This is a genomic window from Bradyrhizobium sp. CCBAU 11357 (assembly GCF_028128865.1).
Taxonomy (GTDB): Bacteria; Pseudomonadota; Alphaproteobacteria; order Rhizobiales; family Xanthobacteraceae; genus Bradyrhizobium.
Map to the genome: position 1 here is coordinate 114,930 of NZ_LBJW01000102.1, position 57,671 is coordinate 172,600.

Consider the following 57,671-nt stretch of genomic DNA (forward strand, 5'->3'; position numbering starts at 1 on the left):
CGCCGATCGCCACCGCCAGCGCTGCGAAACCGAACCAGTCGAATTTGAGGCTGAGATTCTTCTCGGTCTCGTCCATGAAGACGATCAGCCCGAGCACGGTGATGGCGCCGAACGGCAGATTGACGAAGAAGACCCAGTGCCAGGAATAGGTCTCGGTCAGCCAGGCCCCGAGCGAGGGGCCCATGATCGGGCCCATCATGACGCCCATGCCCCAGATCGACATCGCCTTGGCGCGCTCCTGGAGCGTGTAATAGTCGAGCATGACCGATTGCGACAGCGGCACCAGGGCGGCGCCGAACACGCCTTGCAGCAGGCGGAACAGCACCATCTGGTTGATGTCCTGCGCGAGGCCGCACAGCACCGATGCCATGGTGAACCCGGCCGAGCAGATGATGAAGATGCGCTTGCGGCCGAAGCGGTTGGCGATCCAGCCCACCGGGGCCGTCATGATCGCGGCGGCGACGATGTAGGAGGTCAGCACCCAGTTGATCTGATCCTGCGAGGCCGACAGCGTGCCCTGCATGTAGGGCAAAGCGACGTTGGCGATGGTGGTGTCCAGCGCCTGCATGATGGTCGCGGTCATGGCGCAGATCGTCACCATGTTCCGGCGCAGGCCGGGGACCATCAGGCTGGCATTGGGGCCGGACATCGCGCCAGTCCTTGTCTTATTCTTTGTCTTGTTCTTTGTCTTGGCCCGCTGTCGCCGACAGGCCGAGCAGGTCGGCGAGCGAGCGCTGATGGCCGGTGTCGATGGTGGCGTAGACGCTCATGCCGGCTTTCAGCTTCCGCACATATTTGTCTGTCTCGTCGAAATAGATGCGAATCGGCACGCGCTGCACCACCTTGACGAAATTGCCGGTGGCATTTTGCGGCGGCAGGATTGCGAATTGCGCGCCGGTGCCGGGCGACAGCGAGCCGATCTTGCCCTTGAAGACATGGTTCGGGAACGCGTCGACCTCGAGCGTGACCGCCTGGCCTTCGGTGACATAGGTGAGGTCGCTTTCCTTCGGATTGGCGTCGACCCAGGGATGGGCGACGTCGATGATGGAGAACACCGGCGTGCCCGCGGCGACGTAACGGCCGAGCTGGATCTGCTCGACCTGCGTCGCCACGCCGCCCATCGGCGCGCGCAGTACGGTATGGTCGAGATTGCGCTGAGCGTCGTCGAGCTTGGCCTTGGCCTGCACATAGGGAGGAAACTGCTCGAGCGGCAGATCGGGGTTGCCGAGCAGTTGCGTCCTGGCGTTGGACAGCTGCTGCTTGACGAACTGCGTCTGTGCGCCGGCCGTCACCAGCGCATTGGCGGCGTTGTCGAGATCGAGCTGCGAGCCGAAATTGTTCTTCACCAGCGCCTGCTTGCGCTCGACGTCGCGCTGCTTCAGCTCGACGCCCTGCTGGGCGAGGCCCAGCATGTCGCCGTAGATCTTGATGTTGGCAACGAGGTTGTCGTACGTCGTGCGTGCCTGAGCGAGCTGTGCCTTGGCTTCATCCACCGCGAGGCGGAATGGAACCGGGTCGATCTCGAACAGCTCGTCGCCCTGCTTGACGACCTGACCTTCTCTCACGACGACCTTCAGGATCTTGCCGGAGATGTCGGGCGTCACCAGCACCTTCTGTGCGCCGACATAGGCATCATCGGTGCCGACATAGCGGCCCCCATGCAGATAGAAGGTGACGCCGCCGATGGCGACGATGACCGGCAGCACGACCAGGAGCAGGAAACGGCGATGGCGGCGCAGGCCCGCCAGCACGCGGCGGCGCGGATCGGTGCCGGCCTTCTTGGTCGGCTTGCCGCTGTCGCTCTTCTGCTCGGGCTGGAACTTGATGACCTGATCAGCCATAGCGCTGCTCCTTGCGTGCTTGCTCCGCGCCGGATGTCTGGATCGCGGTTCGCACGTTTTCCTTGATGGTTTCGAGCTGGGTGAGGAGGCGGTGTGCATCCGCCGGATTGATGCCGTCGAGCGCGTTTGCCGTCAGCTCCGACTTCAGGCCGCTCATGCGGCCGAGCAACTGCCGCCCGGCCTTCTTGAGGTACAGGCGCTTGACCCGGCGGTCCGACGCGTCGCTGCGGCGCTCGATCCAGTCATTGTCGCAGAGCTTGTCGATCAGGCGCGTCAGCGTGATCGGCTGCATCTCCATGAGCTCGGCGAGCTCCGACTGCTTCATGCCCTCGCTGCGCTCCACCTTGGCCAGCACCGCCCATTGCGCCCGGGTGATGCCGAAGCGCGACGCCTCCTTGTCGGCATAGACGCGCAAGAGGCGGTAGAGCTCACCGAGCGTGAACAGGAAATTCTGGTCGACCGACCCGCGGGACATGAGCTTCGTCTCCAATAAGCTTGGATATGATAAGCAAGCTTATGATTATTTCAGGGCAGGGTGGCGCGATGCTGTCCCGCGGGAGAAGCATGGCTGACAGCCGGGCGGCTCGTCGTGCTTTGGGTTCCCCCGCCAAAATGCTAGAAGACGGGTACATGAGCCTCGCAAAGCCGGCATTCCCCGCGCCTGACCATGATCACGGCCGCTGCACCGCGGACGCGCTCGCGCATGCCGAGGTGGTCTGCGAGCAGCGCGCGCAGAAATTCACGCCGATCCGCCGTCAGGTACTGGGTGCTTTGCTCGCCAGTCACCGCCCGCTCGGCGCCTACGAGATCATCGACGAGCTCGCCAAGTCCATGGCGCGGCCGGCGCCGATCACGGTCTATCGCGCGCTCGATTTCCTGATGGCCAACGGCCTCGTGCACCGCATCGAGAGCCGCAACGCCTACCTTGCCTGCGCCGCCCACGACCACGATTCGACCTCGGCGGTGGCGTTCCTGATCTGCGAGCGCTGCGGCCTGGTCGGCGAGATCTCCTCGGCGTCCTTCGCCAAGGACCTCAACGCCGCCGCGCGCAGCTCAGGCTTCGCACCAAAGCTGTCTGTGGTGGAGATCACGGGCGTCTGCACGCATTGTCAGAAAATGTCTTGAAGCAACAACGGCGCAAAGCCGGATTTTTGGGAAGAAATGTCCGCACCTCAAGCCATACCGTCCGCCGGCCGTCCCCTCAGTGCCGGCGCCATCGCCCTGATGCTCATGCTGTGCCTGACCTGGGGATTCAACCAGATCGCGGTGAAGCTGGTGCTGCCGGACATTCCGCCCATGCTCCAAGCCACCATCCGCTCGATGGGCGCGCTGCCGGTACTGTTCCTCATCGGCACCTTTCGTGGCGTCAATTTCTTCGAACGTGACGGCACCTGGAAGCCGGGCCTGATCGCCGGGCTGATGTTCGGTATCGAATTCGTGCTGATCTTCCAGGGGCTGCGTCTCACCTCCGCCTCGCGCGCGGTGGTGTTCCTCTACACGGCGCCGTTCTTCGTTGCGCTCGGCTCCTACCAGGTGCTCGGCGAGCGTCTCGGCGGCTCGCAATGGCTGGGCCTTGCCATCAGCTTTGCCGGCGTGGCGTTTGCCATCGGCGTGCCCCAGCCCAATGTCGATTCGCATGTTCTGCTCGGCGACCTCATGATCGTCGGCGGCGCCGCGCTGTGGGCCGCGACGACGCTGGTTGCCAAGGGCACGCGGCTGCGCTTCGCCGCGCCCGAGAAGGCGCTGGGCTATCAGGTCGCGACCTCGATCCCGATCCTGGGGCTGGCGGCCTGGCTGTTCGGCGAATCCATCACGCACACTCCGTCGCCGCTCTCGCTCGGCCTGATGGCGTTCCAGGCGATTTGGGTGGTGGGAACCACGTTCACGCTTTGGTTCGCGCTGGTGAAGGCCTATTCGGCCAGCAAATTGTCCGCTTTTACCTTCATCACCCCTTTGTTTGGCGTGGTGGGTAGCTATTTCATCATGCACGACACCCTCAGCCTGACATTCGGGGCCGCAGCGGTCCTTGTAATTGCTGGGCTTTTTCTGGTTAACCGTCCCAGCTCATCAGCTGCGGCGCCGCGTGATGCATTGCTGAACGTCACCAAAACCTGATATTTGGACCGCCATGAACAAGCTCGAAAACCCTCTCGATTCAGACATTGCGGGCCCGGCGCCCCGGCATCGGACCACCCAGGTCAAGGTCGGCAACGTGGCTGTGGGCGGCGGTGCGCCGATCGTCGTGCAGTCGATGACCAACACCGACACCGCCGATGTCGACGGCACCATCGCCCAGGTCGCCGCGCTCGCGCGCGCCGGCTCCGAAATGGTCCGCATCACCGTGGACCGCGAGGAGGCCGCGGCCGCCGTTCCGCACATCCGCGATGGCCTCGCCAAGCGCGGCATCACGACGCCTCTGATCGGCGATTTCCACTATATCGGTCACAAGCTGCTCGCCGCCTATCCGGCCTGCGCCGAGGCGCTGGCCAAATACCGCATCAATCCCGGCAACGTCGGCTTCAAGGACAAGCGCGACACCCAGTTCGCCGACATCATCGAGATCGCGAACAAGAACAACAAGCCGGTGCGCATCGGCGCCAATTGGGGCTCGCTCGACCAGGAGCTTTTGACCAAGCTGATGGACGAGAATGCGGCCTCGCCCAACCCGCGCGACGTGCGCGCGGTGACGCGCGAGGCCATGGTGCAGTCGGCGCTGCTCTCGGCTGCGCGCGCCGAAGAGCTCGGCATGCCCAAGGACCGCATCATCCTCTCCGCGAAGGTCTCGGCGGTGCAGGATCTGATCGCGGTCTACCAGGATCTTGCGGCGCGTTCGGACTATGCCATCCATCTCGGTCTCACCGAAGCCGGCATGGGCTCGAAGGGCATCGTGGCGTCCTCGGCCGCGCTCGGCATCCTGTTGCAGCAGGGCATCGGCGACACCATCCGCATCTCGCTGACGCCCGAGCCCGGCGGCGACCGCACCCGCGAGGTGCAGGTTGGCCAGGAGCTCTTGCAGACCATGGGCTTCCGCACCTTCGTGCCGCTGGTTGCAGCCTGCCCCGGCTGCGGCCGCACCACCTCGACCACGTTCCAGGAGCTGGCCCGTTCGATCCAGGATTTCATCCGCGACGAGATGCCGACCTGGAAGACGAAATACCCTGGTGTCGAGGAGCTCAACGTCGCCGTGATGGGCTGCATCGTCAACGGCCCCGGCGAATCCAAGCACGCCAATATCGGCATCTCGCTGCCGGGCACCGGCGAAGCGCCGGCCGCGCCCGTCTTCGTCGACGGCAAGAAGTTCCGCACGCTGCGCGGCCCGACCATTTCCGCCGACTTCAAGGCGCTGGTGATCGACTACATCGACCAGCGCTACGGCCAGGGCACCAAGGTGCCGGCGCCCGCGGCGGAGTAATTTTACTCCGCTGGCGCCGCATACTCGCTGTCGTCCCCGCCTAGTGCGCAATTGCGCACGGGGGCGGGGACCCATAACCACAGGGAGTGGTTATGGCGCGAGCTAGTTGGTACGAATTTTCGCCAAGCCAAATCCTGTGGTTTTGGGTCCCTGGGCTCGCGCTCCGCGCGCCCCCGGAACGACGGCTGCATTTGCGGTGCAGATTGCGTATCTGTCACCGCGCGTTACGATGTCTTCAATCAACAATGATCGGGAGACACGCCATGAGCTCACTCGCCGGCAAGCAGGGGCCGCGCTATCGCCACACCGCTGAGGACGGCGCGCCCTACGAGACCATCGCCGTCGAAAAGCTCACTCCCATCATCGGCGCGGAAATCTCCGGCGTCGATATCGGCAAGCTCGTCTCGGACGATGCCCGTTCCAATCAACAGATGGACGAGATCCATCGTGCGCTCGCCGAAAACCTCGTCATCTTCTTCCGCGACCAGCACATCACGCCGCAGCAGCATCTCGCCTTCGGCCGCAAGTTCGGCGAGCTGCATTTTCATCCCGCAGCTCCGCACGAGGACGAAGACCCCGCCTTGATGAAGATCTATGCGGACAAGAACTCGCCGCGGGCGAACGGCGAGGGCTGGCACTCCGACGTCTCCTGCGATCTCGAGCCGCCGATGGGCTCGATCCTCTACATCAAGCAATGCCCGCCGCGCGGCGGCGACACGCTGTTCGCCAACATGTACGCGGCCTATGAGGCGCTGTCGGAGCGCATGAAGGCCTATCTCGACGGCTTGACGGCGCTGCATGACGGCGAGCCGATCTATCGCGGGCTCTATGCCAATTATGGCGTCGCCGATCGTCCCTCCTATCCCCATGCCGAGCATCCCGTCGTGCGCACGCATCCGGTCACCGGCAGGAAAGCGCTTTACGTCAATCGCGGCTTCACCCGCCACATCAACGGCGTCCCGCGCGACGAGAGCGATGCGATGCTGGCCTATCTCTACCAGCACGCCGAAAACCCGCTGTTCCAGTGCCGCTTCCGCTGGACCGAGAACGCCATCGCCTTCTGGGACAACCGCTGCACCCAGCACCGCGCGATGTGGGACTACTGGCCGCACACACGCTCCGGCACGCGGGTGACGGTGAAAGGGGAGCGGCCGGTTTAGGAACGGTGCCGTAGGGTGGGCAAAGCGAAGCGTGCCCACCATCTCGGCCGCACGCAACACGATGGTGGGCACGGCGCGCGAAGAGCGCGCCTTTGCCCACCCTACGAAGCCGTTCTCGCGTTGACGTCTTTCCACTCCCGCGCCAATCTTCCCGAAAACAAATCGTGGGCTCGTTGATCGCCCGCGGATCACGGCAGCGGAGCAGCGCTTGGGGCAATTGCGGAGCATCATCGCCGGGCTGGTCGCGTCGATCCTGCTGTCGTCGCTCGCCCTTGTCGATGCCGGCGACGCCGCGGCCGCGCGAAAGATTGCAAGACCCAGGCCGAAGCCGTCGTCCGCACCAGCCAAATGTGAGACGCCCAAATTCCGCATCGTCGTGGACGTCGGCCACACGCCGGACTCCTACGGTGCGTTGAGCGCCCGCAATGATCCAGAGTTCGGCTTCAACTTCCGCCTTGCACGGCTCATCGCGGCCAAGCTCAGATCCGAGGGCTTTGCCGCAACCCGCCTGCTCGTCACGGATGGCAAGGCACGGCCGAGTCTGTTCAAGCGCGTCGGTGCTGCGAACGAAGGCCGCACCGATCTGTTCCTGTCAGTCCATCATGATTCGGTGCCGGACAAGCTGCTCGAGACCTGGGAGTTCGACGGCGCAACGAGCTATTTCAGCGATCGGTTTTCGGGCCACTCGTTGTTCGTGTCGCAGCAGAATCCGCACTTTGCCACCAGCCTGATGCTAGCCCGCATGATCGGCAAGCAGCTGAAGGAGCAGGGCCTGCACTATGCCAGCCAATACAGCCTGCCGGTGATGGGCCGGTACCGGCGCCAGCTGCTCGACAAGGATGTCGGCGTCTATCGCTATGACGGGCTCGTCGTGCTGTCGCGCACGCGCAGCGCCGCCGTACTGCTCGAGGCCGGCTCGATCATCAATCGCGACGAGGAAATGGAGATGAATTCGCCGGAGCGGCAGGAGGCCGTCGCGGGCGCCGTTGCCGCTGCGATGAGGGAGTTTTGCGAGAGACGGTAGTTGGCCCCGGTGCTTCAGCCCGTCATTGCGAGCGCAGCGAAGCAATCCAGAATCTCTCAGCGGCGGCAGTCTGGATTGCTTCGCTGCGCTCGCAATGACGAGGAACCTAAAGTGGCCCGCCCCGATATTCCCGGTTCGCCAGGCTCGCCTCCTCCAGGTCCAGGTCGCGCTCGATCCGCCGCCGCGTCTCGTCGGTGATCTGGCCGTCGCGCAGCAGGTTGTGGATGAATTTGCGCTCGGCGGCGATCAGGTCGCGGGTCAGAGCGGTGCCGGCGGCGGAGATGTCGTGGTGATTGGGATCGAGCGAGTCCGGGAGCTGGTTGACGCGGATGTCGTGACGGGCGCGCAGCAGCCGCATCACCTCGTCGGAAATGTCCTTTTCCGCGGTGAGCGCGTCGAGTGATTTCAGCGCGGACTCCAGCGCCTGACGGCGCGCGGCGATCTCGGCTTCGTGCTCGGCGGCATGCTCGTGACGACCGGCCTCGGCGACGCCGAGCCAACGCACGATCGGCGGCAGCGTCAGGCCGACGCCGATCAGCGTCACGAAGATGACACCGAAGGCGACGAACAGGATCAGGTCGCGATACGGAAACGCTTCGCCATCCGGCAGCGCGAACGGCAGCGCCAGCGCGGCGGCCAGCGACACTGCGCCGCGTACGCCGGTGAAAGCGAGCACGAACGGCCATTGCCATGGCGGCGACGGATCGCGCTCGCGGAGCGACCTGGACAGCATCCGCGGCAGATAGGTCGCGGGATAGAGCCAGGCAAAACGCGCGATCACGACGATCACAAGGACCACGGCGGTTGCGATGAGAATGTCGTCGAGCGGAAAAGTCTTCGATTTCTCGTAGAGGGCGCGCATCTGGAAGCCGGTGAGCAGGAACAGCATGCCCTCGATCAGGTAGATCACGAGATCCCAGAAGAAGATGCCTTGCAGGCGCGTCGCCGAGGAGATCAGCAACGGGCCGTTCCAGCTGACATAGAGCCCGCAGGCGACGGTTGCGATCACGCCGGAGCCGCCGACGTGCTCGGGCAGCCAGTACGAGACATAGGGCGTAATCAGCGACAGCGTCAGCTCGACCTGCGGATCCCCGGACCATTTGCGGAAGCGAAGGGACAGCCAGCCGACGCCGATGCCGAAGGCGATCTCGCCGGCGACGATGAGGAGGAACTCGCCGGCCGCGAGCGGCAGCGAGAAATGTCCGACCATGATGGCCGCAAGCGCGAAGCGGTAGAGGATCAGCGCGGTGGCGTCGTTGGCGAGACCTTCGCCTTCGAGCACGACCAGGATACGGCGCGGCATGTTCAGCCGGCGCGCGATCGCGAGCGGCGCCACCACGTCGGGCGGCGCGACGATGGCCCCGAGCAGGAAGCCGACGGTCCAGGGCAGGCCGATCATGTAGTGCGTGGCGGCCGCCACCATCGCCGTGGTGAAGATCACGGCGCCGACCGCGAGCAGCACGATCGGACGCAGGTTCTTCTTGAATTCGCGCCAGCTCATCGCGACGCTGGCCGAGTAGATCAGTGGTGGCAGCACCACCAGCAGCACCAGCTCCGGCGGCAGCTCCACCGACGGCATGCCCGGCACGAAGGCGAGGCCGACGCCTGCCAGCATCAGCAGGATGGCAGGAGCGACGTTGAAGCGTCGTGCGGCCAGTGCCACGCCTGCCAGCACGGCCAGCAGGATGAGAAAGATTTGAAACTTCGCTTCCATGATGGGTCTGTCTTGACCCGGAAGCGGCGGCTACGTCAATGCGCGGCTCACGCCAGCCGCTCGGCCACCATCCGTCCAATCCGCGCGAACGCCGTCGCGATCTGCGCCGCGCTCGGCGCACCGCCCTGGGTATAGGCCGCGATCAAGATCGGCGTGTCCGGCTTCGGCCAGGCGACCGCGATATCGCCCGAGGCGTCCTTGCCGTTGTTGCCGGTCTTGTCGCCGATCTTCCAGCCTGCGGGGAGTCCGCCACGCAGCCGGTTTGCGCCGGTCTTGCAGTTCACCATCCATTCGGTGAGCAGGGCACGCGAGGCCGGCGACAGCGCCTCGCCCGTGACCAGCCGCCGCAAATTTCCAGCCATCGCCGCCGGCGTCGTGGTGTCCTTGGGATCGCCGGGCTGCGAGCGGTTGAGCTCGGGCTCGTTGTGGTCGAGCCGCGAGGTGGCATCGCCGAGCGACCGCCAGAATGCGGTCAGCGCGGCGGGGCCGCCGATCCGCGCCAGCAGCAGATTGGCGCAGGTGTTGTCGCTGAGCTCGACGATGGCCTTGCACATCTCACCGACCGACATCTTGCCGGCCGCGAGATTTTCCCGCGCCACAGGTGCGTATTCCAGCAGATCCGCCTGGCCATAGGGGATCATGGCCGCGAGCTGCTCCTCGCCGCGATCGACCCGCGCCAGAACGTTAGCTGCGAGCGACGCCTTGAACGTCGAGCACATTACGAACCGTTCGTCGGCGCGCCAGGCGAGCTTCGCGCCGGTCGCGAGATTTTCGGCATAGACCCCGATCCGCCCGCCGCTCTCGCGTTCATAGGCTTCGAATTCCGGCAGTGCCTCCGCGGCCAGCACGGGAGAGGCGGCCATCCAGCAGAGCGAAGCGAGCAGGGAACGGCGGTCGAGCAGCATGGGGGATTTCCAGGTGAGTGGGGGTTGGAGATGGAGCTGACGCCGCATCCACGTCGTCATTGCGAGGAGCGAAGCGACGAAGCAATCCAGTCCGTCTCCGCGGAGGGATTCTGGATTGCTTCGTCGCAAGGGCTCCTCGCAATGACGCGGCGAGACCTGCGCTCGCAATGACGGAGAATTGGAGAGCGAGTGCGTCCGATTTCGGGCAGCGGAAGGTTTTGCCCCTCACTCCCGCAGATCATACCTGTACGACTTCGACACGATCTGCCAGCCGTCGGCGAGCTTCATCGCCACCAGATAATCGGTGAAGTAGCGCGGCGGCAGCTGGCAGCGCACCTTGATGAAGGCGGTCTTGTCGTCTGAGCGGTCGATGGTGACGATGAAGTCCTCGCGCGGCTTGCCTTCGGCCTTCGCCGAGGCGCGCTTGCGCACGCGGTCGAGCCAGTCCGGCACGGTCAGAACCTGGAGCTCGCCCTTCTCGACCCAGCGCAGATCGGCGGAGGGATGGAAGATGGCGCCGAGCTTGTCGGCGTTGCCCTCGTAAAGTCCGTCAAAATAGGATTGCACGACGGCTTCGACGCTCGACCGGTCCTGGCTCATGGATCGTTCCTTTGCATGATGGCTTCGGGCCAACTTAGTCATACATGTCAAAATGCGCTATGGGTGTGTCAGCGATTTGCGCGAAGGCGTCACGATGACAGAATCAAAAAATTCGAACGCTCGCATCCTTGTCGGCGAATGCTATTGCCGCGCTGTGCGCTTCGAGGTGGCCGATGCATTCTCCTATGCGATGAACTGCCACTGCTCGAACTGCCGACGCACCACCGGCGCGGCCTTCAAGCCGTTCGCCGGCATCCGGCAGGACAGGCTCCGCATTGTCAGAGGTGGCGACCTCTGGCTGATTGTCGGCGACGACACCACCCATGACGCGCATTGTGGCCGCTGCGGCTCGCTGCTCTATTCCCGGGTCCGAGAAGGAGAGTGGGTCCATGTCGCCATGGGAACCCTGGTCGATGCTCCCTCGATCCGGCCGAGCGCCCATATTTTCGTCGGCTCGAAGGCGCCCTGGCATGAAATCACGGACGATCTGCCGCAATATCGGGAGCACATCGGGGTTGTCTGACGGAACCCGGCCCGCGCCGCCGCTCGTCGGCGAACCGCGACAGCGCTGGCGCGACAAACAAAAGAGGGCGTCCGGCCTGTCGTCGGGGTCCCGTTCGTGACCTCCATCACAAGTGTCGGCGCTGGATGTTGCTAAAGCGGCCCCAAAGGGCCTGATGGCCCGGAACTATCGGAAGTCGTGTCATGCGCTTGCTCAGACTTTGTCCGCTTCTCGTCGCCCTCGGCCTGATGTTCGGCGCCGGGCCTGCTTTTGCCGGAAAGCGCGTGGCGCTGGTGCTGGCCAATTCGGCCTATCAACACGCGGCCTCGCTCTCCAATCCCGTCAATGACGGGTCGGTGATGGCCAAGACGCTGAAGGAGGCCGGTTTCGACGTCGTCGATTCCCGGCACGATCTGTCGGCGCTGGACACGCGGCGCGTGCTGCGCGACTTCGCCGACGCGACCCGCGATGCCGATATCGCCGTGGTCTACTACGCCGGCCACGGCATCGAGGTCGACGGCTCGAACTATCTGATTCCGGTGGATGCCAAGCTCGAGCGCGACACCGACGTCTATGACGAGGCGCTCTCGCTCGACCGTGTCCTGGTTGCGGTCGAGCCTGCCAAGCAGTTGCGTCTGGTGATCCTCGATGCCTGCCGCGACAATCCGTTCAGCAAGAGGATGAAGCGCACGGTTGCCTCGCGCGGCATCGGCCGCGGCCTCGCGCAGGTCGAGCCGACCAGCCCCAACACGCTGATCGCCTATTCGGCCAAGGCCGGCTTCACCGCGCAGGACGGCGACGGTGCCAACAGCCCGTTCACCATCGCGCTGTCGAAGCATCTGACGACGCCGGGCCTCGACGTCCGCCGCGCCTTCGGCTTCGTGCGCGACGACGTGCTGAAGTCGACCGGCAACAAGCAGGAGCCGTTCGTCTACGGCTCGCTCGGCGGCGAGGATGTGCCGCTGGTGCCGGTCAAGCTGGCGCCGGCGCCGCCCGTGGTCAATCCCCAGTCCGACATCCGCCGAGACTACGAGCTTGCGCTCCAGGTCGGCAACCGGCCGGCGTGGGAAGCCTTCCTCGCCCAGCATCCCGACGGCTTCTATGCGAGCCTCGCCAAGCTCCAGCTCGAGAAGATCGGCGCCGAGCGGGCGCATGCGGCGGCGATCGAGAAGGCCAAGCAGGCCGAGGCGGAGCGCGACCGCCTTGCTGCGCTCGGCGCGCAGAAGGATGCGCAAGCCAAGGCCGCGGCCGATGCCAAGGCCGCCGAGCAGGCGCAGCTTGCCGCGCAGAAGGCCAAGGAACAGGCGCAGCAGCAGGCCGCCGCCGCCGAGCAACAGCGCGTCAATCTCGCGGCGACAGCGCCGAGCGCTGCGCCGGCCGCGAGCGCTGCCGGCACCAACGTTGCCGCGCTGACCCCGGCGACCGCGCCGGCCGACCTCAACCGCTCGGTGCAGACCGAGCTCGGCCGCGTCGGCTGTTTCTCCGGGCAGGCCGACGGCAATTGGAATACGTCCTCGCAGCGGTCGCTGTCGCAGTTCAACCGCTATGCCGGCACCAAGCTCGACGTGAAGGTGGCGAGCACCGACGCGCTCGATGCAGTCAAGGCCAAGCCGTCGCGGGTCTGCCCGCTGGTCTGCGAGCACGGTTTCAAGGCCGAAGGCGACAAGTGTACCAGGATCGTTTGCGGCGACGGCTACGTGCTGAACGACGACAATGAATGCGAGAAGAAGCGCGCCGCCAAGCCCGCGTCAAAGCCCGCGACCTCGCGGCGCGACGACGGCGAGGACCGCCCGGCACGGCAGCGGGCCCGTGCTACAGCTGGCGGCTACGGTGCAGCTGCGGCGGCTGGCGCGGGCCGTGCCTCGAGCGGCAGCGGTCAGATCTTTTGCAATGCTCTGCTCTGTCGGCCGGTCAGGCCCGGTTGTCGCCTCGCCTATCGGGGCGGCGGCGGCCCTCACAATGATGCGAATTACGAGGTCTGCAACTGAACGCGTTGTTTCCGCGACATCGTCTCGGCGAAGCCGGGATCAGGTCGCGATCGCGCTTGCTGCGATGTTGACCGTCAGCGCGAGCAGAGCCGTGTTGTAGATGAACGAGACGATGCCGTGCGCGGTGGCCGTGCGGCGGATGGTCTTGTCGGTGATGCCGACGTCGGAGACCTGCGCGGTCATGCCGATCACGAACGAGAAGTAGACGAAATCCCAATAGTCGGCGTGGTCTTCCTTCTCGCCGCTCGGGAATTGCAGGCCGCCTGGCTTGGCGCTGCGGTAATAGTCGTGCGCGTAATGCAGCGCGAAGGTGGTGTGCACGGCGGCCCACGACAGCGTGATCGTGGTGACCGCGATGCTCAGCTCCAGCGCGCCGCGATGCGGCGTGCCGAGTTCGGCTACGATCGCCGCGATGCTGGCGAAGGCGCCGGTCGCCGTCACCAGCAGGATCACGAAGCGGCCGTCGTCCTGCATCGCGGCGGCGCGGCGAATGTGCTGATGGTCGTTGCACAGCATCATCGTGTAGACCAGCACCAGATACACGGCGATCAGCGCGTCCCAGCCGAGCAGGAGCCGCGTCACCAGCCGATAAGTCCCCGGCAGCAGCAGGCAGACCAGGATGCCGATCGCGAGCGCAATGAAGGTCCGTGGCCGCGCATAGATCAGCCGCATCGGCCGCGACATCTGGCGGAAGCGGACGAGGACGGGATCTTCCTTTTCCATGCGGATCGTCCGGTGTGAGCGGCATCGGAGGTGCGCTCCCTCCCCCGCTTGCGGGGGAGGGTTGGGGAGAGGGTGTCTCCATAGGCGAGAACCCCCAAGAGGAAAGAGCCCTCACCCGGCGCTTCGCGCCGACCTCTCCCGCAAGCGGGAGAGGTGAAAACCCTGCTGCGTCAGCTCTTCCGCTCGGCGACGAAGCGCGCGGCGGCCTGCAGCACGGCGGCGCGGTCGCCGAAGATCGAGACGGCGCTGTCGGCGCGCGCAAGCAGGTCACGCACGCGCTGCTTGGCGCCTTCGATCCCGAGCTGGGTCACGAAGGTGGTCTTGCCGAGCGCGGCATCGGCACCGGCCGGCTTGCCGAGCGCGGCCGCATCGCCCTCGACGTCGAGCAGATCGTCGGCGATCTGGAAGGCTTCGCCGAGCGCGCGCCCGTAATCGTCGAGCGCCTGATATTCCGCCTTCGAGGCCTGGCCGAGAATTGCGCCGGCGATGCAGCCATAGCGCAGCAGCGCGCCGGTCTTCATCTGCTGGATACGGGCGACGTCGATCGGCTCGTTGCCGCCAAACCGGCCTTCGCCGGCGAGATCGAGGATCTGGCCGCCGACCATGCCGCCGATGCCGGCGCAGCGCGCCAGCGCACGCGTCAAGAGCAGCCGCACATTGGCGTCGCGATGGACCTCGTCGCGGGTGATGATATCGAACGCGAGGGTCAGAAGGCCGTCGCCGGCGAGGATCGCGGTGGCGTCGTCGGTCTGCTTGTGCAGGGTGGGGCGGCCGCGGCGCAGGTCCGAATTGTCCATCGCCGGCAGGTCGTCATGGATCAGCGAATAGCAGTGGATGCATTCCAGCGCGGCGCCCACGAGCAGGGCCGCCTCGCGCGGCACGCCGAACACGGCGGCGCTCTCCACCACCAGGAACGGCCGCAGGCGCTTGCCGCCGTTCAGGCTCGAATAGCGCATTGCGTCCATCAGTCGCTTTGGCCGGGCGATTTCGTCGTGCAGGATGTCGTCCGACAGCAGGCGCCCGAGCAGGGCTTCGGTGTCATCAGCGGTCTTGTCCAGACGTTTGGCGAAATCGGACGGGGACGTGCCGGTCATCAAGAGGGGCTCCAGGACTAAAATTCGGCGGGACAATCCTTTATGCGCCCGCCCCAGTCAATCGTTTGGAAGGCCTAAAAAGTGCTGGAAAAGGCCCGAATTATCACAGACTTAATGCTCCAGCCCGTGGCCGCTCTTCAGTTTGCACCGGAAAGGTCGATTTGCGCATCGTCAAAATCCTGCTGGTGGTGCTCGCGGTCGTGGTCCTCGCGCCTTATGCGATCGCGCCGTTCTACCGCACCGGCCACCCTGTTTCGACGCTGATGGCCTGGCGCAGCTTGCGGGGCGCGCCGATGCAGCGGGAGTGGATCGATCTCGCCGAAATGTCGCCCTCTCTGCCGCGCGCGGTGGTGGCGGCCGAGGATGCCCATTTCTGCAAGCATCACGGCATCGACTGGGGCGCGCTGCGCGAGGCGATCGACGACGCCAGGGAGGACGGCACCGCCTTCCGGGGCGCCTCCACCATTACCCAGCAGTTGGCGAAGAACCTGTTCCTGTGGCAGGGGCGCGATTTCGTCCGCAAGGCGCTCGAATTCCCGCTGGCGCTTTGGATTGACCTCGTCCTGCCCAAGCAGCGGATTCTCGAAATCTACCTCAACATCGCCGAGCTCGGCCCGCAGGGGCAGTTCGGGGTCGAGGCGGCCAGCGCCTATGCCTTCGGCAAGTCGGCCGAAAGCCTCTCGCCCCGCGAGGCGGCACTTCTGGCCTCGATCCTGCCGAATCCGGTCAAACGCAGCGCCCGGACCCCGGGACCGGGTGTCTGGCGGCTGGCAGCCACCTATATGGCGCGGGGGCAGGCAAGCTCGCTTGCGACCTGCTGGCGCGAAAATCGCTGATTTTTGGCCCGTTCCGGGCGCATTTTCCGGCCCAAGAGCCTAGCTTTACGGCCAGCCTTCCTCTATAAGCGCGGCCTTGATCGGCATTCAGCTCGCCTCGTATTGCGGGTGCTGAGCCGTCCCTTCGCGGACGATGCCCTGATGACACCAATCCCTAGAGGATATTGAAATGGCCGTTCCGAGAAGAAAAACCTCGCCGTCGCGCCGTGGCATGCGCCGCTCGGCGGACGCCATCAAGAAGCCGACCTATGTGGAAGACAAGGACTCCGGCGAGCTCCGTCGTCCGCACCATCTCGACCTCAAGACCGGCATGTACAAGGGCCGCCAGGTCCTGAAGAAGAAAGAGTCCTGAAGCCAGGATCTTTCTCGGGCGGGAGATCGGACCCGCCCGATTTCGGCCAACCCATGAGATAGACGGTGACGGCGGCGGAGCGAATGCTTCGCCGCTGCATTGTTCTGTCCGGATATCTTGATCGAGAAGGCATCTCGCCGATGGTCGGTTTCCCGCTGCTTCTGATTCCGCTCGCGGTGTACAACATCATCGCCTTCCTGATGCCCAGCGTGTCCTTCTCGGACGTGCTGTTCAAGGTGCCGATGATTACGGGCGAGGCCTGGCCGGTCACGCTCGCCGATCTCCTGCTGGCGCTCGGCGTCGTGCTGCTGCTGCTCGAGGTGGTCAAGGGCGCGCGGCCGGGCTCGAAGTTCCTGATGGACCATTTGCTGTCGCTGATCATCTTCGGCGCGGCCGCCGCCGAATTCGTGATGTGGCCCAAATTCGGCAACTCCACCTATTTCCTGCTGGTGCTGCTGGCGATGGCCGATTTCCTCGGCGGCATTGCCCAGCGCACGCGCCGTCGCGTCACCTATGTCGCCGAGACGACGGTGCCGGCGCCGCGCAAGGCCAAGCGCAGGGCCGAAGCGCCCGCGGAAGATGTGGAGTCCGAGCGCACGTTCGAGCCGGTGATCGCGCCGCAGCCGGCACCGGCGGTGCCGCCCGCCCCGTCGGCGCAATCCGTCGCTGAATCCGTGCTGATGGATCACCCGGCGCCCAAGCCCGTGCAGGGCGCGCCTTCGCCGGAAATTCCCTCGCCGCAGCTGCAGCCGGGTAACGGCACGCAGTCTTCCGACACGCCGCCGCGCTGATCGGTCTCAAGCCACCTGCCGTGTGCGCGAACTGACGCTTGGCAGCGGTTGCTTGCTGCCATAGGCCATCAGCGCATCCTCGGAGGAGGCGCGGCGGAGCCGGCTCGTTTGCGGCAGCTGCTCGGCATTGGCGATCAATTGTGTGATGAAGCTGGGATCGGGGCGCGGCAGCGACGCCTTGCGGACCCACCGCAACGTCGGCATCAGCGGCACCAGGGCCGTGCCTGTGCCGTCGTCCGCCGCGTCCGATCGATCAGTACTCAACATCGCAATCACCGTTGATCCGGCGAAATTGTCGCGTTTCGGGACGCTGACGCCGGTGCGAGTCATGTACTCGCAAGGCCTATGCCGCCCGCGCCGGTTTGGTTCCGACGCCTTCGGAAACGTGGTTTCCAAATTGTTTATCAACTTTGCCTAGGGTCGGGAGCGAATCTGGCTCTATTCTGTGCCGACAGAGGACTTCTCCACTGTCCCGAATCGAGGCGACTTTGACCCCTGCATTGCCGCAAGCCTCCGACATCCTCGCCGCGCTCGGCCAGGCCGTGTTCGCCTGGGACATCGCCAGCGATGCCATCGTCTGGGGTGAGCAGGTCAGCGCCGTCTTCCCCGGCATTCCCGCCGAGCGGCTCGCGACCGGCGCCGAGTTCGCCAAGCTGATCGAGCCCGCGCAAACGCTGCGGACGGCCGCGCTGGCGCTGACGTCCCCGGTGCACGGCGCCGACGGCACGCCCTACCGGGTCGAGTACGGCGTGCGCATGAGCGCCTCCGATCCCGTGATCTGGATCGAGGAGACCGGCCGCTGGTTCGCGGGCCCCGACGGCCGTCCCACCCGTGCGATCGGCTCCGTCCGCATCAACAATGAGCGCCACGCCCGCGACGAGGAATTGAGCAGGCTGGCCCGGCTCGATCCGCTGACCGGCGAGCTCAACCGCTCGCATCTGATCGCGGCGCTGGCCGAGGCGATCGAGGAGACGGCCCGCTTTCGCTCGACCGCCGCCTTCATGCTGGTCGGCATCGATCATCTCGCCCGCGTCAACGATGCCTTCGGCTTCGACGTTGCCGATGCCGTGATCCTCGACATCGCCAAGCGCATTCGCGCGCGCCTGCGCGGCGGCGACGTGCTCGGGCGCTTCTCCGGCAACAAGTTCGGCCTGATCCTGAAGAACTGCACCGTCGACGACATGAATGTGGCTGCCGAGCGCTTCCTCGCCGGTATCCGCGACGAGGTGGTGCCGACCAAGTCCGGTCCGGTCTCGGTCACCGCCTCGATCGGCGCCGTCAGCCTGCCGCGCTATGCGCGCAACACCGACGAGGCCGTCAACCGCGCCCATGAGACGCTGGACGCCGCCAAGCGCCGCCGCGCCGGCTCCTTCGCATCCTGGCGTCCGGATGCCGCGCGCGACGCGCAGCGCCGCGTCAACATTCGCGTCACCGACGAGATCGTCACCGCGCTCAACGAGCGACGCATCAGGCTCGCCTATGAGCCCGTCGTCTCGGCCGTCTCGCGCGAGCGCGCATTCCATGAATGCCTGGTGCGGATGGACCAGGGCGACGGCCAGGTGCTGCTCGCGCCCGACATCGTGCCGGTCGCCGAACGGCTCGGCCTGATCCGCCTGGTCGATCACCGGGTGCTCGAGCTCGTCGTCGCCGAGCTCGCGGCGGCGCCCGACATCTGTCTCAGCCTCAACATCTCGCCGGATACGACGATGGATCCGGATTGGTGGGCGGGAATCGAATCGCTGATGCTGGCTCATCCCGGTGTCGCCGAGCGGCTGATCATCGAGATCACCGAGACGGTCGCGATCCAGGACATCGACGAGGTTCGCGCCTTCGTCAGCCGCCTGAAGCATTTCGGCAGCCGCATCGCCATCGACGATTTCGGCGCCGGATACACTTCGTTTCGCAATCTGCGCAAGCTCGGCGTGGATATCGTCAAGATCGACGGCGCCTTCGTGCAGAACATCACCCGTTCCGCCGACGACCGCGCCTTCGTGCAGACCCTGATCGACCTCGCCCGCCGTCTCGACATCAAGACCGTCGCTGAATGGGTGCAGGATGAAGAGGCCGCAAACATGCTGCGCGACTGGGGCTGCGACTACATCCAGGGCCGCCTGATCGGGCTGGCGGCAGTGGAGCGCCCGTGGGGCCTGCCGTCGGACAGCGCGCTGCCTGCGGCGAGCTGAGATGCTGTAGGGTGGGCAAAGCGAAGCGTGCCCACCATCCTGCTGAATCGTTGGAAAGATGGTGGGTACGGCGCAAGCGCGCCTTTGCCCACCCTACGAGATCTCTTCACGCCCCCTCGTCCAGCGCCACCAGCTCGCGCTTCTTGCGCAGCGACGGCAGCAGCGGCGCGATCAGCAGCACCAGGGCAAGCGCGAGACAAGCGCCCGAGATCGGCCGCTGCACGAAGGTCCAGAGATCGCCCTGCGACAGGATCAGCGACTTGCGCAGATTGTTCTCCATCATCGGACCGAGCACGAAGGCCAGCACCAGCGGCGCCGGCTCGTAGCCGAGCTTGCGCATGAAATAGCCGATGATCCCGAACGCGATCATCACATAGACGTCGAACACGTTGTTGCTGGAGCAGTAGACGCCGAGGATCGTGAACAGGATGATCAGGGGGAACAGGATGTTGTAGGGCAGCTTGAGCAGCTGCACCCACATGCCGATCATCGGCAGGTTCAGGATCAGCAGCATGACGTTGCCGATATACATGCTGGCGACGATGCCCCAGAACAGGCCGGGGTTTTGCGTGATCAGCAGCGGCCCCGGCTGCAGGCCGTGAATGACGAAGGCCCCGAGCAGCAGCGCCATCACCACGTTCGGCGGAATGCCGAGCGTCATCAGGGGAATGAAGGCGCCGCCCGCCGCGGCGTTGTTGGCCGATTCCGGCCCGGCGACGCCCTCGATCGCGCCGTGGCCGAACCTTTCAGGGGTCTTCGACAGCCGCTTCTCCAGCGCGTAGGAGGCGAATGACGCCACCACCGCGCCGCCGCCCGGCAGGATACCGAGGAAAAAGCCGAGGATGGTGCCGCGGCCGACCGGGCCTGCGCTCACCTTCCAGTCCTCTTTGCTGGGCAGGAGATGGGTGATCCTGGTGTTGATGACGTCGCGCGTGATCGCCTGCTCGGTGTTGAGCAGCACCTCGGCGACGCCGAACAGGCCCATCACCACGGGCACGAGGCCGATGCCGTCGATCAGCTCCATGCGGCCGAAGGTCAGCCGCGGCTGCGCGGTGATGCTGTCGAGCCCGATCAGCCCGAGCACGACGCCGATGCACGCCATCAGCAGCGCCTTCGGCATCGATCCCTGGGTGAGGAAGGTGAGCACGACGAGGCCGAGCACCATCAGGCTGAAATACTCGGCCGGGCCGAAGGCAATGGCGAGGCTGGCAAGCTTCGGCGCCACCAGCATCAAGGCAATCAGCGCAAACGTGCCGGCGACGAAGGAGCCGAACGCGGCGATGCCGAGCGCGGGGCCCGCGCGGCCCTGCTTCGCCATCTGGTGGCCGTCGATGCAGGTGACGACGGAAGCGGCCTCGCCGGGGATGTTGACCAGGATCGAGGTGGTCGAGCCGCCATACATCGAGCCGTAATAGATGCCGGCCATCATGATGATGCCGGATTCCGGCGTGCCCGACAGCGTCACCGGCAACAGCAGCGACATCGCCGAGATCGGGCCGATGCCGGGCAGCACGCCGACCAGCGTGCCGATGAAGACGCCGATGAAGCAGTAGAGCAGGTTGATCGGCAGCAGCGCGACGCCGAATCCATGTGCCACGTTGAGAAGCGTATCCATGGGGTCAACCGATCCCGAACAGGCCGGACGGCAACTGGATCAACAGCAGCCGCTTGAGCACCCACCACATGCCTGATGGCACCAGCACGGCGATCGGGATCGCCAGCGTCCAGCGCACCGGATCGATCAGCCGCAACAGCAGCAGCATCAGCGGGATCGACGACAGCAGGAATCCCAGTGGCTCCAGTGCGAAGGCGAATGCGGTGAGGCAGGCGATGAGGACAAGCGGCTTGCTCCAGCGCGCGTTCTCCCAGCGCGAGGCCAGCGTCGGCCCGCCCTCGGTGATCGCCGAGACGATGATGGCGCCTGCGAACACGCACATCAGGATGCCCGTGTAGAACAGCACATAGCCGGAGCCGGGATCGTTGATGGTGCCGAGCTTGAGCTTCAAGCCCGACCAGATCACGAAGCCGCCGAGCGCGAGCCCGATCAGCCCGCCCCAGAGTTCGGAGTTGCTGAGGCGGAGCTTGACGTTGGTTGGGTTGGTCATTGCTTCCTCTCGTGCCCCGGACGCAGCGCAACACCATAAGTGCGTTCACGCACGTCTTCGACGTGCTATGGTGGTGCGCTGCAGATCCGGGGTCCTGTGGTTCGTGGCAAGGTGGGTCCCGGCTCTGCGGTGCATCGCTGAAGAAGCGCTGCACCGCGTCCGGGACACGCAGATGGCTTGGCTTTTTACTTCTTCGCAAGCCCGAGCGTCTCGATCACCTTGCGTTCGGACTCCGTGACCTCGACGACGAATTTCTTGTAGTCCTCGGTGTTCTTGTAGTTCGGCACCATGTCGTATTTGGCGAGCGTGGCGATCACCGCGGGATCCTCGACCGCCTTCTTGAAGGCATCGTGCAGCTTGGCGACGATCTTGGGATCCATCCCCTTCGGCCCCGCAATGCCGAACGGCGAATCATACACCATGGGATAGCCGAGCTCCTTCAGCGTCGGCACGTCGGGATAGTTCGGCGAGCGTGCGCCGGTCCACACCATCAAGAGCCGCAGCTTGCCGGCGTCGACCAGCGGCCGCCATCCCGTGGAGTCCGCTTGCAGCATGGTGTGCTGCCCCAGCACGGCGGCGTTGGTCTCCGCGCCGCCCTTGAAGGGGACCTGCGTCAGCTTGATGCCGGACATTCCGGCGATCTGCTCCATGCCGATATGCAGCGAGGTGCCGGCGCCGGGCGTGGCATAGGTCACCTTGCCCGGATTGGCCTTTGCGAACTCCACCACGTCCTTCCAGCTCTTGAACTGCGACTCCGCGCTGGTGGTCACGCCGAAAGTGTAGCCGGTGAGATGGACGATATAGGTGAAATCCTTTGCCGGATCCCACGACACCTCCTGCATCAAGGGTAGGCGGAACACGGTGATCGGGATCTGCGAGATGGTATAGCCGTCCGGCTTCGCCGCCGCCGCCATCGTCGCCGGTCCGACCGTGCCGCCGCCGCCCGCCTTGTTGTCGATCACGATCGGCTGCCCCAGCACCTTCGAGGCGCTGTCGGCAATCGCGCGCATCGAGATATCGGTCGATCCGCCGGCCGGCCACGGCACGATCAACGTGATCGGCTTCGTCGGATAGTCCTGCGCATTGACCGCAGTGGAGAGCAACGCGCCCATGACGGCGTGCGCCGCGGCAAATGCAATCGTCTTCAGCCCGTAACCCGACATCGAAACGCCTCCCTCGCGGCGGCCTCTCTGGGACCGCCGTCTCTCGTTCTTGTGAGGGCGATTGTTCCTGAATTTGACGGAGAAGAAAAGCGCATTGCGCGCATCGCTGCGCGGCCGTCGGTCAGCTAACGCCGACAGAGCCGACAGATGCGACAATTGGTCGTTTGGCCGCGTGCCGAGCGACGGAATTTGAGCGGCGAAGCGGTCAGGCCACGCGCCGGACCATGTTCAGCGTCTCGATGGTGCGGCTGACCTCCGAGGCGAGACACGGCTTGCCGAAATAATAGCCCTGGACCGCGGTGCAGCCGCATTCGCGGACGAAGTCGAGCTGTTCCTCGGTTTCCACGCCCTCCGCCGTGGTCTCAACGCCGAGCACGGAGCCGAGGCTCGCGATCGTTCTGACGATGGCAACGCTCTCCGGGCTTTCGCCGAGCGTGCCGACGAAGGAGCGGTCGATCTTGATGCGGTCGAACGGAAACTTGCGCAGATAGCTCAGGGAGGAATAGCCGACGCCAAAATCGTCGAGGCTGACGCGCACCCCGAGCGCGCGGAGCTGGTGCAGGATGTCGATGGTCGCCTTGCTGTCGTCGAGCAGCGCCGTCTCCGTGACCTCGAGCTCGAGCCGTTGCGGCGGCAGGCCGGCTTCCGCAAGTGCGCTGGTGACCATCGCCACCAGCCCGCGGGAGCGGAACTGCACCGGCGACAGGTTCACCGCGACGGTGACGCCGGGCCAGGACGCAGCCGTCGCGCAGGCCGTGCGCAGCACCCATTCGCCGATCGGAACGATCAGCCCGTTCTCCTCTGCAATCGGGATGAATTCGGCCGGAGAGACGAAGCCGCGCGAGGGATGCTTCCAGCGCAGCAATGCCTCGAAGCCGGTGAGCTCGGAGGAATCGAGCCGCATTTGCGGTTGGAACACCAGGTGGAATTCACGCCCTTCCAGCGCGCCGACCAGGTCCTGCTCCAGCGCGTGCCGGCTGCGCGCCTGTTCCTCCATCTCGGGCTCGAACAGCTGATAGGCGCCGCGCCCCTTGGCCTTGGCCTGGTACAGCGCGAGGTCGGCGCATTTCATCAGCTCATCGGCATCGAGCCCGTGGTCGGGTGCGATCGCGATGCCGACGGAGACCCCGACATGGATCGACTGGCTTTCCAGCGGCGGCGGATGACCGATGATCTCGACCAGGAGGCGGGCGAGCGCCTCAGCCGATTGCGGCTGTGGCCCGCGCTGGAGCACGGCGAACTCGTCGCCGCCAAGCCGCGCGACGGTGTCGTGCTCACCGACATTCTCCTTCAGGCGCGCCGCGACCCAGCGCAGCAGGCGGTCGCCGGCGGCGTGGCCGAGGCGGTCGTTGACGGTCTTGAAATTGTCGAGGTCGAAGCACAGCACCGCCATGGCGCCGCCGGCGATCGCGACCTGGTTCAGTCCCTCGCCCATCTTCTCGCGGAACAGCGTGCGGTTGGGCAGGTCGGTGAGCGAATCGTGCCGCGCCATGTGCGCCACCCGGGCCTGGGCCTTGTGGCGCTCGGTGACGTCCTCATAGATCACGACCCAGCCGCCATGCTCCATCCGCTTGTGATTGAGCTTGATGATGCGGCCGTCGCTCAAATGGCGGTGCAGCGTGTGCTCGCCTTCGCGCAGCCTCTCGACGTAGTCGGCATAGAGCTTGGCGCCGGTCATGTTCGGATGGATGCCGAGCTCGCAGCTGTGCTCCATGATCTCCCGCATCGAGACGCCTGGCTTCACGATCTCCGGTGACAATCCGTACATCTCGATATAGCGGCGGTTGCAAACGATGACGCGCAGGCTGGCGTCGAGCATGCACAGGCCCTGGCTCATGTTGTTCAGGGCCGCGTCGAACCGGCGGTACTGCTCGCTCAGCTCCTCGACCGCGCGCTCGCGCTCGGTGATGTCCTCATAAGTGGCGACGAAGCCGCCTTCGGCCAGCGCGCAATAGCGCACCGAGATCACGGTGTCGTTCGACATGCGCCGGCGCATCGGCGAGGAATCGCGATTCGCGATCCGCGCGCTGGCGGCTTCGAGAATCTGTTGCGGGCTGTATTCCGAGGCGAACGCGCCGTTCGCAATGGACCGCTCGATCAGCTCGGCGAGATGGGTGCCGGGCCTGGTCTCATCCGGCGACAACAGGTAGATGTTGCGGTACGTGGAGTTGCAGACCCGAAGCCGCATGTCGCTGTCGAAGAAGGCGAGCCCTTGAGCCATGTTCTCCAGGGCCGCATCGAGGATGAAATTCTGCTGCCGCAGCGTTTCCTCGTATTGCAGCCGCTCCGTGACGTCCTCGTGCACCGTGACCCAGCCGCCGTCGGGCAGGAAGCGGGAGACCGCCTGCACCATCCGTCCGTCGTAGCGCATCACCAGCAGCGTCTTCGGCTTCCTGCTGCGCACATCGTCCAGCCGGCTCTGGTAGAATTCGTCGCCCGACATGCCCGGCAGGTTGCCGCGCGACATCCAGTGCTCGATCACCGTGGAATGCGCGACGCCCGGCTTCACGATCTCGGGATCGAGGTTATAGAGCTTCAGGAACCGTTCGTTGCAGACGACGACGCGGCTGTCGACGTCGTACATGATCAGTCCGTGCGACATGTTGGCGAGCGCGTGCTGGCTGCGCTCGGTCTGCACGCGCAGTTCCGCCTCGAGCCGGGCGAGGCGGGTGACGTCATCGCAGATCGTCATCCAGCCGCCGCCGGGGAGCGGCTTCAGCTCGAGCGACATGACGAGGCCGCTCGCCAGCAATTGCTCGGTGCGGAACGGCTTGCCCGCGGCGATCTGCGCCATCCGCGTCGAATACAACGCGTCGAGCTGGTCTTGTGGAAAGTTGCCGCGGCTTGCGCTGTGCGCGAGCACCTCCCGGTAGCTGGTGCCGACGCGCACGATGTCGGCCGACATGTCGAACAGGGTGAGGTAGCGCTGGTTGGACAGCACGATCCGGTTGTCGGCGTCGTAGACGCAGACGCCTTGCTCCATATGGTCCAGCGCAAGCTGGCTCAGCGCGACCAGGGCGCCTGGCCCCTGCTCACGGCCTGTACCAAGCTCGCTGTCGCGGGTCGACATCATGGGGTCGGCGGGGCCTCGGCCAGCAATAGACTTAATGCAACCTAATTCAGCCGCCGAGGGTAACGAAGAGGCCGGAAAATTCCCTTAAGCGCCGTAGTTTACGGAGGGTGACCTGCGATGGTGAGCGCACGCGTAAACGGCCCGCCGCCAAGGCGATAGGCCCTAGCTCCGGATGAGCGCGGCAATATTCCCGCTCCGCTCGTACAGACTAGGGAGTTGCTCTACGGCCCGTATAGCACGAGCTCCGTATCGGTGAGGTCGCCGAGCCGTGGCTGATGCGGGCCCCTGAAGTATTTCCGGCCGCGCCGCTCGGTGTAGAGGCCGACGAGGCCGGGTACGGGCCCATTGGCGTCGATCGCCACCGCGATCTTGCCGAGCCGCAGCAGCAGCCGTCCGATGCGGCCGGCGCATTCGGCATATTCCGCGGCGCTCCGGCAATAGATCAGCTTCATGGCGGGCGGTGCGATGAAACCGCGGCGGATGCGCACCGGTTGCAGGACGAAGGGGAACGTTCCCTTCGGTGTGCGGCACACCAGGCTGAGGCAATTGTAGCGCGCATGTCGCGTCAGAAGCTCGGTCTCCGCCTCGGAGAGCCCCTTGATCTCCTTGGCGTGCGGCGGAATGACCTCGATTTCGTTCCAGCGTGGGACGCGCGCCAGCGCAGGGACGGAGAAGAATATGCCGCGGCAATAGGCGCGAAAGCCCTGCGTCTCGATGATCGGCCAGGTCCACGGCGCCGGACTGATGTTGAAATAAGTGACGTGCTTGTGCCGCTGGGCGATCTTGGTCAGCAGCGGAGCGTAGTTGCGGTAGGCCGGGTCGACATACCAGCTCGACAAATTGCACCGGATGGCGGTCTCTTCGCCCTCCTTGCGTGCGCTGTAGATCAAGAGCAGCACGCCGACCGGCGTGCCGTCGTCGTCGAGCATGTAGCCGAAGCGCGGATAGCCCTCCGGCACGGTCCGGAAGGCCTGCCGGCGCAGACCCTGAATCCAGTAGTCGCGTGAACGGCCGACGAAGCCGCGCGTCAGCAAGTCCGCGATCTTATCGACGTCGGACTCGGTGATCTCGCGGCATCGGACCTTGGTATGGATCACGCTCGTCTTGCCCGTGGAAATGGCCGGCCTCGTGAGTTGGGTCAGCGCCAGCCTTCGCCATGGGCCTCGGCCGCGACAGGCGGCTGCAGGCCCAGGACGTCCCGCACCTTGGCGGGCCAGGCGGAAAGATCGGTGCCGTGGGTGTGGAACATGGCGACGGCCAGACGGTCCATGCCGAAGGCAACGCACCCGGTATGGGCCGGCTCGCCGTCGGCGTCCTGGATTCCCCAGGTCGTGCCGAAATGCTCGCGGTGATAGTTGAAGCTCATGCACGCCGTCGGCTGCTCTTCCGAGCGCAGCGGGATGAGCAGCTCGAACTTGAGCTGCTGCTGCTTCTGGCTCACCGCTTTCATCTGGCCGACCCGGCCGAAAAACGGGTCGCTGGCATAGTCGACGCGGAAGCTGAGGCCGAGATCGGTCGCGATCTTCTGCGCGCGCACCATCCAGCGCTCGCGGAAATCGGCGACGTCATCGGGGCTGCCGATGCAGACATATTCGCGCATGCGGAACGATTGCAGCCGGTCGAGATGCTTCGAGGGTTCGCGGCGGAAGCAATCCGCGGCAACATCGAAGCGCAGGCCGCCCTTCGGCAATTGGCCACGGCTCGCCGCGATCGGGTAGACCGGATAGCAGGCGGCCGGCGACAGCACGAGATCGGCCGGCGACAGCGAAGTCGTCCAGTCGCCGCCGGCATCGAAGCGGCTCACCGCGGCGTTGATCTCGCGTTCGGTGCCGTGCAGGCCGCAGACGCAGCCGAGCAGGTTCGGAAAGCTCTTGAGATAGCCGGACTTCTCCAGCTGGGAGCGGCTCATCACCGGCGGGAAGCGCATCACCTCGGTGCCGGCCTCGCGATGAGCCGTGATCAGCGCGGCGAGCTTCTCGACGATGCCCTCGTAGAGTGCAGTGCGGGCATAGACGCCGTCGGCGCCCATGCGGTGGAACAGCCTGTCGGCGAGATGATCGAGCGGATCGATCATCTGCGGCGCGGTGGTGGGCGAGTCGGGGAGGACGGCAATATTCATGGTTCGGTGTCCTGCTATCTCAAAATTGTTCTTGTTGAAGCGGTCGCGGAGGCACGTCAGTCGCGAAGGCTCGCCGGCACCCCGCTCATCAATGTCGACGTCGCGGCATTGGCCAGGATCCGGTCGTTGTTGATCATGATCGGCGACGACAGCACGTCGCGGAGGTGGCGGCCCATGGTGAACTCGCCGTCGTTGCGATATCCGGCAAGACCCGCGGTGCGCATCGCGTGCATCACGGTCTCGACCGCGAGCTCGGAGGCCTGCACCTTCAGAAGCGTGATCGAGGACTGGAAGTCGAGCGAGGTCAGCGCACGCTCGTCATGCTCGACGCGGGCAAACGCGTCGATATTGGCGGCGATCAGCGCGCGCAGCTTGGCCAGCGACATCTTGGCGGCGGTGAAGTGCGCCGCGGCCGGGGGCATCTGTCCGCCGGACGAGCGCGCCGCCTTGCGGATGAAGGCCTGCGCGCGCGTTACCGCCGCAGCGGCGATGCCGGCCCAGGCCGACGACCAGCACAGATGCGCGAACGGCGTCATGGTCTGGGCGTGGATCTTGTCATAGGATTCCGGGAAGACGCGGTCGGCGGGGCAGTCGACCTTCAGCTCGAACCCGGTCGAGCAGGTGCCGCGCATGCCGAGCGTTTCCCAGCCCAGCGTCCGCTTGAGCGAATAATCGTCCTTGGCGAGCGCCAGCAGCACCTGGTCGGAGGCGGCGGCTTCGGTGGCGCGGCGGGCGATGGTGACGAGGCCATCGGCTTCGGCGCCGTAGGAGATCACGGTGGCGTCGCGCACCAGCGAGACGGTGTCGCCGGCATGGTCGACCGCAGCCGCGCTGGCGCGGATGTTGCCGCCGTTCTGGCCTTCGGTGGTGGAGGAGGCGAGCAGCCATTGGTCGCGCGCGACCCGGCGCATCATGGTCTCCATCCAGGGAATGCCATGGCCGTGCCTGATGACGCAGGCGACCTTGGTCTGGTGCATCGCGTAGATCATCGCCGTGGACGCGCAGGCGCGTCCGAGCGTGTAGCAGATGTCGGTGACGTCATGGATCGAGGCACTGAGGCCGCCGAACTCGACCGGAACCATCACGCCGAGCAGCTTCTGCTCACGCGCGACGTCGAAGGCCTTGTGCGGGAAGCGGGCGTCGCGATCGACCCCGTCTGCGTCGGCCGCGGCCGCGGCGGCGGTCCGGACGGCGCGCTCGATCAGGGAGGGACCCTGCTCGAGATAGCTCGTTTCGTCGACAGTGAGGACTGCTTCACGCACGTTCATGCTCGTCCGCCTCCGGTTTGCCGTTCGAGATCGCCGGCACCATTCCCGATGCCGCTAGAAGCGATCCTTCAGCCATCTTTGCTTGTGAGACGAGGCTACGGATTTAATTCAAATTCGTCGATGAAATAGAGGGTAAACAAAACCCAATTCCGAACGAACAGTTAAGGTCCGGTTGTTCGCATCACCGGATTCTCCGGCATCACGTTAGGACTCTGGAAGAAGCCTGGATTTCGGACAATCTGAGTCATCGTTTACTAAGAAACGCGAAGTATTGGTGCCGCCCATTGCAGGACCGGCAGGCCGCGACCATCGTAGCCGGTAATCCGGTCCGACCCCGATCAACAGATGGGAATTTTGCCGATGCAGGCCTTCGATACCGATTTGCGCAATCGCATCATCAAGCTGGTGAAGGGCATCCTCGAACAGAATTCGCTCGCCGCAGACGTTACGCCTTCGGCCAAGCTCGTCGATATCGGCCTGACCTCGATGGACATGGTCAATCTGATGCTTGGGGTCGAGGCCGAATTCGACTTCACCATCCCGCAGTCCGAGATCACGCCGGAGAATTTCCAGTCCGTGCAGACGCTGGAGCGGTTGGTCACGATGCAGCTTCAGCCGGCTACCGCGGCGTAAGCCGACTCTCTCCTCCGTCATTGCGAGCCAACGGGTCCGCGCGAAGCGCGGCCCGATGACAGGCTCCGCGAAGCAATCCAGCCTGCCTCCGAGGTGGCGGTCTGGATTGCTTCGTCGCTTCAGCGCGAGCTCGACATGACGCAAATCGAGACCATCCCCCGTTCCAAATCCGCCTCAAAACTGGCATAGCTTAACCATGTCACATTTGACGGACAGGGTGGAGCAGGCATGACGCAGGCGGTATTGGGCATCATCGGCGGCTCGGGCATCTATGACCTGCCCGGCCTCGAGGGTGCGCGCGAAGAGGTGATCAAGAGCCCCTGGGGCGAGCCGTCTGCGCCCTTGCGGCGCGGCTCCATCGCCGGCCTGCCGATCGTGTTCCTGCCGCGGCATGACAAGGGGCACCGGCTGTCCCCGTCCGACATCAACTATCGCGCCAACATCGACGTGCTGAAGCGCGCCGGCGTCACCGACCTGATCTCGCTCTCGGCCTGCGGCTCCTTCAGGGAGGAACTGCCGCCCGGCACCTTCGTTCTCGTTGACCAGTTCGTCGACCGCACCCACAAGCGCGAGAGCTCGTTCTTCGGCCGCGGCTGTGTCGCACACGTGTCGATGGCGCACCCGGTTTCGCCCCGACTGCGCATCCATCTGGCGGCAGCCGCCGAAGCGGAGGGCATCGCGATCGCGCGCGGCGGCACCTATGTCTGCATGGAAGGGCCGCAATTCTCCACCTACGCGGAAAGCATGACCTACAAGACATCAGGCTATTCCGTGATCGGCATGACCAACATGCCCGAGGCCAAGCTCGCGCGTGAGGCGGAGATCTGCTACGCCACCGTCGCGATGGTGACGGATTTCGACTGCTGGCATCCCGACCACGATGCGGTCACCGTGCAGGACATCATCCGCGTGCTGAACTCGAATGCCGACAAGGCGAAGGCGCTGGTGGCGCGGCTGGCCAAGGATTTTCCGCGCGAGCACGAGCCGTGCCCGATCGGTTCGGACCGTGCGCTCGACAGCGCGCTGATCACGGCGCCGGAGGCGCGCGATCCCGAGCTCCTGAAGAAGCTCGATGCGGTGGCCGGGCGCATCCTGCGCCCGTGAGACGCAAGAAGAACGAAAAGGCAGAATGCCATGAAGGTCGACGGCAAGCATTTCCGCAGCATCTGGCGCGAGCGCGACGGCTGGTCGGTCGGCGCGATCGATCAGCGCCGGTTGCCGCATGAATTCGTCGTTGCGCGGCTGACCTCGTGTGAAGATGCGGCCGTTGCCATCAGCGACATGCTGGTGCGCGGCGCGCCGCTGATCGGCGCCACCGCCGCTTACGGCATGGCGCTCGCGATGCGCGAGGACGCCTCCGACGCCGGGCTGAAGCGCGCCTATGACACGCTCGTCGTGGCGCGCCCGACCGCGATCAACCTGAAATGGGCGCTGGACGAGATGCGCGCGGCGCTCGCGCCGATCGATTCGGTTGAAAGAGCGGAAGCGGCCTACGCGCGTGCCGACGAGATCGTCGAACAGGATGTCGAGATCAACCGCGGCATTGCCGGCAACGGCCTTGAGCTGATCGAGGCGATCGCGGCGAAGAAGCCGGGCGAAGTGGTCAACGTGCTGACTCATTGCAACGCCGGCTGGCTTGCCACCGTCGACTGGGGCACGGCGACGGCGCCGATCTATCTCGCGCATGAGCGCGGCATCAAGGTCCATGTCTGGGTCGACGAGACGCGTCCGCGCAACCAGGGCGCCTCGCTCACGGCCTGGGAGCTCGGCCATCACGGCGTGCCGCACACGGTGATCCCGGACAATACCGGCGGGCACCTGATGCAGCACGGCATGGTCGATCTCGCCATCGTCGGCACCGACCGCGTCGCCGCCAATGGCGACGTCTGCAACAAGATCGGCACCTACCTGAAGGCGCTCGCCGCACACGATAACGGCGTGCCGTTCTACGTGGCGCTGCCGTCGCCGACGATCGACTTCGCCGTTCATGACGGCATCCGCGACATCCCGATCGAGCAGCGCAGCGGCGTGGAGGTCACCGACATGACCGGCCGCACCGCGGACGGCCGGCTGGAGACGGTGCGCATCGTGCCGGAGGGATCGCCGGTCGCAAACTATGCCTTTGACGTGACCCCGGCGCGGCTCGTCACCGGTCTCATCACCGAGCGCGGTGTGCTCAAGCCGGATCGTGCCGCGCTGGCGGCGGCGTTTCCGGAGCGCATCGCCACCGCGGCGAAGTAGTCGGTTCACCAGGCGAGATGGCTCCACGCCGTCATTGCGAGCGCAGCGAAGCAATCCAGAGTCTTTCCGCGGAGGCAGTCTGGATTGCTTCGCTGCGCTCGCAATGACGGAGTATGATGCGCTACCCCAGCTTCAATCCCGTCGCCTTCTCGAGCTCCGCGATCGCCTGCGCCCCGCTCGTCACCTTGATCGTAGTCATGCCCATCTCGCGCGCCGGCTTCAGATTGACGCCGAGATCGTCGAGATAGACGCAATTGTTCGGATCGACCTTCAGCGTCTCGACCATCATCTGGTAGATGCGCGGATCCGGCTTGCGCAGCCCGATCTTGGCGGACTCGATGACATGGTCGAACAGCACCATGACTTCGGCAATGTAAAGCGAGCGCCCGGTCATGCTGCCGATCGCGTTGGCCGGCAGATTGTTGGTGATGCAACCAGTCTTGAATTGCGCCTTGATGCGCTTCAGGGCCTCGACCATCTCCGGGCGCAGATCGCCCTGCAGCAGCGGCAGCACGTCACGGCCACGCACTTCCGCGCCGAGCGCGAGCGATTCGGCGGCGAACAATTCGTCGAACGTCTCGATGTCGACCTCGGCGCGCTCGAACCTGGCCCAGGCATTTTCCAGATGATTGGCGGCGTTGGTGCGCCGGATGATATCGGCGGGCAGGCCGCGCTCGGTCTCGAACCGCGTGAACGCCTCGAACGGCGAGCTCGTCAGCACGCCGCCAAAATCAAAGATCACCGCCTCGATCGCCACTACCCTGCCCTCGTCAATTCCTTTCCAAGAGGGCTAGCATGCGCTATCGGCAAGAGCCAGTCCGAAGCAATCGCCAGGCTTCACCGATGCCGATGCGTGTTCCCATGACGAAGCCTGCCGCCTTCATCGCAGCTGCGCTGCTGCTCGCGACCCCCGCCCATGCCATCGTCGGCGGCGGCACGCCGCAGGCCGATGGCGTCGCCCGCGCCGTCGTCACCATCGTCGGCTCGCGCGGCAATTTCTGCACGGGCAGCCTGATTGCGCCACGGGTAATCCTGACAGTCGCGCACTGTGTTCAGCCCGGCGCGGATTACAAGGTCGTCGATCGCAGCGGCGACGGCCAGCCGCAATTGTTGAACGTGCGCACCGTCGCCATCCATCCGAACTTCAACATGCAGGCGATGCAGGCGCATCGCGCCACCGCCGACGTGGCGCTGCTGCAATTGGAAATTCCATTGAAGGGAAAATCCACGGTGACGGTCGGCATGCCCACGATTCCAATTCAGGTCGGCAGCCGCTTCGTCATCGCCGGCATCGGCGTCACGGTTCGCGGTGACGGCAAGAGCGGCGGTACCACGCGCGTGGCCGGCCTCGTTGCAACAGGACAGCCCGGCACGCTCCAGATCCGCCTGGTCGATCCCGTAACCAACGGTGTTCGCGACGGAATTGGCGCCTGCACCGGCGATTCCGGCGGCCCCGTGTTCGAGGACAGGCCGAACGGTCCTGCGCTCGTCGGCCTCATCAGCTGGTCGACAGGACCGAACGGCGCCGACGGTTGCGGCGGCTTGACCGGCGTGACGCCGCTGACGCTCTATCGCGACTGGATCTTGCAGACCGCGCGGAGCTGGGGTGCGGCACTGTGATTTGACCGCGACTTGATCTATGTCATTTTGAAGCGGAGGCGCGGCGGGTGATCATGCCCGTCGCGGAGGAAACGCGCCGTCTGGTCAAGGACGGCCACAAAGACAAGCAAGGCATAGAAGCAACAATGAATGTCGCTGTTCGCAGTCACGCCACGGCCAAACAGGCTTCTGAACATTTCGACGTGCTGATCGTCGGCGCCGGCATCTCCGGCATCGGTAGCGCCTATCACATCCAGAAGCAGCTTCCGGGCACGAGCTACGTCATCCTGGAGACGCAGGAAACATTCGGCGGCACCTGGAGCACACATCGCTATCCCGGCATTCGCTCCGACAGTGATCTCCATACCTTCGGCTACAGTTTCAAGCCTTGGGTCGGCCCGCCGATTGCGACAGCCGAGGAGATCCTCTCCTATATGAAGGAAGTGATCGACGACAACGATATCGCGCGGCACATCCGCTACCGGCACAAGATCAATTCCGCGAGCTGGTCGAGCGAGCAGAATCTCTGGACCATCGAGGCGGTGACGACCGACACCGGCGAACCCAGGACGTTCACCGCGAACTTCCTCTGGATGTGCCAGGGCTATTATCGCCATTCCGAAGGCTATACGCCGGAATGGAAGGGCATGGATCGCTTCAAGGGCCGCATCGTCCATCCGCAGACCTGGCCCGACGATATCGACCTCACCAACAAGAAGGTGGTGGTGATCGGCTCGGGCGCCACCGCGGCAACGCTGGTGCCGAACATCGTCGACACATGCGCCCATGTCACCATGCTGCAGCGCTCGCCGACCTATTTCCGCCTCGGCCGCAACGCCATCGAGATCGCGGAAGAATTGCGACGGCTGCAGGTCGACGAAGCCTGGATCCACGAGATCGTGCGGCGCAAGATCCTGTTCGAGCAGGATGCCTTCACCAAGCTCTGCGTGTCCAAGCCCGAGCAAGTGAGGAAGGAGTTGATCGGCCAGATCAGCGCCGTGCTCGGTCCCGACTACGACGTCGAGACCCACTTCACGCCAAAGTACCGGCCGTGGCGGCAGCGCATCGCCTTCGTGCCGGATGCCGATTTGTTCAAGGGCATCGCCAGCGGCAAGGCCTCCGTCGTCACCGACGAGATCGAATGCTTCGTCGAGAACGGCATCCAGCTCAAGTCGGGCAAGCTGCTCGAGGCCGATGTCATCGTCACCGCGACCGGCTTCAATCTCGCCGCGCTCGGCGACATCGCCTTCGAGATCGACGGCAAGCCGCTCGCCTTCGGCGACACCGTCACCTATCGCGGCATGATGTTCACGGGCGTGCCGAACATGGTCTGGGTGTTCGGCTATTTCCGCGCCAGCTGGACGCTGCGCGTCGATCTCGTCGCCGATTTCGTCTGCCGGCTGCTCGGCCACATGAAGGCAAAGGGTGCCAACAAGGTCGAGGTGAGCTTGCGCCCCGAGGACCACAACATGCCGATCCTGCCCTGGATCGATCCGGAAAACTTCAACCCCGGCTACATGATGCGCAACATGAACCTGTTGCCCAAGCGCGGCGACAAGCCGGAATGGCAGCACAGCCAGGATTACTGGACCGAGAAGGACGAGATCCCGAAGACGGACCTGGACGACAAGGCGTTTGTCTACAGTTGAAGATGCCGATGTAAGGGGCGGTTAGCGACCGCCACACACCCCACTCTCGTCCCGGGGCGCGAAGCGAGCCCGGGACCCATAACCACACGGAGTGGTTATGAAGCCAGCTGGTCACTCCGAGTCTTCGCAAAACTACTCCCTGGGGTTATGGGTCCCGGATCTGCGCGCCGCTTCGCTGCGCTTGTCCGGGACGACACCGTTTGCTCGGTTGGCAGCGCCTCAACTCATCTACACCGCCGCTCACGAATTCCGTCGCGTCGCATTCGCGGCAATCGCCGCCGCTGCGGTCCGGTTCTCGACGCCGAGCTTGGCGTAGATCTGCTCCAGGTGCTTGTCGACGGTGCGCGGGCTGAGGCCCAGAATTTGCGCGATGTCGCGGTTGGTCTTGCCCTTGCTGAGCCAGGCCAGCACCTCGCCTTCGCGCGTGGTGAGGCCGAGCTCGCTGGTGAATTCGGGCGGCAGCGCGGTGCCGGCTTCCTTGGACAGCCGCAGCAAAAATTCGTTCGGCGCGGTCTCGCCCATGTAGTAGAAGCGGAGCTGCGGATTGTCAGGCAGCGACGCGGCCTGGGATTTCGAGCCGCTCTTGATCTTCGCCTGCTCGAGCCATTGCAGCAGCGCTGGCGGCAGCACGAAGTCGTCGGCCTGCGCGCCGTGATGGTCGGACAGCAGCTTCTGCGCCTGCGGCGTCGCCCACAGCAAATTGCCCTGGCGATCGACCGCGAACAGGAAGCGGCCGGAGACATCGAGCGCGGCGCGCGCGCTCTGGGTCAGCCGGGCATTGCCGAGATGGACGCGGATCCGCGCCAGCATCTCCTCGATCACGATCGGCTTGGTCACGTAATCGACGCCGCCGGCTTCAAGTCCACGCACGATGTGCTCGGTCTCGGCAAGACCCGTCATGAAGATCACCGGGACATTGGCGAGACCCGCATCGCGCTTGAGCCGGCGGCAGGTCTCGAACCCGTCGATCCCTGGCATCACGGCATCGAGCAGAATGATGTCGGGCGTGATCTGGTCGATGATGCGCATCGCCGCGGCGCCGTCGAGCGCCACCATCACCGTCATGCCGGCGCCGTCGAGCGCGTCGGTGAGCAGCCGCAGCGTCTCCGGCGAATCGTCGACGACGAGCGCGACGTCGCGCTTCTTGGGTTCAATGCTCATAAGCATGCAACGTCTTCAATGTGGCCATGTACTGGTCGAGATCGAAGCGATCGACCAGCGACCGCATCTGCGCGACGAAGTCGGCATGCTCGGGGTGCTCGCTGCCGATCTCGTCCAGCTTCAGCTGGATGCCCTTGACGTAGCCGATCTGGCCGAGCCCGATCAGCGCCTCGATATGCCGCAGCGGCGGCCTCGATCCGGTCGCTGGATGCCAGAACGGCACCGCGACCTCATGCGAGCCGTATTGCCATTCGATCTTGAGGAGCTGGCGAATCGTCGCCAGCAGCCGCGGGATGTCGATCGGCTTCATCAGGTAGCCGTCGTGGAAGGGCTGCGCCAACGGCGTGCCATGGGCCTCGAGCGCGCTTGCCGATACCATCAGGATGCGCGCCTGATGATGGCCGTTGGCGCGCAAGGCCTCGGCGACCGCCCAGCCATCCATGGCGGGCATCGAGATGTCGAGCAGGAACAGATCGGGCCGGCAATGCTGCGCCAGTGCAAGGCAGCCGGCGCCGTCGGGCGCGCTCAGCAGGATGAAGCCGAGTGGCGTCAGCACCTCGCGCAGGAGGTCGCGATGCACGGGATCGTCGTCGGTGACGAGGATGGTCTTGCGCGCGCCGTGATAGCCGGAGACCGGCGCCTCCACCGGTGCGATGCGCTGGGGATTGGTGACCTCCGAGAGCAGGATCTTGACCTTGAACGTCGAGCCGGTGCCGACCGTGCTCGCGACCTTGATGTCTCCGCCCATCACGCCGGCGAGCAGGCGGCTGATGGTGAGCCCGAGGCCGGTGCCGGTCTGCGGCTGCGAGGCACCGAGCGCGCCCCGCTCGAAGGGCGCGAAGATGCGTTCGAGATCGCCGCCCTGGATGCCCGGGCCGGTGTCGATCACCTCGAACTCGGCGACGGGGCTGCGATAGTGCACCACGAACTGCACGCTGCCGGACTGGGTGAACTTGATGGCGTTCGAGAGCAGGTTGATCAGCACCTGGCGCAACCGCTTCTCGTCGGCATAGACGACGCGCGGCAGCGTTGCCGGCCGCCTGAACACGAAGTCGATGCCCTTGGCCGCGGCCTGGAGGCGGAACATGCCGACGAGCTGGTCGAGGAATTCGCTCAGGCGCACCTCGTCGCGGGACAGATACAGCCGCCCCGCCTCGATCTTGGAGATGTCCAGGATGCCGTCGATCAGGCCGGAGAGATGGTCGGCGCTGCGGCGGACGACGCGGACCTGGTCGCGCGGCTTGGCGCCAAGGCTCGCGTCCTGCTCGAGCAGCTGCGCGTAGCCGCTGATCGCATTGAGCGGCGAGCGCAGCTCGTGGCTCAACCCCACCACATAGCGGCTCTTGGCGAGGTTGGCGGATTCGGCAACTTCCTTGGCACGCTGGAGCTCGGCGTCGGTGCGCTTGTGCGCGTCGATCTCCTGGATCAGCAGCGTGGTCTGACGCCGCGTCTCGGCCTCGGCGGCGCGGCGGCTCTGCTGCGCCAGCACGAACAGCCACGCCACCACGCCGATGATGATGCTGAGCGAGAAGAACACCTTCCACAGCACGTCGGACACGAGCTCGTTGTCGCCGTGCACGCTCGCCGACGTCTGCAGATAGATCAGTCCCAGCACCAGGGCGATCAGGCCGGCGGAGATCACGAACACGCCGATATAGTGGCCGACTTGCGAGTTGATCCGGGCGTAGATCGGCTGCGGCATCAGCCTGCCCAGCGTCTCCGACACCTGCGCCTGGAATCTCGCGTGCGGCTTGCAGAGATCGTGGCAGCGCGCGTCCAGCGAACAGCACAGCGAGCAGATCGGACCCGCGTAAGCGGGGCAGGAAGCCATGTCCTCCGGCTCGAACGAGTGCTCGCAGATGCAGCACTGGATCGCCTCGATGTTCTGCCAGCTCCGCTTCGGCTTGCGCGCGATGTAGTACTTGCCGTCCGTGGCCCAGGCGATCAACGGTGCCGTGAGGAAGGCCGCCGCGAGCGCGATGAAGGCCGACAGCGCCTTCGCGGTCGGCCCGAACAGGCCGTAGAAGGCGCTGATGGAGACGATGGTCGCGATCGTCATCGCTCCCACGCCGACCGGATTGACGTCGTAGAGATGCGCGCGCTTGAACTCGATCTGCTGCGGCCGCAATCCGAGCGGCTTGTTGATGACGAGGTCGGCGACCAGCGCGCCGACCCAGGCGATCGCGACGTTGGAATAGAGCGCCAGCGTCTGCTCGAGGGCCTTGTAGACGCCGATCTCCATCAGCAGCAGGGCCACGATGACGTTGAAGACCAGCCAGACCACGCGCCCTGGATGGCTGTGGGTCAAGCGCGAGAAGAAGTTCGACCAGGCGATCGAGCCGGCATAGGCGTTGGTGACGTTGATCTTGACCTGCGACAGGATCACGAAGGTGCCGGTCAAGGCCAAAGCGAGGTCAGGCTGCGACAGCACATAGCGGAATGCCTCGAGATACATGTGCGCCGGCTCGGCGGCCTCCTCGGGCGGCACCCCATGGCTGAGCGCGAAGAAGGCGAGGAACGAGCCCGCCAGCAGCTTGAGCGCGCCCAGCACGATCCAGCCCGGCCCGGCGCTCATCAGCGCCATCCACCAGGAGGCCCTGGAGGCGCGGCGGTCACGCGGCAGGAAGCGCAGGAAGTCGACCTGCTCGCCGATCTGCGCCACCAGCGAGAACACGACCGAGGCCGCAACGCCGAACAGCAGGAGATCGAAATGCCCGTTGAGGTCGCCATGCTCGCCGGAGAACTTATGCCACTCCGCAAAGGAGCGCGGGTTGTGCCAGGCGATCGCGGCGAACGGAATGATGTGAAGGATCACCCACAGGGGCTGCGTCCACAATTGGAAGCGGCTGATCAGCGTGATGCCGTAGGCCACCAGCGGGATGATGACGACGGCGCTGATGAGATAGCCGACCGGCCGCGGAATCCCGAAGCACATCTCGAGCGCGGAGGCGAGGATCACGGCCTCGATCGCGAAAAAGATGAAGGTGAAGGACGCGTAGATCAGCGAGGTGACGGTCGAGCCGATGTAACCGAAGCCGGCACCCCGCGTCAGCAGGTCGATGTCGATGCCGCATTTAGCGGCATAATATGCAATGGGCACCCCGCAGCCGAAGATGATGATGGAGACCACGACGATGGCCGCGGTCGCGTTGGTGACGCCATAGTTCAGCGTGATGGTCCCGCCGATCGCCTCCATCGCCAGGAACGAGATCGCGCCCAGTGCCGTGTTGGCGACGCGGGCGGCGGACCAGCGCCGCGCGCTCTTGGCGGTGAAGCGCAGGGCGTAATCTTCCAGCGTCTGGTTGGCGACCCATTGATTGTACTGGCGCCTGACGCGGTCTATTCGCTGCCGCCCTGCCACTTAACCCCACTCCCGATACGGACCCGGACCCCTCGCAAATTCCGTACCAGAAACCTACGTCGGCATTTTGCGGTGCAATATACGCGATCTTGCGTATGCGTGCGCTGCATAAATTCGAGCCATCCTCACGGGCACCAATCGCGTGTTCTCGAACAAAAGTGGGGTGCTCATGTCAGACGAAGCAAACAAGGGCCTGTTGTCGCCGCTGCGGCGCAAATTGTTGATGGGGATGGCGGCCGTGCCGGCCATCACGATGCTGCCGCGGGCGTCCTTTGCGCAGGCGCCGGCGACATCGGCGGTCAATACGACGGGTCTGGCCGTCACCGACACCGAGGTCACGGTCGGCATCCTGCATTCGGCGACCGGCACCATGGCGATCTCCGAGACCGGCTCGATTCAGGCCGAAAAGCTCGCGATCGAGCAGATCAACGCGGCCGGCGGCGTGCTCGGCCGCAAGATCAAGTTCATCCAGGAGGACGGCGCGTCGGACTGGCCGACCTTCGCCGAGAAGGCGAAGAAGCTGCTCGTCAACGACAAGGTCGCGGCGATCATGGGCTGCTGGACCTCGGCCTCGCGCAAGGCGGTGCTGCCGGTCGTCGAGCAGTATAACGGCATGCTCTACTACCCGACCTTCTACGAAGGCCTCGAGCAGTCCAAGAACGTCATCTACACCGGCCAGGAAGCAACCCAGCAGATCCTCGCCGGCCTGAACTGGATCGCCAAGGAGAAGGGCGCAAAGTCCTTCTTCTTCATCGGCTCCGACTACATCTGGCCGCGTACCTCCAACAAGATCGCCCGCAAGCACGTCGAAAACGTGCTCAAGGGCAAGGTCGTCGGCGAGGAATATTATGCGCTCGGCTCGACGCAGTTCAACTCGGTCATCAACAAGATCAAGCTGACCAAGCCGGACGTGATCTTCACCGACGTCGTCGGCGGTTCCAACGTCGCCTTCTACAAGCAGCTCAAGGCGGCCGGCGTCGATCTTTCCAAGCAGCCGCTGCTCACGATCTCGGTGACCGAGGATGAGATCGACGGTATCGGCGGTGAGAACATCGCGGGCGCCTATGCCTGCATGAAGTACTTCCAGTCGCTCGACAATGCGAACAACAAGGCGTTCGTCTCCGCGTTCAAGAAGGTGTGGGGCGAGAAGACCGTGATCGGAGACGTCACCCAGGCTGCCTATCTCGGTCCCTGGCTGTGGAAGCTGACGGTCGAGAAGGCCGGCTCCTTCGACGTCGACAAGATCGCGGCGGCTTCGCCGGGCGTCGAGTTCAAGGGCGCGCCGGAAGGCTATGTGCGCATCCACGAGAACCATCACCTCTGGTCGAAGACCCGGGTGGGACGCGCCAAGCTCGATGGCCAGTTCGAGCTGATCTACGAGACCGCCGATCTCGTCGAGCCGGATCCGTTCCCCAAGGGCTACCAGTAAGACGCGCGACCAATAAGTCGCGGCGCCCGGCGCACTTTCCCTCAAGGCAAAACCGCTCCCTGGCGTGGATCGCAAGTCCATGCCTCAAGCCCCCGCGTCGCGAACCTGCTCGCGACGCGGGACCCTTTCCCGACGGAGGACATAGATGTTCGGCGACTATTCGATTGGCGACCTCGGCTCGATCTTCGTCATGCAGGGGTTTGCCGGACTGATCCTGTTCTCCGTCTATGTCCTGATGGCGCTCGGACTTGCCATCATCTTCGGCCAAATGGGCGTCATCAACATGGCCCATGGCGAGTTCATGATCCTCGGAGCCTACGTCACCTGGATGACCTCCAATCTCTTCCAGGCCTATCTGCCGAGCCTGTTCAGCGGCTACTTCTTCCTTGCCATGATATTGGCCTTCCTCGCATCTGGCGCGCTGGGCATGCTGGTGGAATGGGGGCTGATACGGCACCTCTATAAACGCCCGCTCGATACGCTGCTCGCGACCTGGGGCCTCAGCCTGATGCTGCAGCAGGCCTATCGCTCGGTGTTCGGCGCGCGCGAGGTCGGCGTCGAGCTGCCGCAATGGATGCTCGGCTCGCTCCACGTCACCGACAGCATCGAGGTGCCGATCAACGGCGTCTTCGTGATGTGCCTCACCGTGCTGATCACCATCTGCGTCGCCTATGTTCTTTACATGTCGCGCTGGGGCCGCCAGGTGCGCGCGGTCGTGCAGAACCGCATCATGGCGGGCGCCGTCGGCATCAACACCGAGAAGGTCGATCGCTACACCTTCGGGCTCGGCTGCGGCATCGCAGGTGTCGCCGGCAGCGCCTTCACCATGATCGGCTCGACCGGGCCGACGTCGGGCCAGCTCTACATCGTGGATACGTTCCTGGTCGTCGTGTTCGGCGGCGCCGCCAGCCTGCTCGGCACCATCGCCTCCGCGTTCTCGATCTCGCAGACGCAATCGACGCTCGAATTCTTCATGTCCGGCTCGATGGCCAAGGTGCTCACGCTACTCGCGGTCGTCGGCATCCTGATGCTGCGCCCGCAGGGTCTCTTCGCCCTCAAGGTCCGCAAATAATCTGGAAGCAGGCAAGTCATGGTCATCAACTCACGCTTCTTCAATCGATCCGAGCTCATGGGCTTCATTGCGCTCGCCGCCGTGCTGTTCGTGATCCTGCCGCTGACGCTGGACGTGTTCCGCCTCAATCTGGTCGCGAAATATTTGACCTACGCCTTTGTCGCGCTCGGCCTCGTGCTGTGCTGGGGCTATGGCGGCATCCTGAGCCTGGGGCAGGGCGTGTTCTTCGGCCTCGGCGGCTATTGCATGGCGATGTTCCTCAAGCTCGAGGCCTCCAGCGTCGAGAACACCAAGATCCAGTCGACACCCGGTATCCCAGATTTCATGGACTGGAATCAGATCACGGCGCTGCCGTTGTTCTGGCAGCCGTTTCACAGCCTCACCTTCACCATCCTCGCCATCATCCTGGTCCCCGGCCTGTTCGCCCTGATCATCGGCACCGCGATGTTCAAGCGCCGCGTCGGCGGCACCTATTTCGCCATCATCACCCAGGCCGTCGCCGCCATCCTCACCATTCTGATCGTGGGACAGCAGGGCTATACCGGCGGCATCAACGGCATGACCGACCTGCGAACGCTCAAGGGTTGGGACATCCGGCCCGACCACGCCAAGATCATCCTGTATTTCGTCGAGGTGGTGCTGCTGTTCGCCTGCATCGGCATCGCGCAGTTCATCCGCCTCACCAAGCTCGGCCGCATCCTGGTGGCGATGCGCGAGCAGGAGGACCGCGTTCGCTTCTCCGGCTACAGCGTCGCCAACTTCAAGATCTTCGCCTTCTGCATGGCCGCGATCTTTGCCGCGATCGGCGGCGCCATGTTCGCGCTCAATGTCGGCTTCATGTCACCGTCCTTCGTCGGCATCGTGCCGTCGATCGAGATGGTGATCTACACCGCGGTCGGCGGGCGGATGTCGATCTTCGGCGCGATCTGGGGCGCCATCCTGGTGAATTTCGCCAAGACCAGCCTGTCGGAATCCTTTCCGCAGCTCTGGCTGTTCGGCCTCGGCGCGCTGTTCATCGCGGTCGTGCTTGCCTTCCCGAACGGCCTGTCCGGGCTCTGGGCCGATTACGTGCAGCCGCGCATCGATCGGCTGTTCGCCTCGCGCAAGGCGAAGGCGGGCTGGAACGACAATTCCGTCGCCGATGGCGCACCGGCAGAGTGAGGGGGTAGATCATGCTCATTGGACACCAGCCCAAGGACTTCCTGCTCGCGGTCTCCGGCCTCACCGTCTCTTTCGACGGGTTCAAGGCGGTCAACGACCTCTCCTTCTACGTCGAGGAGAACGAGATCCGCGTCATCATCGGTCCCAATGGCGCCGGCAAGACCACGGTGCTCGACCTGATCTGCGGCAAGACCAAGGCGACCTCCGGCTCGATTCAGTTTCGTGGCAAGGAGCTCACGAAAATGAAGGAGAACGAGATCGTGCAGACCGGCGTCGGGCGCAAGTTCCAGACGCCGTCGGTATTCGAGGATCTCACCGTGTTCGAGAATCTCGAGATCTCGTTCCCGCGCGGCCGCACCGTGTTCGGCTCGTTGACCTTTCAGCGCGATCAGCTGGTGAAGGACCGGGTCGAGGAGGTCGCGGAGATGATCTTCCTCAAGGACAAGCTCAACACCTATGCCGACGAGCTCAGCCATGGGCAGAAACAATGGCTCGAGATCGGCATGCTGCTGATCCAGGATCCCGACCTGCTGATGCTCGACGAGCCCGTCGCCGGCATGAGCGTGTCCGAGCGCGCCAAGACCGCCGAGCTGCTCAACCGCATCATCAAGAACCGTTCGGTGCTGGTGATCGAGCACGACATGAAATTCGTCGAGGACATTGCGCACAAGGTCACCGTGCTGCACCAGGGCCAGATCCTTTCGGAAGGGACCATGGAGAAGGTCAAGAACGATCCCAAGGTGATTGAAGTGTACCTGGGGCATTGACCATGGCGTGTAAGGGGCAAGCAAGCGCAGCGATCTCCCTCCACCTCTCCCATCGGGAGAGGTCGAATGGCTCCTTGCGATGCGAAGCATCGTCAAGCGCCATTCGGGTGAGGGGTTCCGCTCCCTCGAGGGACCTGCGCCCCCTCACCCGGCGCTACGCGCCGACCTCTCCCCGGAGGGGAGAGGTGAACAAGCACCGAGCTTAGGAGCACGCTGATGCTGGCTATTTCCGATCTCCACGTCGCCTACGGCCAGAGCGAGGTGCTGCACGGGCTCAACGTCAAGGTCGCGGCGAACGAGATCGTCGCGATCATGGGCCGCAACGGCATGGGCAAGACCACGCTGATGAAGTCGCTGATGGGCATCCTGCCGGCTCGAAGCGGCTCGGTGAGCATGGACGGCGCCGAGCTCGGCAACCTCAAGAGCTTTGAGCGCGTCGCCAAGGGCCTCGCCTATGTGCCGCAGGGTCGCATGATCTTCTCCACCATGACCGTGAAGGAGAACATCGAGACCGGGCTCGTCGTGTCCGGCGGCTCCGAGGTGCCTGACGACATCTACGAGCTGTTTCCGGTGCTCTTGGAGATGAAAGGCCGCCGCGGCGGCAATCTCTCCGGCGGGCAACAACAACAATTGGCGATCGCGCGCGCGCTCGCCACCAAGCCGAAGGTGCTGCTGCTGGACGAGCCGACCGAAGGCATCCAGCCCTCGATCATCAAGGAGATGGCGCGCACGTTGAAGCGCATCCGCGACGAGAAGGGGCTCTCGATCGTCGTCTCCGAGCAGGTCCTGAGCTTCGCGCTCGACATCGCCGACCGCGTGCTGGTGATCGAGAACGGCGAGATCGTGCGCGACGATCCGCGCGATGCCGTCGATGCCGCGCAGGTCTCGAAATATCTGTCCGTCTAACCAACCGTGTAAAAGGGGAGCATCTCGATGCCAGAGACACTGATCAAGGTCGATCTCACCAAATCGGCCTATGAAAACGACATGGTGCATAACCGCTGGCACCCCGACATCCCGATCGTGGCCTGGGTTAATCCCGGCGACGATTTCATCATCGAGACCTATGACTGGACCGGCGGCTTCATCAAGAACAACGATTCCGCCGACGACGTGCGCGACATCGACCTGTCGATCGTGCACTTCCTCTCCGGCCCGATCGGCGTCAAGGGCGCCGAGCCCGGCGACCTTCTCGTCGTCGACCTGCTCGACGTCGGTCCGCTCAAGGAGAGCCTGTGGGGCTTCAACGGCTTCTTCTCCAAGCAGAACGGCGGCGGCTTCCTCACCGACCACTTCCCGCTGGCGCAGAAGTCGATCTGGGACATCAAGGGCCTCTACACCTCGTCGCGCCACGTGCCCGGCGTCAACTTTGCAGGTCTCATCCATCCCGGCCTGATCGGCTGTCTGCCCGATCCGAAGATGCTGGACACCTGGAACAAGCGCGAGGCCGAGCTGATCTCGACCAACCCGACACGCGTGCCCGGCCTTGCCAATCCGCCGTTCGCGCCGACCGCCCATGGCGGCCGCGCCAAGGGCGATGTGAAAGCCAAGATCGGTGCAGAGGGTGCGCGCACCGTGCCGCCGCGCGAGCATGGCGGCAACTGCGACATCAAGGATCTCTCGCGCGGCTCGAAGATCTACTTCCCGGTCTACGTCCCCGGCGCCGGTCTCTCGATGGGCGACCTGCACTTCAGCCAGGGCGACGGCGAGATCACCTTCTGCGGCGCCATCGAAATGGCCGGCTGGCTGCACCTCAAGGTCGAGGTGATCAAGGACGGCATGTCGAAATACGGCATCAAGAACCCGATCTTCAAACCGTCGCCGATCACGCCGAACTACAAGGACTATCTGATCTTCGAAGGTATCTCGGTCGACGAGGCCGGCAAGCAGCATTATCTCGACGTCCACATCGCCTATCGTCAGGCCTGCCTCAACGCCATCGAGTATCTCAAGAAGTTCGGCTATTCCGGCGCCCAGGCCTATTCGATCCTCGGCACCGCACCGTGCCAGGGCCACATCTCCGGCGTCGTCGACGTGCCCAACGCCTGCGCCACGCTGTGGCTGCCGACCGAGATTTTCGATTTCGACGTGATGCCCTCGGCGGCAGGTCCCATCAAGCACATCACCGGCGATATCCAGATGCCGATCTCGCCGGACAAATGACGCCGCGCCCCCTCTCCCCGTTCATACGGGGAGAGGGTGGGGGTGAGGGCTGTCTCCAAACGAACGGTGGCAGCGAGTTGTATTAAACACGCATGTGGGATGATGCGATGCCGGTCTACGAATATCTCTGTGACGATTGCGGTCCCTTCAAGGACCTGCGGCCGATGGCGGAATGCGACGATCCGCAAAGCTGTCCGCACTGCGAGACCATGGCGCCGCGCGTCATCCTGACCGCGCCGAACTTCTTCTGCATGCCCGCGGAGAAGCGCAAGGCGCACGCCGTCAACGAACGCAGCACCCACGCGCCGCAGACGCTGGCGCAATACAAGGCCTCGCACGGCCCGGGCTGCGGCTGCTGCTCCTCCGGCAAGTCCGCGAAGGACAAGAGCCCGACCGACAGGAAAAAGCCGGCGCGGCTGATGACCAAGACCAGGAGCGGTGCCAAGGGCTTTCCGACCGCACGCCCCTGGATGATCAGCCACTAATTCACGCCTCCCACGAATAGAAGACAGGAGCGCTCAACATGCTTCACGGTGACATTTCCAGCAGCAACGACACGGTCGGCGTCGCGGTGGTCAATTACAAGATGCCCCGCCTGCACACCAAGGCCGAGGTGCTCGACAATGCCCGCAAGATTGCCGACATGATCGTCGGCATGAAGGTCGGCCTGCCCGGCATGGATCTCGTGATCTTCCCGGAATATTCCACGCAAGGCATCATGTACGATTCCAAGGAGATGTACGAGACGGCCTCGATGGTGCCGGGCGAGGAGACCGCGATCTTCGCGGAAGCCTGCCGCAAGGCCAAAGTGTGGGGCGTGTTCTCGCTCACCGGCGAGCGCCACGAGGAGCATCCGCACAAGGCGCCCTACAACACCCTGATCCTGATGAACGACAAGGGCGAGATCGTGCAGAAGTACCGCAAGATCATGCCGTGGGTGCCGATCGAAGGCTGGTACCCCGGCAACTGCACCTATGTCTCCGAGGGTCCGAAGGGCCTCAAGGTCAGCCTGATCATTTGCGATGACGGCAATTATCCGGAGATCTGGCGCGACTGCGCCATGAAGGGCGCGGAGCTGATCGTGCGCTGCAAGGCTACATGTATCCGGCCAAGGAGCAGCAGGTCATGATCTCCAAGGCGATGGCCTGGGCCAACAACGTCTATGTCGCGGTCGCCAATGCCGCCGGCTTCGACGGCGTCTATTCCTATTTCGGCCACTCCGCGATCATCGGCTTCGACGGCCGCACCCTCGGCGAATGCGGCGAGGAGGATTACGGCATCCAGTACGCCCAGCTCTCGAAGCATCTGATCCGCGATGCGCGCCGCAACGGCCAGTCGCAGAACCATCTCTACAAGCTGGTCCACCGCGGCTACACCGGCATGATCAATTCCGGCGACAGCCCGCGCGGCGTCGCGGCGTGCCCGTATGATTTCTACAAGAACTGGATCAAAGACCCCGAAGGCACCCGCGACATGGTCGAGGCGATGACCCGCGCGACACCGGGCACCGATGAATGTCCGATCGAGGGCATTCCGAATGGATCGGCCGCCTCCAATTATTGAGCTTCTTGCGATCCCCTCAGAATTCTGCCCTGAAACCGTGGCTCGGCTGCAACATGACTGCCGGATTCTGCCTTCGTTAGGAGCAAACGGGCGAATTCCGGCCGTGCCGTAGTTCTACGGAACCCTCTCATGGCCTAAGTTCCCCGCGGAACCGGCTGGGAGCGTGGCGTGAGCGGTGAGGGGCGATCGAGGCGGCGGGATCGGCAGTGCGTTGCCGCTTTATCCGTCAGCATGGTCGCGCTCGCCTTGGGGCTCACCTTGCTGGCGTCGCCGGCCCACGCGGCCTGCACACCGGATCCAGCCACGAGCGGCCAGACTGTCAGCTGTACGGGCACCGACACCGACGGCTTTCAGGCCGGGGCCGGCGTCGACAGCCTCAATGTCAACGTGCTCTCGGGCGCGACCGTGAACGACAACGGCACGCTCTCGATCGGCGTCAACAATTCCAGCACCGTCACCAACAGCGGAACAGTGTCGGCAGGTTCGGGCCGCACCGGCATCGCCGTTGGAAATTCCAACACCGTGACCAACAACAGCACCATCACGGAGCTCGACAACGGCCTCGGCATCCAGGCGATCAATCAAAACGTCATCACCAATGCCGGCACGATCACGACGGGGGACAACGGTGCCGCGATCTCGGTCGGGGACAACAACACCGTCTCCAACAGCGGTGCGCTGTCGGTCGGCGCGTCGGGCGTGGGTGTCTTCTCCGGCCAGAACAACACGATCACCAACGTCGTGACGGGCACGATCACGGGCGGCGACGGTGCCAGCGGCATTTTTGCGTTCGGTGCCACGACCATCACCAATGCCGGCGCAATCAATGTCGGAAGTTCCGCCGGATTCTCCGGCGGCATTCTGGCGATCAGCAACAACAACACGGTCACCAACACCGCCACCGGCACGATCACGGTCGGGCAGTTCGCCGCCGGCATGTTCCTGCAAGGCAACGTCCAGACCGTCAGCAATTTTGGCTCAATCACAGCCGGCGATGTCGGCGTCGGCATCGCCGTGCAGGGCGACGATGCCAAGGTCACCAACGGCGGTGCGATCGCGGTGGGGGATACCGCATCGGCCGGCATTTCTGTGCAGGGTGACCGGGCCGTCATAAGCCAGAGCGGCACGATCAATGTCGGCCTGGGCGGCGTGGGCGCCGCCTATTCCGGTTCGTCGGCCACGATCACAAACAGCGGACGAATTACGGGCGGCGATTTCGCCGTAGGCATTTTTGTTGACGGTGACTCCAATGTCATCACCAACGGCGGCACCATCACCGTCGGCGCTGCCGGTGTCGGCATCGACGTCAGCTCTTTCAGCACGACCAACCAGATCGTCAATACCGGCACGATCAATGTCGGGGCTGGCGGCATCGGCATCAGCGTCAGTGGCGGCGGCAGCGTTTTCAACTCGGGGACCATCAACGCCGCGACGGGTTTGGCCGCGATCGAGTTCTGCATCTGTGGCCCGAACACGCTGACGCTCGGCCCCGGCAGCGTCATCAACGGCCAGGTGCTGGCGACCGGAACCGACACGTTCCAGCTCGGCGGCACCGGCAAGGATACATTCAATCTCGACCTGATCGGCACCGGCCTGCAGTACGACGGCTTTGCAACATTCAACAAGATCGACAGCTCGATCTGGACCGTAACAGGCACCGGCAATCAGGACTGGAACGTGCTCGGCGGCACGCTGATGCTTGCCGGCACCATCAACGGCACCGTGAGCATCGCCACCGGCGGCACGTTCGGCGGCGTGGGCTCGGTCGGCGCGATTGCCGTGAGTGGCGGTACGTTCGCGCCGGGCAGCCCGATCGGGACGCTCAACGTGGCCGGCAATCTCTCGTTCACGTCGGCATCGGGCTACATGGTGCAGGTCTCGGGTGCCAACAACGGGCTCGCCGTCGTGGCTGGCACGGCGACGCTTGGCGGGGCGACGGTCGTCGTCGTTCCCACCGGCTCGGTCGCGAAGCACTACAGGATCCTCAGCGCCGCGACGCTGCCCGATACGTTCAATCCTGTCGTCGCCGGCCTGTCGTCCAACCTGCACGCGACGCTCAGCTACGATCCCAACAACGTCTACCTCGACCTCGCGTTGGGCTACGGCAGCGGGCTCAACATCAATCAGCAGAACGTCGCCAACGTGTTGACGAGCTATTTCAACAGTACTGGCAGCCTGCCCGTGGCGCTCGCCAATCTTTCACCGGCGGGCCTGACCCAGGCCTCCGGCGAGTCGGCGACGGCATCGCAGCAGACGACCTTTGAGGCGATGAACCTGTTCATCAATCTGCTGACCGACGTGTTCGGCACGGCGCGCAGCGGCACGCCCGGCGCAACACCCTATGCCGATGACGCAAGCGCGAGTGCCTATGCCGCAACCCGCAAGACCGCACGCAACGCGTTCGCCGCCATCGACCGCAAGGCGCCGGCTGCGACGTTCGAGCAGCGTTGGGACGTGTGGGCGGCCGGCTATGGCGGCTCGCAGACCACCGACGGCAACGCCGGCCTCGGCTCGAACAGCACCACCAGCAGCGTCTATGGCACCGCCGTGGGCCTCGACTACCGCTTCTCGCCGTCGACGATTGCGGGCTTCGCGCTCGCAGGCGGCGGGACCGGATTCAACGTCAGCGGGCTCGGTTGGGGGCGCTCCGATCTGTTCCAGGCCGGCGCCTTCGTGCGTCATGCGGCCGGACCGGCCTACGTCACGGCGGCGCTCGCTTATGGCTGGCAGGACGTCACGACCAACCGTGTCGTGACGGCCGCCGGCTATGACCAGTTGCGGGCGCAGTTCAACGCCAACGCCGTCTCGGGCCGCATCGAGGGCGGCTATCGCTACGCCATGCAATGGGCCGGCGTCACGCCCTACGCCGCGCTCCAGGCCACCTTGTTCGGCCTTCCCGCCTATGCGGAGTCGGCCGTGGTCGGCGGCAACGCCTTCGCGCTCAACTACGCCGCCAAGGACGTGACCAGCACCCGCTCCGAGCTCGGCCTGCGCGCCGACCGGTCCTTTGCCGCAGCCGGTGGCCTTATGACTTTGCGCGGCCGCCTCGCCTGGGCGCACGATTACAATCCGGATCGTACGCTCAGTGCGGTGTTTCAGACGCTGCCGGGATCTGCCTTTGTCGTGAACGGCGCCGCGCAGGCGCGCGATTCGGCCCTGACCACGGCGTCGGTGCAGATGAACTGGATGAACGGCTGGTCCGCGTCGGCGACATTCGAGGGCGAGTTCTCGAACCTCACGCGGTCCTACGCCGGCAAGGGTCTCGTGCGCTACGCGTGGTAAGCTCGATTGATAGGCCACGGCGGGATTGCCATCCTCCCCTGGTGGGGGAGGATCGGTTCGCATGCAGCGAAGCGCAATGCGAACCGAGGTGGGGTGACAGTCTATCCGCAGTACACACTGCCCGCGTTGAGAGATCACCCCACCCCGCTCGCGCTCCGCGCGATCGACCCTCCCCCTCCAGGGGAGGGCTATCGCATGTGGCCCAGGAGTTCGAAGAAGAAGGCATCGTTCCAGCCGGCGCGCTTGAGCTTGAGGCGCAAGGAGATTTTTGTATCGGGATGAGCTCTGGCAACATTGAGGGCAAGTCGCCTGAGCACGGCAAGATTGGCGGGGCCGTTGTCCTTGCGGTTGCGGGCCAGGTCCTCGTCGAGGATGACGTCGAGGGGCCAGTGCAGACCGTTTTCGATGGTCCAATGGGTGCGAACAATGCTCAGGAGCTGCGTACGACTGTAGTTTTGGCTCAGCAGGAAGTAGCGCTCGACGGCTTTGTCCTTGCCGCGCTTGCTGGTGATCCGTGCTACGGCTTTGAGGCCCGGGAAGTTGTGCCTCGCCTCCATGTCCTTGACGGGCACGACGAGCGCACTGCGCTTTTCCTTGCGCCCATGGTCTGCATCGGTGGTGGCAACCGGCTTCTTGCCTTTGCGCGCCGCTGCGGCAATCGCCGCCCTGGCGTCGGCCAGCAGAGCAGGCTGGTTCTCCTTCACCGCCAGCACGTAATCGCCGCCCCGCGCCACGATCTGTTTGGCCATCTCACGATGACAGTGCAGTGCATCGGCCGTCACTACGCAGCCCTTGAGTTGCAGAAGTTCGAGCAGTTGCAGGGCGCCGGCAGCTTCGTTGTTGTTCGGCGCGAGAACATTAGCCAGCGCCATACGCGTCTGCGCCGCCCACGCCGTCACCATGACCGGCGGCATGTGGCTCTTGCCGCGCTCGTAGCCCCGCCGCAGCGCCTTGCCGTCCAGTGCGATCACGCCTCGCGGCCGTGCGATCTTCGCGCCTTCGGCGAAGGCTTCCATGAAGCGCCGGAATGCCGCCTCGAAGGCCTTTGGGTCGAGCATTCGGAACACGCGGCTGAACGTGTCGTGGCTCGGCAGCCCGTGCTTGAGCACCAGCACGTCTTGCCAAAGATAGGCCTTCAACCGCGCAAACAGCGCCATGTCCGTGCAGCTCGTCGCCCCACACAGCACCGCCATCAAAGCGATGAACAGAAGCTCCGTCAGATCGTGCAGCGCATTGTCCGCACGCGGGTCGGGCAGGTCTTCGAAGCACTCCGAGAATCGATCCATCGGCCGCTCCATCCAAATCCGGAGCCCCCTTCAGAATCGATTTTTGACCAAATCACAATGCCTTACACAGACGGCTCACATGCGATTCCCCTGCCCTCCAGGGGAGGGTCAGGAGGCTACTGCTTCTTCTGCTCGGGCTTGCGAGGTGAGCGCGGGGGTGCAGGCGCCGGCGCGCCGCTCATCTTGTTGGCGGCCTCGCTGACGTCGAGCAGCGAGCGGCGAATGTCGTCGAGATAGGCTGCCGACTTTTTCTTCATGGTGCCGGCAAGCTCGTGCAGCCCCTGGATCTTCTCGAACAGCTCGTCGGCCTTGCCGTCGACGAAGCCCGGCACCGCGCCTTCGATCTTCCCGACCGCCTTGTCGAAGCCCGCAAAGGCGCTGTCCACCTTGGCCATGACGGCGTCGATCTCGCCGCCCTTGCTCCTGAGGTCGGCGGTGGTGGCCTCGAACGTGTGCAGGCCCTCCTTGATCGCGGGGGCGTTGTTCACGATGGTGCGGTCGACGCTGTGCAGGGTTTCGACGATGGTTTCGGCGTCGCTGAGATCGGCCGTCAGCACCGGGATGCCGTCCGCGTCCAGCGGCACCGGCGGTGCAGAGGGAACGCCGCCGATCAATGAGATCGCGGCAACGCCGGTGAGGCCCTGGAACTCGATGCCTGCCACGGTGTCCTTGCGGATCGGTGCGGCATTGTCGAGCATGACGAGCGCCACGATCCTGCGGGGACTCTCCAGCTTGATCGACAGGATCTGGCCGGCGGGGACGCCGTCGAAATTGACCGGCCCTCCGCGGCGCAGGCCGCTGGCGGAGCCGCCCTCGAACACCACGCGCAACTGGCTGCGGCTCTGGATGGTGCGCCATTTCTGCACGCCGAGCAGGCCGCCGAACGCCACGGCGATCACCGCCAGCGTCGCCGTTCCGATCACAAGATTGCTCGCGCGTGCCATGCAGGGGCGATTTTACGGCCAAAGTGGGGAAGTTGGAAGAAGGCCGCGATCCTACGTAGGGCGGGTTAGCGAAGCGTAACCCGCCAACGCCTCGCGCGTGGATGCACCGAAGTGGTGGATTACGCTGCGCTAATCCACCCTACGGCACGGCGCGACCTCAGTGTCCCGCCGCCCGCCTTGCCGCGGCGTTGTTCAGCACGATCAGGGCATCGACGGCGACACCGGTCCTGGTGTTGATCAGGAACGGGTTGATGTCGATCGAGGCGATGCGATCGCCCGCATCCGCAATCAAATTGGACAGCCCGACCAGCGCCTTCACCGCCGAGGCCTCGTGCAAGACCGGCCTGCCGCGAAAGCCGCGCATCTTGATGCCGGCCTTGGTGCGGCCGATCAGGAGCCGTGCTTCGCTTGCGTCCAGCGGCGCGCCGGCGAGCGCGACGTCCTTCATCAGCTCGATGTCGATGCCGCCGGTGCCGAACAGCACGACCGGGCCCATCTCGGCATCGAGCGAGGCGCCGACCACCAGCTCGAGCTCGGCCTTGACCTGCTGTGCGATCAGGATGCCGTCGAGCTTCGGCTTGCCCTTGAGCTTCGCCACGCGCGCGGTGATGTCGGCGAACGCCTTCTTCACCTCGGCCGCGCTATTGAGGTTCAGCACCACGCCGCCGATGTCCGACTTGTGCAGGATCTCGGCGCTGACGACCTTCGCCACGACCGGAAAACCGATCTGCTTGGCAATCTTCACCGCGTCCGCCGCGGTCTGTGCGATCGCCTCCTTCGAGATCGGGATGCCGTAGGCCCTGAGCAGCTTCTTCGAGGCGACCTCGTCGAGCGCGGCGCCGGTCGCCGATGTCAACGTCTTCTCCAGCACGGCGCGCGCGGCGGGTTTCGAGCTCGAGACGATGTCGGGCACCTCCTTGCGCAGCTTGGCGTAGGCGAGCAGCGACTTGATCGCGGTCACCGCGCGGTCCATGCCCTGCATGACCGCTAGATGCGGCAGCGACTTCCGCAAGTCCTTAGTGTGCTCGGTGAAGCCGATCGACATCGCGCTGATATAGATCACCGGCTTTCCGGCCTTGCTCGCCATCTCGTTGACGATGCGCAAGTTGCGCTCGCGCAGCTCGTGCGGCGCCTTCGGCAGCTCGGCATCGATGATGACGATGTCGATATCGGGATCGTCGATCATCAGCTTGATCGACTTCATGTAGACGGAGGGATCGACCACCGCGGCGAAGCCGGCGTCGAGCGGATTGCCGACGATCGAGCCGGGGCCGAGCATCTTCGCGAGCTCCGCACTGACATGCGGGCTCAGCGGCGCGAAGTTCAGGCCTGCGGCGTAGAAGGCGTCGATCAGCATGCCGCGCTTGCCGCCGGACAGCGTCACGGCGGCGAGCCGGTCGCTTTTGGGCAAGCCAGCGTGGACGAAGCACTCGGTGGTCTCGATCAGCTCGTCGAGGCCGCCGACCCGGATCACCCCTTCGCGCGTCGCGATCGCGTCGAACGTCTCGATCGAGCCGGCGAGCGCGCCGGTATGCGCCATCGCCGCGGCGCGGCCGCCTTCGGAGGCGCCGAGCTTGAGCGCGATCACAGGCTTGCTCGCCGCGCGTGCTGCCTTGCAGGCGTCGCGGAAGGCCTTGGTGTTGCGCACGCCTTCGAGGTAGACGACGATCACCTTGATGCTCGGATCCTCGGCGAAATAGCGCATCAGATCCGGCGTCTCGAGTCCGGCCTCGTTGCCCGTGGTCACCATGTAGCCGACGCCGACGCCGCGGTCTTCCAGCGCCTGGCGGATCGCCATGACGATGGCGCCGGATTGGCCGGCGATCGCGACTGCGCCTTGCTCCATGGTGACGATGCGATCGTCGATATTGGTGAAGAGCTTTTCGCCGGCGCTCAAATTGCCGAGGCAGTTCGGGCCGGTCACGGCGAGCCCCGTCTCGCGCACGGCCGCCTGCAATTCGGCAGCGAGCTTCTGGCTTTCGTCATCCTGCAGCTCGCTGAAGCCCGAGGTGACGATGGTGGCCGAACGCGCGCCGGCCGCGGCGGCGTCGCGGATCACCTGCACGGCAAAGCGCGCAGGCACCAGCACCAGGACATGATCGGGCTTCTCCGGAAGACTCGCAAAGTCCTTGTAGCAGGGCACGCCCCAGATGGCGTCGCGCTTGGCGTTGACCGGATAGAGGCCGCCCTCGTAGCCGTACTTGATCAGATTGTTCCAGATGCGTTCGGCATAATTGCCGGGCTTGTCGGTCGCGCCCACCAGCACGATGTTGTGCGGATGCAGCATGGCATGGATGCCCTTGACGATGTCTTCCGCGTCAGGCGGCGGAGACCATGGGCGGGACGCGGACGCAGCAGACACATGGGCTTCCATGGCGTGACCTCACCTGTTGTTCTTGTTTGGTGTTGCGTCACTCTGTTCTATGGCGAGTCCTTTGGCAACTGTGTGGCTGGTATGCCGTGTGGTGGAATGAAGTGCGCATCGGTGCGTGTCAATCCCGATCGGCGATCTATCCGTCGGCTCCAATCAATGTCGCATGCAGGATGTAGCGCTCGGGTCCGGGAGTGACTGCGTCGAATGGCCAGCAGGTCGCGAGGACAATCTCGAAACCCTGTGCCATGGGATCGATGCCGGACGCATCGAAGCGAACCACGGCCGAGGAATCCGCGCGATAGCGAAAGTGTCGACCGTCGCTGCGCGTGACGTCGACGACGTCACCAATGGCAACATCCTTCAGGAAGCGAAAATGAGTGTCGCGATGGCCGGCATAGACGGCAATCCCGCGTTCGCCCGCATCTGCCGTGTGCTGGATATGGCCCGGTCCGAAAGCGAGCGCCTGCCCGCTCGCGCCTTCCAGCACGATGGCGCTGGCACCGATCCGCTTGACCTCGATCCGCGCGACCGGCCAGGTGTCGGCCCACGACCACGGCTTGACCGCGACGCCCGTCGCAACACTTCGGTCGAAAGCGCGCTCCAACAGCACCTGCGCCAGCCAGGCCTTGGCGTGGATGTAGGCGCCATCGCCGAACAGGAGGAGGCCGATCAGCGCCAATAGCAGGGGAGAGATGAGGCGGGGCATTTTATCCACGATCGTCATTGCGAGCGAAGCGAAGCAATCCAGAGTCGTTCCGCGGAGGCAGCCTGGATTGCTTCGCTGCGCTCGCAATGACCGTGAGAAAAAAGGCGCGCGCGGCCGTTGTAGGGGACGGGCAGCCGCGCGCGCTAACAGAGGAGTTCGGGGGGCTCCTCTCTCAAACGGTGTCAGTGAGCAAGCTCTGACGCCGGTTGAACACGAACAGGACCAGGGCGAGCACGATCAGGATGAAACCCGCGATCATCTTCAGCTCGGCCGAGGTTGCGGTCTTGGGCAGACGGATCGCGTCGGGCGCGGCAGGCGTCGGCCGCCGCGTCGCCGGCTGATTGCGCGCATCGGCGTGACGTTCGCGCAGCTGTGTCGGCGTCAGATGCGGCCGCTCGCCGAACACTTTCTCGAACTCCCAGCCCGCGGGCAGGTTGATCGGCAGCTCGCTGAGCTTCAGCGGCGCGCCCTCGGGCCGGCTTGGCGTCTTGTCGACCGCGACGAGGCTGGTCAGCCGCGTGACGATCTGATGGTCGAGCGCCAGCGCCAGGATCGCCTTGTCGGAGTCTTCGGGTGTCATCTCGCGCAGGGTGCGTGCCACCTCCGCATCGGCGATCTTGCGCCTGGCCCAGAGTTTCGACAGGCCCTTGCCTTCGGCGGCGTTTTGCAGCGGCAGCGTCACCGACCATGGACGGTCGCCGACGCGACCCTTGATCTCGAGCGCGCCTGCGAGCTTGTCGAGCCTGGCCGCCAGCACCAGAGGTTCGTCGCGATAGACGTCGGGAATGATCGCCGGGGTGACGTCGGCATTGGCTTCGGAAAACTTTGCGGTGAGGCCGGTCACGGCCGGATTCTCCAGCCTGGCGAACAGGCCGCGCATGCGCTCCTCGACCTGCTCGACGGACCCGATGTGGGTGAAGGCGCCGCGGCCGAGCTCGGCGGCGCGGGTCATCAGATAGGTGTTGGGCGCAGATCCGATGCCGACCATGAAGACGCGCGAGCGGCCGCGCATCGTCGTGATCGCATCGAACAATTGCTGCTCGTTGCCGATCGCGCCGTCGGTCAGGAACACGACCTGGCGGACCATGCCGGTGTCGCCGAGCTTGTCGGTCAGTGCCGCGCGCATCGCCGGCACCATCTCGGTGCCGCCGCGCGCCTGCAAGGCGCCGACGAAGGAGGTCGCCTCGCCGACATGCGCGGCATCGGCCGGGACGGAGGCCGGAAACAGCACGTCCATGGTGTCGTCGAAGCGGATCACGTTGAAGCGGTCATTCGGCTGCAGGCGGCCGAGGGCGTAGAGCAGGCTCGCCTTGGCCTGCACGATGGAGGTGCCGCCCATCGAGCCGGAATTGTCGATCACGAACACGACCTCGCGCGGCAGCGGCTTCTGCGTCGCCTGCTCGGCGCTCGGCGGGGTGACGAAGGCG

The 57,671-nt window shown here is 64.9% G+C and carries 48 protein-coding genes and 1 pseudogene (2 of these 49 cut by a window edge); 25 read left to right on the top strand and 24 right to left on the bottom strand.

Going from position 1 to position 57,671, the window contains the following annotated elements:
- The 3 genes in view from XI05_RS20315 to XI05_RS20325 are tightly spaced (at most 16 nt apart) and all read right to left on the bottom strand, a layout consistent with a single transcriptional unit that may run on beyond the window.
- Window positions 1–649 carry the start of an MDR family MFS transporter gene (locus XI05_RS20315; protein WP_271505059.1) on the bottom strand. The gene continues 908 nt to the left of window position 1, outside the view, so only the first 649 of its 1,557 coding nucleotides appear in the window; it begins with the start codon at window positions 647–649; its stop codon lies beyond the left edge, outside the window.
- 16 nt (window positions 650–665) lie between these two features.
- Window positions 666–1,841: an HlyD family secretion protein gene (locus tag XI05_RS20320; protein WP_271505061.1), complete on the bottom strand. Its 1,176-nt coding sequence runs from the start codon at window positions 1,839–1,841 to the stop codon at window positions 666–668.
- On the bottom strand, window positions 1,834–2,316 hold the full coding sequence (locus XI05_RS20325; protein WP_172788903.1) for a MarR family winged helix-turn-helix transcriptional regulator: 483 nt from the start codon (window positions 2,314–2,316) through the stop codon (window positions 1,834–1,836). Before XI05_RS20325 ends, XI05_RS20320 begins: the two co-directional genes overlap by 8 nt.
- A 155-nt stretch (window positions 2,317–2,471) precedes the next feature.
- On the opposite strand from XI05_RS20325, the gene XI05_RS20330 reads away from it, so the two are divergent.
- The 5 genes from XI05_RS20330 (at window position 2,472) to XI05_RS20350 (ending at window position 7,437) form a co-directional block, all read left to right on the top strand.
- On the top strand, window positions 2,472–2,966 hold the full coding sequence (locus tag XI05_RS20330; RefSeq protein WP_172788902.1) for a Fur family transcriptional regulator: 495 nt from the start codon (window positions 2,472–2,474) through the stop codon (window positions 2,964–2,966).
- Between the two features lie 36 nt (window positions 2,967–3,002).
- Entirely contained in the window at window positions 3,003–3,956 is a 954-nt protein-coding gene (locus tag XI05_RS20335; protein ID WP_172788901.1) for a DMT family transporter, read from the top strand.
- Window positions 3,957–3,969: 13 nt separating this feature from the next.
- A complete protein-coding gene (ispG, locus tag XI05_RS20340; RefSeq protein ID WP_271505063.1) occupies window positions 3,970–5,253 on the top strand; it encodes a flavodoxin-dependent (E)-4-hydroxy-3-methylbut-2-enyl-diphosphate synthase in 1,284 nt (427 codons plus the stop codon).
- 263 nt (window positions 5,254–5,516) lie between these two features.
- Window positions 5,517–6,413 (top strand): TauD/TfdA dioxygenase family protein, encoded by an 897-nt coding sequence (locus XI05_RS20345; RefSeq protein WP_271505065.1) that lies wholly within the window; start codon window positions 5,517–5,519, stop codon window positions 6,411–6,413.
- Window positions 6,414–6,621: 208 nt separating this feature from the next.
- Entirely contained in the window at window positions 6,622–7,437 is an 816-nt protein-coding gene (locus XI05_RS20350) for an N-acetylmuramoyl-L-alanine amidase (RefSeq protein WP_271505069.1), read from the top strand.
- 106 nt (window positions 7,438–7,543) lie between these two features.
- Here XI05_RS20350 and XI05_RS20355 read toward each other — a convergent pair whose 3' ends face one another.
- The 3 genes from XI05_RS20355 to XI05_RS20365 form a co-directional block, all read right to left on the bottom strand.
- Window positions 7,544–9,151: a Na+/H+ antiporter gene (locus XI05_RS20355; protein WP_172788897.1), complete on the bottom strand. Its 1,608-nt coding sequence runs from the start codon at window positions 9,149–9,151 to the stop codon at window positions 7,544–7,546.
- Window positions 9,152–9,198: 47 nt separating this feature from the next.
- Entirely contained in the window at window positions 9,199–10,056 is an 858-nt protein-coding gene (gene bla, locus XI05_RS20360) for a class A beta-lactamase (RefSeq protein ID WP_271505071.1), read from the bottom strand.
- A 225-nt stretch (window positions 10,057–10,281) separates the two neighbouring features.
- Entirely contained in the window at window positions 10,282–10,656 is a 375-nt protein-coding gene (locus XI05_RS20365; protein ID WP_036038516.1) for a nuclear transport factor 2 family protein, read from the bottom strand.
- Between the two features lie 94 nt (window positions 10,657–10,750).
- On the opposite strand from XI05_RS20365, the gene XI05_RS20370 reads away from it, so the two are divergent.
- Window positions 10,751–11,179 carry a GFA family protein gene (locus XI05_RS20370; RefSeq protein WP_271505203.1) on the top strand — a complete coding sequence of 143 codons (429 nt, stop codon included), beginning with the start codon at window positions 10,751–10,753 and terminating at the stop codon, window positions 11,177–11,179.
- Window positions 11,180–11,361: 182 nt separating this feature from the next.
- Window positions 11,362–13,146 carry a caspase family protein gene (locus XI05_RS20375; protein WP_271505073.1) on the top strand — a complete coding sequence of 595 codons (1,785 nt, stop codon included), beginning with the start codon at window positions 11,362–11,364 and terminating at the stop codon, window positions 13,144–13,146.
- A 39-nt stretch (window positions 13,147–13,185) separates the two neighbouring features.
- On the opposite strand, the gene XI05_RS20380 is transcribed toward XI05_RS20375, so the two are convergent.
- Both XI05_RS20380 and XI05_RS20385 read right to left on the bottom strand, forming a co-directional pair.
- Complete coding sequence (locus XI05_RS20380) at window positions 13,186–13,869, bottom strand: DUF1345 domain-containing protein (protein ID WP_271505075.1); 684 nt, start codon at window positions 13,867–13,869, stop codon at window positions 13,186–13,188.
- 170 nt (window positions 13,870–14,039) lie between these two features.
- The gene (locus XI05_RS20385) at window positions 14,040–14,963 is read right to left on the bottom strand and encodes a polyprenyl synthetase family protein (protein WP_271505077.1); all 924 of its coding nucleotides are present in this window, start codon (window positions 14,961–14,963) and stop codon (window positions 14,040–14,042) included.
- 161 nt (window positions 14,964–15,124) lie between these two features.
- Between XI05_RS20385 and mtgA the strand changes: the two genes are divergently transcribed.
- The 3 genes from mtgA (at window position 15,125) to XI05_RS20400 (ending at window position 16,942) form a co-directional block, all read left to right on the top strand.
- A complete protein-coding gene (gene mtgA, locus XI05_RS20390; RefSeq protein ID WP_271505078.1) occupies window positions 15,125–15,799 on the top strand; it encodes a monofunctional biosynthetic peptidoglycan transglycosylase in 675 nt (224 codons plus the stop codon).
- A 169-nt stretch (window positions 15,800–15,968) separates the two neighbouring features.
- On the top strand, window positions 15,969–16,151 hold the full coding sequence (gene rpmF / locus XI05_RS20395) for a 50S ribosomal protein L32 (protein WP_007598106.1): 183 nt from the start codon (window positions 15,969–15,971) through the stop codon (window positions 16,149–16,151).
- A 140-nt stretch (window positions 16,152–16,291) separates the two neighbouring features.
- A complete protein-coding gene (locus XI05_RS20400; protein WP_271505080.1) occupies window positions 16,292–16,942 on the top strand; it encodes a hypothetical protein in 651 nt (216 codons plus the stop codon).
- 6 nt (window positions 16,943–16,948) lie between these two features.
- On the opposite strand, the gene XI05_RS20405 is transcribed toward XI05_RS20400, so the two are convergent.
- Window positions 16,949–17,209 carry a hypothetical protein gene (locus XI05_RS20405; protein WP_271505082.1) on the bottom strand — a complete coding sequence of 87 codons (261 nt, stop codon included), beginning with the start codon at window positions 17,207–17,209 and terminating at the stop codon, window positions 16,949–16,951.
- A 221-nt stretch (window positions 17,210–17,430) separates the two neighbouring features.
- Between XI05_RS20405 and XI05_RS20410 the strand changes: the two genes are divergently transcribed.
- Complete coding sequence (locus XI05_RS20410; RefSeq protein WP_271505083.1) at window positions 17,431–19,125, top strand: bifunctional diguanylate cyclase/phosphodiesterase; 1,695 nt, start codon at window positions 17,431–17,433, stop codon at window positions 19,123–19,125.
- A 106-nt stretch (window positions 19,126–19,231) separates the two neighbouring features.
- Here the strand turns inward: XI05_RS20410 and XI05_RS20415 are convergent, their stop codons facing one another.
- From XI05_RS20415 to XI05_RS20445, 7 genes are all read right to left on the bottom strand, one after another.
- Window positions 19,232–20,740, bottom strand: coding sequence for a tripartite tricarboxylate transporter permease (locus tag XI05_RS20415; RefSeq protein WP_271505084.1), 1,509 nt, complete (start codon window positions 20,738–20,740; stop codon window positions 19,232–19,234).
- A gap of 4 nt (window positions 20,741–20,744) precedes the next feature.
- Window positions 20,745–21,230 carry a tripartite tricarboxylate transporter TctB family protein gene (locus XI05_RS20420; RefSeq protein WP_172788887.1) on the bottom strand — a complete coding sequence of 162 codons (486 nt, stop codon included), beginning with the start codon at window positions 21,228–21,230 and terminating at the stop codon, window positions 20,745–20,747.
- Window positions 21,231–21,415: 185 nt separating this feature from the next.
- The gene (locus XI05_RS20425) at window positions 21,416–22,393 is read right to left on the bottom strand and encodes a tripartite tricarboxylate transporter substrate binding protein (protein WP_172788886.1); all 978 of its coding nucleotides are present in this window, start codon (window positions 22,391–22,393) and stop codon (window positions 21,416–21,418) included.
- Between the two features lie 205 nt (window positions 22,394–22,598).
- The gene (locus XI05_RS20430) at window positions 22,599–25,463 is read right to left on the bottom strand and encodes a PAS-domain containing protein (protein ID WP_271505086.1); all 2,865 of its coding nucleotides are present in this window, start codon (window positions 25,461–25,463) and stop codon (window positions 22,599–22,601) included.
- Window positions 25,464–25,687: 224 nt separating this feature from the next.
- Window positions 25,688–26,563 carry an acyl-CoA acyltransferase gene (locus XI05_RS20435; protein ID WP_271505088.1) on the bottom strand — a complete coding sequence of 292 codons (876 nt, stop codon included), beginning with the start codon at window positions 26,561–26,563 and terminating at the stop codon, window positions 25,688–25,690.
- Between the two features lie 41 nt (window positions 26,564–26,604).
- Entirely contained in the window at window positions 26,605–27,585 is a 981-nt protein-coding gene (locus XI05_RS20440; protein ID WP_271505090.1) for an amino acid--[acyl-carrier-protein] ligase, read from the bottom strand.
- 56 nt (window positions 27,586–27,641) lie between these two features.
- Complete coding sequence (locus tag XI05_RS20445) at window positions 27,642–28,853, bottom strand: acyl-CoA dehydrogenase family protein (protein WP_271505092.1); 1,212 nt, start codon at window positions 28,851–28,853, stop codon at window positions 27,642–27,644.
- A 360-nt stretch (window positions 28,854–29,213) separates the two neighbouring features.
- Between XI05_RS20445 and XI05_RS20450 the strand changes: the two genes are divergently transcribed.
- The 3 genes from XI05_RS20450 (at window position 29,214) to mtnA (ending at window position 31,727) form a co-directional block, all read left to right on the top strand.
- Window positions 29,214–29,486, top strand: a complete 273-nt coding sequence (locus tag XI05_RS20450) for a phosphopantetheine-binding protein (RefSeq protein ID WP_271505094.1) — start codon at window positions 29,214–29,216, stop codon at window positions 29,484–29,486.
- A gap of 228 nt (window positions 29,487–29,714) precedes the next feature.
- Complete coding sequence (locus tag XI05_RS20455; RefSeq protein WP_271505096.1) at window positions 29,715–30,590, top strand: S-methyl-5'-thioadenosine phosphorylase; 876 nt, start codon at window positions 29,715–29,717, stop codon at window positions 30,588–30,590.
- Window positions 30,591–30,620: 30 nt separating this feature from the next.
- Window positions 30,621–31,727, top strand: coding sequence for an S-methyl-5-thioribose-1-phosphate isomerase (gene mtnA / locus XI05_RS20460; protein WP_271505098.1), 1,107 nt, complete (start codon window positions 30,621–30,623; stop codon window positions 31,725–31,727).
- Between the two features lie 121 nt (window positions 31,728–31,848).
- Here the strand turns inward: mtnA and XI05_RS20465 are convergent, their stop codons facing one another.
- Window positions 31,849–32,484: an HAD-IA family hydrolase gene (locus XI05_RS20465; RefSeq protein ID WP_271505100.1), complete on the bottom strand. Its 636-nt coding sequence runs from the start codon at window positions 32,482–32,484 to the stop codon at window positions 31,849–31,851.
- A gap of 104 nt (window positions 32,485–32,588) precedes the next feature.
- Here XI05_RS20465 and XI05_RS20470 point away from each other — a divergent pair, with 104 nt between their 5' ends.
- Together XI05_RS20470 and XI05_RS20475 are read left to right on the top strand one after the other, a co-directional pair.
- On the top strand, window positions 32,589–33,347 hold the full coding sequence (locus XI05_RS20470) for a S1 family peptidase (RefSeq protein ID WP_271505102.1): 759 nt from the start codon (window positions 32,589–32,591) through the stop codon (window positions 33,345–33,347).
- A 125-nt stretch (window positions 33,348–33,472) separates the two neighbouring features.
- A complete protein-coding gene (locus XI05_RS20475; protein WP_271505104.1) occupies window positions 33,473–34,975 on the top strand; it encodes a flavin-containing monooxygenase in 1,503 nt (500 codons plus the stop codon).
- Between the two features lie 240 nt (window positions 34,976–35,215).
- On the opposite strand, the gene XI05_RS20480 is transcribed toward XI05_RS20475, so the two are convergent.
- Both XI05_RS20480 and XI05_RS20485 read right to left on the bottom strand, forming a co-directional pair.
- Entirely contained in the window at window positions 35,216–36,142 is a 927-nt protein-coding gene (locus XI05_RS20480) for a response regulator (RefSeq protein ID WP_172788875.1), read from the bottom strand.
- Window positions 36,126–39,497, bottom strand: coding sequence for a hybrid sensor histidine kinase/response regulator (locus tag XI05_RS20485; protein ID WP_271505106.1), 3,372 nt, complete (start codon window positions 39,495–39,497; stop codon window positions 36,126–36,128). Before XI05_RS20485 ends, XI05_RS20480 begins: the two co-directional genes overlap by 17 nt.
- 169 nt (window positions 39,498–39,666) lie before the next feature.
- On the opposite strand from XI05_RS20485, the gene urtA reads away from it, so the two are divergent.
- The 9 genes and pseudogenes from urtA (at window position 39,667) to XI05_RS20530 (ending at window position 50,934) form a co-directional block, all read left to right on the top strand.
- Window positions 39,667–40,926 (top strand): urea ABC transporter substrate-binding protein, encoded by a 1,260-nt coding sequence (gene urtA, locus XI05_RS20490; RefSeq protein WP_271505108.1) that lies wholly within the window; start codon window positions 39,667–39,669, stop codon window positions 40,924–40,926.
- 145 nt (window positions 40,927–41,071) lie between these two features.
- The gene (urtB, locus tag XI05_RS20495; protein WP_271505109.1) at window positions 41,072–41,998 is read left to right on the top strand and encodes an urea ABC transporter permease subunit UrtB; all 927 of its coding nucleotides are present in this window, start codon (window positions 41,072–41,074) and stop codon (window positions 41,996–41,998) included.
- Between the two features lie 18 nt (window positions 41,999–42,016).
- Window positions 42,017–43,159, top strand: coding sequence for an urea ABC transporter permease subunit UrtC (gene urtC, locus XI05_RS20500; protein ID WP_271505111.1), 1,143 nt, complete (start codon window positions 42,017–42,019; stop codon window positions 43,157–43,159).
- Window positions 43,160–43,170: 11 nt separating this feature from the next.
- Window positions 43,171–43,926 carry an urea ABC transporter ATP-binding protein UrtD gene (gene urtD / locus XI05_RS20505; protein WP_025033326.1) on the top strand — a complete coding sequence of 252 codons (756 nt, stop codon included), beginning with the start codon at window positions 43,171–43,173 and terminating at the stop codon, window positions 43,924–43,926.
- Window positions 43,927–44,142: 216 nt separating this feature from the next.
- A complete protein-coding gene (urtE, locus tag XI05_RS20510) occupies window positions 44,143–44,832 on the top strand; it encodes an urea ABC transporter ATP-binding subunit UrtE (RefSeq protein WP_212255876.1) in 690 nt (229 codons plus the stop codon).
- Window positions 44,833–44,859: 27 nt separating this feature from the next.
- Complete coding sequence (gene fmdA, locus XI05_RS20515) at window positions 44,860–46,089, top strand: formamidase (protein WP_028133835.1); 1,230 nt, start codon at window positions 44,860–44,862, stop codon at window positions 46,087–46,089.
- A 107-nt stretch (window positions 46,090–46,196) separates the two neighbouring features.
- Window positions 46,197–46,574 (top strand): FmdB family zinc ribbon protein, encoded by a 378-nt coding sequence (locus tag XI05_RS20520; protein WP_271505113.1) that lies wholly within the window; start codon window positions 46,197–46,199, stop codon window positions 46,572–46,574.
- A gap of 38 nt (window positions 46,575–46,612) precedes the next feature.
- Window positions 46,613–47,652 (top strand): annotated as a pseudogene (locus tag XI05_RS20525) (aliphatic amidase).
- Window positions 47,653–47,820: 168 nt separating this feature from the next.
- Window positions 47,821–50,934, top strand: coding sequence for an autotransporter outer membrane beta-barrel domain-containing protein (locus XI05_RS20530; RefSeq protein ID WP_271505115.1), 3,114 nt, complete (start codon window positions 47,821–47,823; stop codon window positions 50,932–50,934).
- A 188-nt stretch (window positions 50,935–51,122) separates the two neighbouring features.
- On the opposite strand, the gene XI05_RS20535 is transcribed toward XI05_RS20530, so the two are convergent.
- The 5 genes from XI05_RS20535 to XI05_RS20555 all read right to left on the bottom strand — a co-directional run.
- Window positions 51,123–52,220 carry an ISAs1 family transposase gene (locus tag XI05_RS20535; protein ID WP_271505117.1) on the bottom strand — a complete coding sequence of 366 codons (1,098 nt, stop codon included), beginning with the start codon at window positions 52,218–52,220 and terminating at the stop codon, window positions 51,123–51,125.
- Between the two features lie 116 nt (window positions 52,221–52,336).
- Window positions 52,337–53,164, bottom strand: a complete 828-nt coding sequence (locus tag XI05_RS20540) for an MlaD family protein (RefSeq protein ID WP_271505119.1) — start codon at window positions 53,162–53,164, stop codon at window positions 52,337–52,339.
- A 157-nt stretch (window positions 53,165–53,321) separates the two neighbouring features.
- Window positions 53,322–55,538, bottom strand: coding sequence for an acetate--CoA ligase family protein (locus XI05_RS20545; protein ID WP_271505121.1), 2,217 nt, complete (start codon window positions 55,536–55,538; stop codon window positions 53,322–53,324).
- 136 nt (window positions 55,539–55,674) lie between these two features.
- On the bottom strand, window positions 55,675–56,244 hold the full coding sequence (locus tag XI05_RS20550) for a class GN sortase (protein WP_271505123.1): 570 nt from the start codon (window positions 56,242–56,244) through the stop codon (window positions 55,675–55,677).
- Between the two features lie 172 nt (window positions 56,245–56,416).
- A protein-coding gene (locus tag XI05_RS20555; RefSeq protein WP_271505125.1) for a marine proteobacterial sortase target protein crosses the window boundary here: on the bottom strand, window positions 56,417–57,671 show its 3' portion. It continues 1,010 nt past the right edge of the window; the window shows 1,255 of its 2,265 coding nt (coding positions 1,011–2,265); its start codon lies off the right edge, out of view; it ends in the stop codon at window positions 56,417–56,419.

What these genes read in the sequence shown, in the direction of transcription:
- XI05_RS20520 (WP_271505113.1), top strand. Translation starts at nt 46,197, where the DNA reads ATGCCGGTCTACGAATATCTCTGTGACGATTGCGGTCCCTTCAAGGAC.
- XI05_RS20325 (WP_172788903.1), bottom strand. Translation starts at nt 2,316, where the DNA reads ATGTCCCGCGGGTCGGTCGACCAGAATTTCCTGTTCACGCTCGGTGAG.
- XI05_RS20370 (WP_271505203.1), top strand. Translation starts at nt 10,751, where the DNA reads ATGACAGAATCAAAAAATTCGAACGCTCGCATCCTTGTCGGCGAATGC.
- XI05_RS20445 (WP_271505092.1), bottom strand. Translation starts at nt 28,853, where the DNA reads ATGAACGTGCGTGAAGCAGTCCTCACTGTCGACGAAACGAGCTATCTC.
- XI05_RS20405 (WP_271505082.1), bottom strand. Translation starts at nt 17,209, where the DNA reads ATGTTGAGTACTGATCGATCGGACGCGGCGGACGACGGCACAGGCACG.
- rpmF (WP_007598106.1), top strand. Translation starts at nt 15,969, where the DNA reads ATGGCCGTTCCGAGAAGAAAAACCTCGCCGTCGCGCCGTGGCATGCGC.
- urtA (WP_271505108.1), top strand. Translation starts at nt 39,667, where the DNA reads ATGTCAGACGAAGCAAACAAGGGCCTGTTGTCGCCGCTGCGGCGCAAA.
- XI05_RS20425 (WP_172788886.1), bottom strand. Translation starts at nt 22,393, where the DNA reads ATGTCGGGTTACGGGCTGAAGACGATTGCATTTGCCGCGGCGCACGCC.
- urtC (WP_271505111.1), top strand. Translation starts at nt 42,017, where the DNA reads ATGGTCATCAACTCACGCTTCTTCAATCGATCCGAGCTCATGGGCTTC.
- XI05_RS20545 (WP_271505121.1), bottom strand. Translation starts at nt 55,538, where the DNA reads ATGGAAGCCCATGTGTCTGCTGCGTCCGCGTCCCGCCCATGGTCTCCG.
- XI05_RS20320 (WP_271505061.1), bottom strand. Translation starts at nt 1,841, where the DNA reads ATGGCTGATCAGGTCATCAAGTTCCAGCCCGAGCAGAAGAGCGACAGC.
- XI05_RS20385 (WP_271505077.1), bottom strand. Translation starts at nt 14,963, where the DNA reads ATGACCGGCACGTCCCCGTCCGATTTCGCCAAACGTCTGGACAAGACC.
- urtB (WP_271505109.1), top strand. Translation starts at nt 41,072, where the DNA reads ATGTTCGGCGACTATTCGATTGGCGACCTCGGCTCGATCTTCGTCATG.
- XI05_RS20470 (WP_271505102.1), top strand. Translation starts at nt 32,589, where the DNA reads ATGACGAAGCCTGCCGCCTTCATCGCAGCTGCGCTGCTGCTCGCGACC.
- XI05_RS20450 (WP_271505094.1), top strand. Translation starts at nt 29,214, where the DNA reads ATGCAGGCCTTCGATACCGATTTGCGCAATCGCATCATCAAGCTGGTG.
- XI05_RS20355 (WP_172788897.1), bottom strand. Translation starts at nt 9,151, where the DNA reads ATGGAAGCGAAGTTTCAAATCTTTCTCATCCTGCTGGCCGTGCTGGCA.
- XI05_RS20440 (WP_271505090.1), bottom strand. Translation starts at nt 27,585, where the DNA reads ATGAATATTGCCGTCCTCCCCGACTCGCCCACCACCGCGCCGCAGATG.
- XI05_RS20455 (WP_271505096.1), top strand. Translation starts at nt 29,715, where the DNA reads ATGACGCAGGCGGTATTGGGCATCATCGGCGGCTCGGGCATCTATGAC.
- XI05_RS20330 (WP_172788902.1), top strand. Translation starts at nt 2,472, where the DNA reads ATGAGCCTCGCAAAGCCGGCATTCCCCGCGCCTGACCATGATCACGGC.
- ispG (WP_271505063.1), top strand. Translation starts at nt 3,970, where the DNA reads ATGAACAAGCTCGAAAACCCTCTCGATTCAGACATTGCGGGCCCGGCG.
- XI05_RS20335 (WP_172788901.1), top strand. Translation starts at nt 3,003, where the DNA reads ATGTCCGCACCTCAAGCCATACCGTCCGCCGGCCGTCCCCTCAGTGCC.
- XI05_RS20345 (WP_271505065.1), top strand. Translation starts at nt 5,517, where the DNA reads ATGAGCTCACTCGCCGGCAAGCAGGGGCCGCGCTATCGCCACACCGCT.
- XI05_RS20400 (WP_271505080.1), top strand. Translation starts at nt 16,292, where the DNA reads ATGGTCGGTTTCCCGCTGCTTCTGATTCCGCTCGCGGTGTACAACATC.
- XI05_RS20480 (WP_172788875.1), bottom strand. Translation starts at nt 36,142, where the DNA reads ATGCTTATGAGCATTGAACCCAAGAAGCGCGACGTCGCGCTCGTCGTC.
- bla (WP_271505071.1), bottom strand. Translation starts at nt 10,056, where the DNA reads ATGCTGCTCGACCGCCGTTCCCTGCTCGCTTCGCTCTGCTGGATGGCC.
- XI05_RS20535 (WP_271505117.1), bottom strand. Translation starts at nt 52,220, where the DNA reads ATGGATCGATTCTCGGAGTGCTTCGAAGACCTGCCCGACCCGCGTGCG.
- XI05_RS20380 (WP_271505075.1), bottom strand. Translation starts at nt 13,869, where the DNA reads ATGGAAAAGGAAGATCCCGTCCTCGTCCGCTTCCGCCAGATGTCGCGG.
- XI05_RS20475 (WP_271505104.1), top strand. Translation starts at nt 33,473, where the DNA reads ATGAATGTCGCTGTTCGCAGTCACGCCACGGCCAAACAGGCTTCTGAA.
- mtnA (WP_271505098.1), top strand. Translation starts at nt 30,621, where the DNA reads ATGAAGGTCGACGGCAAGCATTTCCGCAGCATCTGGCGCGAGCGCGAC.
- XI05_RS20415 (WP_271505084.1), bottom strand. Translation starts at nt 20,740, where the DNA reads ATGGATACGCTTCTCAACGTGGCACATGGATTCGGCGTCGCGCTGCTG.
- XI05_RS20375 (WP_271505073.1), top strand. Translation starts at nt 11,362, where the DNA reads ATGCGCTTGCTCAGACTTTGTCCGCTTCTCGTCGCCCTCGGCCTGATG.
- XI05_RS20365 (WP_036038516.1), bottom strand. Translation starts at nt 10,656, where the DNA reads ATGAGCCAGGACCGGTCGAGCGTCGAAGCCGTCGTGCAATCCTATTTT.
- XI05_RS20420 (WP_172788887.1), bottom strand. Translation starts at nt 21,230, where the DNA reads ATGACCAACCCAACCAACGTCAAGCTCCGCCTCAGCAACTCCGAACTC.
- XI05_RS20540 (WP_271505119.1), bottom strand. Translation starts at nt 53,164, where the DNA reads ATGGCACGCGCGAGCAATCTTGTGATCGGAACGGCGACGCTGGCGGTG.
- urtD (WP_025033326.1), top strand. Translation starts at nt 43,171, where the DNA reads ATGCTCATTGGACACCAGCCCAAGGACTTCCTGCTCGCGGTCTCCGGC.
- XI05_RS20430 (WP_271505086.1), bottom strand. Translation starts at nt 25,463, where the DNA reads ATGTCGACCCGCGACAGCGAGCTTGGTACAGGCCGTGAGCAGGGGCCA.
- urtE (WP_212255876.1), top strand. Translation starts at nt 44,143, where the DNA reads ATGCTGGCTATTTCCGATCTCCACGTCGCCTACGGCCAGAGCGAGGTG.
- XI05_RS20550 (WP_271505123.1), bottom strand. Translation starts at nt 56,244, where the DNA reads ATGCCCCGCCTCATCTCTCCCCTGCTATTGGCGCTGATCGGCCTCCTC.
- fmdA (WP_028133835.1), top strand. Translation starts at nt 44,860, where the DNA reads ATGCCAGAGACACTGATCAAGGTCGATCTCACCAAATCGGCCTATGAA.